This window comes from Mucilaginibacter pedocola (assembly GCF_002013915.1).
Lineage (GTDB): Bacteria > Bacteroidota > Bacteroidia > Sphingobacteriales > Sphingobacteriaceae > Mucilaginibacter > Mucilaginibacter pedocola.
Genome location: NZ_MBTF01000035.1, coordinates 403,700 through 461,370, shown reverse-complemented (window position 1 = coordinate 461,370; position 57,671 = coordinate 403,700). Strand labels below are relative to the sequence as shown.

Genomic DNA, 57,671 nt, shown 5'->3' with positions numbered 1-57,671 from the left:
GGATTGCAATTTTATCCTGCAGAGCAGATACAAATGGAAAGCCCGAGCCGAAGGTGATGCCCGGATAAAAAGAATGAGGATATTGCGGTTCAAATTCAGCGCTGTATCCTTTGCTGATCAACTCGAAAAATTTAACGTTGGCTGGACTCCTGAAGAATTGTACTAGGAAAACAGGGATTATCGAACCGCTAGGGTGAATCAAGCGGCAGAGTTAGTTTACCTATTAAACAGCAAATTATGGGCAAAAAAAACCGGACAAACTTGGATTTAATCAAGCTGTCCTATTCGGTAGCGGGAACGGAACTCGAATAAAGCAACAGTATGAAAAATATCGACCTCGCTAACTTATAAAGTAACATACTTATGTAAGTCAATAACGGATAACTGAACATTATCTGACGTATTAAAACGAGTTGTTTTTAGTGATACCAAAACTACTAGCTGACTACCAATAATCACTTTGTTCTTCAAACATACGGCATAGTAGAGACCTATTAGATACCTCAGATAATGAGTTTGCATTATATTACTCATAATCAAACAATACGACATTTGGTACAAATCCCTCCCGCTCCGCAAAAAAACAAACCCTCATAAATAACTGATTTACAAATACTTAAAATGAACTATTTATAAAGCTTTTCAATTTCATTAACATCATATAAGATTGATTATCAACAACCTACATATCTAATACCTTACAGCCTTCCTCTTTCGATACACCACAATTAATTATTATAATTGAGTTAACTAAACTTTATTTATCAAGATCTGAAATTCATCTAAAGTAATCTTAACAATAAAATCTAAAAATGCCTTTTTCTTGATTTCTTCTTGATTGTCTAACTCTTTTTGAATGCAGAATGTTGTGCTTGTGTTTACTGATATTTTGATTCTTTTCGCTTTTCTTTTTTTCCATGACTTTATAAAATCTCAAATCACCAAAGAGTTTAACAACTATGTGGGTATTTCTAAAACTAATGTTTAAATCTATTTAAATGAGTAACCAAGCAGTTGATTATATAACTTAGAGAGGGGTGTCGTCGCGCAACCAGAAAATAATTTCTATATAGCTATCGGTAAGTAATGATATTTCAGCACCGAATTAAAAACAAACTTTCAGACTTAAAATTAAGTCATTTTTGATACAATCATATTACCTGAGGTGTGGATAACTTGGCAAGAGCAGGCATTATTTACCAGCATTTATTCTGTCCCGCTGTTTTAGAGCTTGATGAATAATCAAAGGTTTTGAAATGATGCAGACAAGTCTGGAGAGCTTTTTACAAATCATTTTCTTCCAAATAAACCATGTCTTAAATCTCTCATTTCATAGAATTTCAATCAGCACCTGCTTTTTCTTTTCGTCGATGTCCGCATAATCCTGATTTAGGCATTCAATATTGTAAACTGTTTTTGCGCCGTCAGAGTAAATATCAGCTGAATACAACGAACCGTTGCATGTAAAGCTCTTAAACCGAATACAAAGTTCATCGTTTGATGATTTGATATCATGGTTTTAAAGGTTTGCTGAAGACGGATAAATAAACTTTCCGGACTTTTCTATCATCACCCAAAGGGTATACAAATAGAGGTCTGTGTGATAATGATTCATCTGAAGCTGGCTTATTAGCGTCACCTTACGATATCGCGAACCTTGATCATTCCCCTGTTACAGTATCCATAAGTTAATTCAGCAATTTATACGATTATCTATATTTGCAGCCGCATCCAATTGATGTATAACACCAATTTCAATAAAATGGAAAAATTAGCAGAATTAAAGGCGCTCGTTGAGGCCGCAGAGAAAGAAGGCCAGGCTTTTTACGAAAAGAACAACAATGCAGCAGGCACCCGCTTCCGTAATGCCCTTCAGCAGATCAAGGCTTTGGCTACAGAACTACGTAAGGATGTCACCGACAAAAAGAACGCAGGTAAGTAAAATTAACAGGCGATCTGTTTTTGGAGCCTTGTCAACCGGCAAGGCTTTTTCTAAAACGGCACTGTCGGGCTTTATAGCGCATCGATAGCCACCGGCATCATTGAACCTGGACTTTCTGACGCATTACTTTTTGCAGAATAACTGGCGCCATCGCGTTTGATAACCCGGATATGTTTCTGTTCGGCAACCTTTATATGTCAGCACATGATCTAAATTGACAAATGTCAAAAAGTTGCTTTCGCAAGTAGCCTAAATTTGTTTCCGGAGTTCTTGATAAGCACGTAGATGTAAAATCGAGATTCGCCATTTAATATAACCCGCAAATAAAATTAATTTCACGTTGTATTTTGTGAAAGATGGATGCATTAATTGAACTGGTAGAAGTCTACGGATTGTGGATGATATTCATCATCACGCTACTGCAAAGTTTAGGGCTTCCGCTACCGGCGTTTGCTATTTTGATGGTGACAGCAGCTTTTACACCACTGGCCCCGACTGATATTGTTGCGCTGATGATTACGGGGGCAGCCGGCTCGCTGGCCGGGGACCTTATTTTATATTCAGCAGGTAAGCGATACGGCACCCGGATACTCGGCAGGCTTTGCAAAATTTCCATATCCCCAGATTCCTGTGTAAGCGGCAGCAGCGACCTGTTTGAACGTTTCGGGCCACCAGCCCTGGCCATAGCAAAATTTATTCCCGGCCTGTCTACCATCGCTCCGGTAGTGGCAGGGGTTTACAGAATGCGGCTAAGCCTGTTCGGTCTTTTTTCACTAATTGCAGCTATCCTTTACCTGGGCGCTGCCGTTTCCTTAGGCGCATTATTCCGGCATGAGATCAGCAGCATAATTTCAGCGCTTTCCGACTATGGAAAAATAGGTGGCCTGATCATCGCAGTTGCCTTCGGCTTATATCTTCTGGCAAAATGGGTAAAGCGAAAGCGGCTTATCAGGCAGTTTAACATTGACCGTGTGACGGTCAGTGACTTATATGAACTGATACAGGAGCAGTCCGGTCCGGTCATACTTGATGCGCGTCCGGCAGACCAGCGAACCAGGAATGGCTTTATTCCCGGTTCGATACTGATCGGTGATAATAACCTCAACGAAATAGCTGAACGGTTTCAGCGTAATCATGAAGTGATCATTTATTGCTCATGTCCAAACGAAATAACCGCTGCCCGATATGCTGAAAAGCTAAGAAAGGTTGGTTTGAAACGTATAAGGCCGCTGTTAGGGGGAATCGATGAATGGGCGAAATCAGGCGGAAGGGTTATGTTCGATCATATTCAGCAAACAGGACGATAAGGTTAGTCTGGACTGGCTTTCATATGAGTCCTGGATGACCACTGGATGTCACGAATGATGTTACTTTGCTCAGGCTATTAAAATTATAGCTGACTTAAATAATTAATTATGAAAATCTTAGTAATCGGAGGCACAGGACTCATTGGTAAAACAGTTTGTTATAAATTGAATAAAGCAGGTCATGAAGTTGTGGTTGGCGCACGTTCGGCAGGCGTCGATATTTTAACAGGAGAGGGATTAGCACAGGCTTTGGAAGGAACAGAGGTCGTGATCGACCTGTCAAATTCCGCTTCGCCTGATGATGAGACCGCTCTGAATTTTTTCAGAACAGCCGGCAAAAATATTGCAAGTGCTGAGAAGCTGGCGGGCGTCAAGCATCACCTGATTCTATCAATAGTAGGCACCGACCGTGCACAATATATAGGTTATCTCCGCGCCAAGAAAGATCAGGAAGATAATATCATCAATTCAGGCATTCCTTACACCATTATTCGTGCTACGCAGTTTCACGAACATATCGATACAATAATCTCCGTACAAGGTGAAGGTGATAAAGTATTCGTTTCGACGGTCGATTATCAACCGATAGCTGCCGAGGATGTAACAAATTATGTTGTGCAATTCGCGCTGGGTGAGCCAAAGCAGAAGATCGTAGAGATTGCAGGTCCTGAAAAGGCTCCAATGACAGACTTTGTAACTAAGTATCTGGAAACAACGGGCATCGAAAAAACAGTCGTTCCTAATGATGATGACAAATACATGTTTTTCGAAATTCCAAAGTCTTGCCTGGTTCCCACAGGCGACTTTTATAAAGGAGAAATGGATTTTGATACTTGGATAGAGAAAAACAAATAATCTTATTCTATCAATCAAAAGGCCGGCATTATAAGCCGGCCTTTTTTTATACCGTCATATGCCAAAACTACAAGGTATCTTTTAACGTCTGCATAAATTGAGCTATTTCAGACGGATTCAATGACGCAAAACCTAACCGAACACCGTTTATACGGGAATTGTATGGGTAGATGCTGCCATCGCTTAAAAATGCCCCTTTTCCCGCCATTCTCTCTGCCAGTAGCGTGACAGAATATTCTTTCGGAAAAACTGCCCAAACTGCCATTCCCCCTTTTGGTCTCTCAAAGTTTACGATGTCAGACGCTGCGATCTGCAAAGCGTCACAGAACAGGTCCCTTCTGTGTTTATATAATTCAACAGAACGCCGCAAGTGTTTTTGCATCTCACCCGAATTGAAGAGGTGAGCAATCGACTCTTCGAATAAAACGTCTCCCCTGATGTCTACCATTTGCTTAAGTTTGGCAGCCTGCCATATAAAATCACTGCTCCCGACGAGGTATCCCAAACGAACGGTTGGTGATAAGGTTTTTGATATTGAACCGATATATAATACATAACCACCATGAGCAGCACTTGCTAAAGGTAATATAGGGCTATTTTCATAGTGGAAATCATAATCATAGTCGTCCTCGATAACCGGGAGCTTGTATCTCCTGATGATATCCAGCAATTTTATTCTTCTTTCTCCACTGAGCGTCACCGTGGTAGGGTGGTGATGATGAGGAATCAGATACAATAGGTCCGGCTTCTGTGTACGGCATATTTCTTCAATTGCATCAACATCGATCCCATCATCGTCGATTCTGACCTTGATCAGCTTAGCACCAAGTTCTTCGAACAATCTGTTTGCCAAAATATAGTTAAGGTCGCCTACTACGACTGTACTTCCTGGTCGTAAAATCATTCTGGCGGCAATAAAGATCGCTAATTGTGCACCCTGGGTGATCAGGATATTGTCAGGACCTATATCCAGTGCCCTTGTTTTTGAAATAAAATCGGCGAGCTCTTTCCTGAGAAAAGAATTTCCCGCGGCTTGTTCAGTTAAAAGCGTACCGTGCAAATATGTTCTGCGTATCAGAGTTTTGTAACGATTAAATATCATATCGAAGGGTGCGATCCTTTGATCAGGATATCCGTCATTTATCAGCAGTTGGTACGCCTTTAGTTCACGTGATCCTTTAGGGGGGTCAGAGAAGCGATGATAAAAGTAGTGTTCTGTTTCCGGAAAAGACTTTTCGGGTTCTTCTTTCTGAAAAGGCTTTGGTTTGACCACTGGCAGCTTGTTGGATACGAATATGCCTTTTCTTTCAATCACTTCCAGCCAACCCTGGATTTTTAATTCTTCATAAGCCGCAACAATTGTTGTCCGGTTTAACTCCAGCATAAGTGCCATAGCTCTGGACGACGGAAGTTGATACCCTGGCTTTAATTTGGAATTTCTGATCAGATTGGTAAGTGCGTCGGCCAATTGACGGTAGACGGGTGTGGCGGATTTTTTATCGATGTAGAGCAGGCTGCTGAAAGGTAGTGTTTGGACTGCCATGATATTTGAGACTAAATAACGAGGATCTGTAAAACATGAGTTAATTTACGAAAAAACTAATTTATTCTTTCAAATCATGAATCATCAAAAAATATCTCAGGTGTTGCTATACACCTGAGATATCGCTGAGTCATCAATGGCGCACATCTAAAATTTCGATGGTATCAGGTGCAATACATTTGACACTCATCAATTTGCTGAAGTTTATGTAAAAACCGCAACTGGTATTTACTTCGATCTTTCTTTCATGAACTTTAATTCAAGCTTTTATCAAGTCGTCGTTGTCTGACAGAATGCGCCCCTCTACCTTTTCTGAGTTGTATCGATTTTTTTTTGCCTAAATAAATAAACAACCCGGTCACCGGCAGGGAAGCACTGATCAATCCAGCCAGAAACATGATGATTTGACCGCTTAATCCTGCGATCTGCCCGACGTGAATATCATAGTTCGTTCCTAACAGGACTAAGCCCGTACTTTTCTTTGTGTTAGGTAATTCCTTCAGGATTTTACCTGTGTACTGATCGATGGAATAAGTATCGCTGTAGCTGAAATGAAGTACCCGAGGATAACAGGTGTAAGATATCGGAGATTTTGGTAATACTCCAGGAGAGATCAGCATCATTTCGGTTTTCGGCGATCTTTTACGAGCATACAGGAAGCCGGCATCGATGGGCTGTATAACCACGATATTCTGTACTTTGGTTGTCGTGTCCGATGTATATTTCTTCAGTTCCTTTTTGTATTCCTGACCTCCGTTAGCTACCCAATAGATACTTTTGCTCAACCAGTCATATGACATGGAAAGTCCGCTGAATGCAAGAAGGAAACTAATGCTGAAAACATAAAATCCGATTACACTATGCAAGTCATAATTGACCCTGCGCCACCTGGTCTTCCATTTGATAGTCAGGCTTCGCTTCCGATCAAACTTTCGACGGGGCCACCACAAAACCAATCCGGTGATCATTATGATCATAAATATGATGGTCGACGCGCCGACAATCGTTTTTCCTATCGCCGGCGGAAAAAAACAGTAAAAATGTATGCTCTTTACCGTATTGAAGAAATTGTGCTTAAAATCCGGATCATCATGCATCAGGCGGCCCGTGTACGGATCGATAAACAGTGAATGCTGTACCTTACCGGTGTTAATACGTACCTGTGCGGTACGGTCAGGGGTGTAATAATTCACTAAGCTCACCTTGCCGTCCGGATATTTTGTCTTAGCGATAATAATGAGCCGTGAAGGCAGCAGCATATCCCCGCTCCCGCGGTTAACCTTCCTGTAGGAAAACAGGGCATCCTGTATCTGATCCTGGAAAGAATATACACAACCTGAAATACTGACAATAAACACCACCAGCCCGGACAGGAACCCGAGCCAGCGATGCATGAATAAAACTACTTTTTTAAACAAAGACATTCCCGGTCAATTAAAATCTGAAACTGATATTGGCAACGATCTCCCTCAGCATCTGCGGGTTCATAGTGGCGCTACCTACCCAGTAACGTTTGTTGCCGACGTTATTTATTTTCAGTCCTACCCGGTATTTAACCTGGTCATAAAAAACAGCTGCATTATAGACGGTATAGGAAGGCAAAATGAATTGTCCGTAAGTATTGCTGTTGATCGCGTAAACGTTGCCGGCATAGTTACCGCCGGCACCAAAACCAAGTCCTTTTACGAGGCCGTTGCTGAACCGGTAACTCATCCACAAATTAGCGGTACGCTCCGGGCCTGCATTTGTCGGGCGAAGGCCGGTCTGGGCCGTTGTGGTTTTCGTGTATACACTGTGATTATAAGCATAGCCTCCGATAATGTTAAGCCCGGGAAAAGGGTTGGCAACTGCCTCTATCTCTACGCCCTCACTGACCTGTGTACCGTTCTGTATGGAAGGGGCGGGATTAGCCTCATAAGGACGCACAATATCTGTTACCTTAATATGGTAATAGCTCACAGTACCGCTTATTCTGCCGCCAAGCAGGTCATATTTCACACCGCCTTCCGCCTGATTGGAATGTTCGGGTTTGAACGGTTTGCTTTCGAAGTCGGTCCCTGTTTTATTGCTAAATCCCGACTGGTAGTTGCCGAATACCGATACAAGCCCGGGGATAACCTGGTAAACCAGACCGAATTTCGGGGCGAGGGCCGTTTGCCCGTAACCGTCAGACGTCACGTTGGTGGAATTATTCAGGATCCCTTTATTTTCGAAGCGGTCAACACGCAGACTGATCAGCGCCAGGAAATTGTCGGTAATATTGAAAACATCCGATGCGTAGGCACTATAGGTATATGAATCATTTTTTGTGGTCAGTACGGTGCCTGCAGGGCGATTGGCATACGCTGAGTCTACTTTGCTTTCGTTGAAATTATAATAGGCGTTACCTGGGTTCGTGAGGCTCACGAAGTCAAAAAGATCGTTTATCCGTGTTGCCGGCGTCTTTGTCGTTACATAAGCAAAGCGGTTAAAGTTGATGTTCGTACGGGCGTGGAAATAATCGAGACCCACGGTCAGGCGGTTACGGAACTTACCTATTTTGAAATCACCAGTTACGTTCTCCTGCAGTTCAGCATTCAGGTCCGTTCCGTTCGGCGACCAGACCATACGCTCCAGGTATAGCGGATCCGTGTAGGAATTAACACCCGTCAGCGTTCTGACACTGCTGCCCGGTATTATATAGAAGTATGGTGCAGGCCCTTTCGATGTGCTGCTGGTCACACTGAAATTCGTCTGGGACTTCCAGCGGGAATTGAATACATAGTTCATCTGCCCGAAAACATTGGCATTCTGACCCGTTTTCATGACATCATTGCTGGAGAAAGTGCTTTTATAATTGACCGGGATCTGATCCGCCCGGTTTGCGCCGAATGCGCTGACATTAACGGTCGGGTACAGATAAAAATACTGGCTGCCCCCGCTCTGCAGCGTATTGAATTCGGCATCAACGCTGAAGTTAAGACGGTCATTTACCCTGTAGGATAAGGTCGGTGCCAGGAAAAAGCTCTTCCGGTAGCCGTTATCACTGAAACTGTTCTGATAATTATAAGCGGTATTTACCCTGAAAAGTACATTTCCCGCGCTATCCAGCGGCGTGTTGTAGTCCGCGCTGATACGGTTGAGCCCGTAACTCCCGCCATAATAGGAAACTTCACCGGCAGCGGCTTTGAAAGGCTTCTTGGTGACACGGTTGATCAGTCCTCCGTATGAGGTCAGCGTATTGCCGAATAAGGTGGCCGAAGGACCTTTGATCACTTCGATCGCTTCCACATTTACCGCATCTGCAATGGTCGTGATATTTCCGGCCAGTCCGTTACGCAGTCTTGCCTGGGTAGAAAAACCGCGAAGCACAAAATTGGTCGCACCTGATCCGGCCCTTCCGGTAGCATCGAACAGCTTGGTCACACCCGGAGCATTGCGCAGGGCATCGTCCAGGTTATTGATCTGCTGATCCCTCAGGAGTTCTTTACTGATACTCGTATACACCTGCGGGTTCTCCAGATTACCCAGCGGCATTTTGGCGACATAGTCACTTCCCTTACGGGTAAATTTATTTGTTCTTCCGGAACTGATGGTCACTTCCTGCAACGCACGGTTACTGATATCGAGTCTGACAGGGTCCAGCTGCGTGGTTTTTCCGGCTGTGATCTCAGCTGTCAGCTCTACCGGGGCGGCGCCTGTCTGGGATATCAGCAGGACGTAAGTACCCGGCTGGAGTTTCAATTCAAAGTTACCGTGATCATCTGTTGATGTACCTGATGCCTGTCCCTTAACGGTTACGGAAGCATTATCGGCATCTTTTCCTTCGGAAGTAAGCACTCTTCCCCTGACCGCTCCTCTATTGCCCTGGGCACAGACAGATGAAACAGATAACAAAAAAATGAACAGGCAGAGGCACTGGTTTCGTAGAAGTTTAATCATTTTTATTTAGACTAATTATAAGTTATAACAATGCCTGCGTTCATGAAAAACCATGCCAGACAATTAGATACTTGATAATCAGCATCTATTACTTTAAACACCGGTAGAAAGACGATATATCGTTTTATAATATCGTTCACAGACGAAATATCGCCTTTAAGTTTTACTGCGCCATCATATAGGCGTCAGACACTGCCTGTGCGAAAGCTTCGGGCGCTTCAGATGGCAGATTGTGACCAATTCCGCCAAGGACGGTCCGGTGCATATATTTTCCGGTAAACTTCCGGGCGTAGGTTTCCGGATCCGGATGAGGCGCAGCATTGTCATCTCCTTCGATAGTAATAGCAGGAACGCTGACCACCGGGAAATCTTTCAGTCTTTTTTCCAGACCGGTGTACCGGCGCTCTCCTTTGGCTGCCCCTATCCTCCAGCGGTAATTATGGATCACGATACTGACATGATCCTTATTTTCAAATGACCGGGCTGAAAGATTGAAGGCGCTATCACTGAATTTCCACCGGGGTGAGGCATTCTGCCAGATCAGCTTCGCCATGGCTTTGCGGTTAGCCTCGTAACCTGCCTTCCCCCTTTCCGTAGCGAAATAGAACTGGTACCACCATGCTTGTTCGGCTCCTGGGAGCAGCGGCTTTCCTCCTGTTTCCTGGCTGCCGATAAGATAGCCGCTGACAGAAACGAGGGCAATGCAGCGTTCCGGCCACAGCGCGGCCACGATATCGGCTGTTCGTGCTCCCCAGTCAAAACCTCCGATAACGGCTTTCCGGATATGCAGGGCGTTCATGAGTTCGATCACGTCGACCGCCAGTGCTGACTGCTGCCCGTTCCTGAAAGTCCTGTCTGAAAGAAAAACAGTGGAGCCGAAGCCGCGGAGGTACGGGGTGATGACCCGGAAACCTTTTCGGGCCAGTATTGGTGCGACAGCGGAAAAACTGTAGATATCGTAGGGCCAGCCGTGAAGAAGAATAACCGCCGGTCCGTCAGCAGGCCCTGATTCAACATAACCCACACTGAGCACACCAGCATTGATCTGCCGTATCCTTCCGAGTGCTTTAACAGCTTCGCCGGAACTGCCTGACAACTCCTGTCCGAAGACAGTCAGCCCGGTTCCTGTCAGGAGACAGCATAGTGAAACGGCGAATAAAAATATTTTCGGAGACAGAATGATCTTTGCTGCAGGCATTTTTTTGGAATAATATGATTTGTAACTACCGGGCCTGTCGTTGTTCCAACTCAGAACAATGACGCCTCGTTAAACAGACCGGCCGGACGCTGTAAACTGCAGGTCCGGCCGGTACTCTTATTTTCCGCCTGCTGCCGTAATGATCAGCCTGGCCACGACATCAGGATGAGAAGCGAATATCAGGTGGCTTCCTTTCGCTTCTATAGCCTTCGTTTTTGCACGCTTGTACATGTTCCTTTCAACATCGGGGTTAATGCTTTTATCTTCCGTTGCGACAATACCATAGCTGGGTTTCGTACGCCATGCCGCGTCGGTCAGTTCGGCCGCAAAGCTTTCTCCCAGAATAGGCTGCTGCGAGGCAAACAGGAAATCAGTCTCGGCTTTGCTCAGATCAGCCGCAAAACCTTCCCGGAATTTGCTTTTATCATAGTAGACGAAACCGTGTTCATCAGGTGCCAAGATGCCGTTCTCCGGGGCAGCGGGCAGTGAGGTTGCCCATTTGAGCGTATTTTCTCCCTTATCAGGCTGATAGGCTGCAACATAGACCAGCGCCACCACCTTTTCGTGCATACCTGCCTCCGTGATGACTACGCCGCCCCAGGAATGGCCTACAAGGATCACCGGCCCATCCTGCTTATCCAGAATCCTTTTAGTCGCATCCACATCATTTTTCAGGCCCGTCAGCGGGTTCTGAACAATCGTCACGTTGTAGCCCTTCGCGCTCAAAATATCGAAGACACCACGCCAGCCCGAGCCATCGGCAAAAGCACCATGGACGATAACAATATTCTTAACAGGCGAAGTTTGTGCCGTAGTAGGGTTTGTAAAAGCAAAAACGGTTAACAAAAGTACCAGGGCAACCATGCCCGGCCTCATTAATTTTTCAGAGATTTTCATAGCGGTATTATTATTTTATTATTGTTTAAGGTAATCGTTTATAAGGCTGGAAACAGGCTAATGATGTACAGCACCGGCGAGATCGATGTTTAATTTATTGCTAACCCTGGTGCCGAGATCAATATCCGCCCGAAAAAAATGGCACAGCTGGCGGTTGATAATTTCTTCACGTTTTGGGCCTGTGATACCTGACATAGCCTCCGAAATATTAGCGGCCAGGGCTTCTTTTCCTTCCGGGCCAAGTACATTCCTGTAAAAGATCCCGGGTTGGCTGAAATGATCGTCTTCACCTGGTGCGTTACGGCCGAACCAATCCAGCGTTTGCGAACGCGTATGCTCAGCCGGCCTTTTGTAGGCCATATCCTGCTGAATAGTGTCGAAACTGTTCGGGTAATAATTCGGTTGGGCCCCGCCGTTCCCATCAGTGCGCATCTGCCCGTCCCTGTGGTAATTGGCAACCATGAACGGACAGCGGTTAACCGGAATGTAATTGAAATTTATACCCAGGCGGTAACGCTGCGCGTCAGGATAAGCGAGGATCCGGCCCTGCAGCATTTTGTCGGGAGAAAACCCGATGCCGTCCACGATATTGGAAGGCGAAAAAGCGGCCTGTTCCACATCTGCAAAATAATTGGCCGGGTTCTCATTCAGCTGGATCGTCCCGACCTCAATAAGCGGAAAATCAGCCTGGCTCCAGGTCTTGGTAAGATCAAAGGGATTAAACCTGTGCTCACCTGCCTGCTCCGCTGTCATTACCTGTATATACAGCTGCCATTGCGGAAAATCCTTTTCGGCAATAGCTGCTAACAGGTCACGCTGTGCAAAATCAGGATCACGGCTCTTGAGCTCGCCGGCTTCCCGGGCACTGAGGTTTTTGACACCCTGCAGTGTTTTGAAATGGAATTTTACAAAAACCACCTCGTTTGAGGCATTGATCATGGAATAGGTATGACTGCCGAAACCGTGCATGTGACGATATCCGTAAGGTGTCCCCCTTTCGCTCATCAGAAACAGGACCTGGTGAAGGGATTCCGGATTAAGGCTGAAAAAATCCCAGGTCATCGTTGGGTTTTTACAGTTCGTGTGGGGGTCACGTTTCTGCGTATGTATAAAATCCGGGAACTTCTTCGGGTCTTTCAAAAAGAATATCGGTGTATTGTTGCCGACGATATCCCAGTTCCCGTCTTCGGTATAGAACTTGACAGCAAATCCCCGCGGGTCACGCTCCGTATCTGCACTTCCGCGCTCACCTCCCACTGTCGAAAACCTGATAAATATGCGGGTCTCTTTTCCAACAGCATTAAACAGTTTCGCCTTGGAAAACCGGCTGATATCACTGGTCACCCTAAAGATCCCGTATGCACCAGAACCTTTGGCATGAACCACCCTTTCCGGGATACGTTCCCTGTTAAAATGGGCAAGTTTTTCGTGCAGTATAAAATCCTGCAGCAATAGCGGGCCTCTCGGCCCGATGCTTTGCGTGTCTTCGTGGCTGGCATAGGGTATGCCGGATGCTGTGGTCAGTTTTTCATTCATTGTCGTAGCTATTGATTGCCAAAGCCATGACAAAGAGCACACCATCTTCACAAACAATTGTATAACAATACTTTACAAAAGTAAAGAAAAGCCATACCCTACTTTATTTCGTTAATGCATCGGGATTGCGCGATATAACATCGTTTAATAAACTGTCACTGATAAACCGCTGTAAATAAACTTTTTGGAACGCCCTTCCGACCCTTCGCCACTTCATCGCCAAACAGCGAAATGCAGTGCGGAACAAAAGACTAAATCAAATACAATCAATTCATTATCATTTAGTTATAACAATGGCACAGGTTTAGAGATCAGGGATTCATCCAATTAAAAAAAGACAGATGATCACACCCGTAATTACACCGGCACGTAATAACCCTTTTTCTGCCGCCAGGTCAGGCAGGTACGGATCAGGGAAAACCGCTGCTCCGGTGAAACCGGGTGACCATCGCCCCTGCTCCCCGCGGGATTTGAGCGGCGCCCGCTGCATAGATAGCAAACCCTGTAAATCCGGTTAACGGCCTGAATCACGAGAAGAAGTATCCGTAAATAATTAATTGATGACCACTATGAAAATTTTAAAATTCAACAAGAATCTCGCGGCGGTTGCCGCCCTGCTATTATTGCATGTCCATGCCTTTGCACAGGAAAGGCCATATCCGGGGGAAGAAGACCCGCTCGTGTTAAAGGAGATCCGGCCTTTTCTTAAAGCCCTGAACTCGGGCGGCGGCAAGCCGATCGAACAGTTAAGCCCGCCGGAGGCCCGTGATGTACTCACCGGCGCGCAGAACTCAGTTAAATTTGATTACTCGAATGTAGATGAAACCGAGAAAACGATCAGCCAAAACGGCACGAGCGTTAAACTTCATATCACGAAACCGAAAGGCGTTAAAGCGAATGCGCCGGTCTTTATATTTATTCACGGAGGCGGATGGGTACTGGGTGATTACCCTACCCACAGACGACTGGTACGCGATCTGGTCACAGGAAGCGGGGCGGTCGCTGTTTTTCCGGATTATTCGAGGTCGCCGGAGGCAAAGTATCCTACGGCTATCAATGAGATCTACGCTGCAACAGAATGGGTAGCGCAGCATGGAGCAGAGATCGGGGTGAACGGTAAAAACCTTGCCGTTGTCGGTAACAGCGTTGGTGGTAATATGACAGGCGTCATTGCCCTGATGGCTAAAGACAAAAAAGGCCCCAAAATAAAGCTGCAGGTCATGTTATGGCCGGTGACGGATGCAAATTTTGATACAGAATCCTACAATCTTTATGCGAACGGCCGCTTCCTGTCAAAGAAAATGATGCAGTGGTTCTGGGACAGCTATCTCCCTGACGCAGAAAAAAGAAAGGAAATTTATGCTTCTCCCCTGCAGGCCACCACAGAGCAGCTGAAAGGCCTGCCGCCGGCTCTGGTACAAACTGCCGAGAATGACGTCCTTCGTGATGAAGGGGAAGCTTATGCCCGAAAGCTTAATGAAGCTGGTGTGCCGGTAACACTGACAAGATACGGTGGACTGATCCATGATTACGGACTCCTCAACCCTATCGCGGATGTACCGGCAATAAAGGTTGCTATCCAGCAGGCCGCTGCCACCATAAAAGCCGCTCTGTATAAATAACAGGCATATCCGCTGGGCTTCCAACTGCAGCAGTACTGACAGCTCATCCGGCAACCGGTTTTCTCCATGAGTTTTCCAAAGATAAAACGCCTGCCTGCCGGTTGTAAAGGTTTGCTGAAGAAACTGACGGCATGTACTTTTGATAAAGAAAAAACCCTGGCCTCAGCATCGCAAAGCCTGGCCAGGGTTTTAATAGCATATCAGAGATCAGTTGCCCCGGTGTTCCACAGCTCTAACTATGCAGTTGAGTACCTCGTAATGCAGGTCAAAATTGTTGATATGAATTCCGTCAGACAGTATATTATATTCCAGTATCCTGTCTGCCACCGCCAAACGGAAGAGTTTTCCCCACTAAGATATGGCAATGAAAAAATGATAGCATCTTTCCTGTCGTTGAATAGCTGCTCCAACATCCCTTTATCATCGTACATATTTTTACAGAACAGCGCTGCACCATCTGCGATGGATTGCAAAAGCCGTTCCGGTTCCCTTTCGTTGTAGATCAAAAAGTGGTGCTTGTTATTGCTGACGTTACTAACCATCAGTTTTTCTGAAAGCGGCAGGCGCTTGTAGATGCGGTCAAAATGTATCGCTATGTAACCTCTTACTCCGTTCAACGCCGGCTTCATGATCTTATTGCGGAATACCAGGCGATATTGGTCGAACCATATACCTTCTTCCCCTTCCCGTATAGCCCAACAAGGCCGCTAAAGGATCGACGGAGGCCTTCAGCCTCTTCTTCAGCAAAGGGTACTTTAGCAACATATTCCGACAACATTCCCCCAACCTGTTCAACTATCTCGTTTATAATCGCTATTTCTTCCTTTGAAAAATCGTCTGTATACATTTTAGGATTTCGTTTTGATTATGGGATGAACATTCAACGCCATTGCCTCTTATTCCAGTAAATGTTTCAGGTAGAAAACCAGCGGCATTGACGCAAACCCAAGCGGGATAATGACAGCGAACAGCCAGGTGCCGGTAAATTTGATGATCGGCGTATATTTTTTATGCCGCAAGCCCATAGTTTGAAATGCGCTTTGAAATCCGTGTAAAAGATGAAAAGAAACGACCGCTACGGAGATCAGGTAAAATACTACATACCAAAGGCTCTTAAAACTCTCTGCCACGATAGTATATAAATCTTTTGTCCTGACGATCTCCGTATTTCCTTCCACGGTAACCGCATATTGGAATTTCTGAGATACAGGGTGATATTCGGATACTTCGCGTTTGCCGGTAAGCAGGTCTGTACGGTATTCACGAAAGGCTATCTCAGTATATTTATAGCGATACCAGAAATCCGCCATATGGATAACGATGAAAAGGAAAAGTATACTGCCGAGAAGCCCCATATTTTTTGACGGCCACGAAGCAGGCGAACGGGAAACGACAGCATACCTAACCGGCCTCGCCCTTCTGTTCAGGATAGTTAGTAGCAGAGCATAGGCCGCATGCACGATAATGGTAAGGTAGAGCAGGTAAGCGATCACTTCTACAGGCGGAAAGTGGGTCATAAAATGCGCATAGGTATTGAAACTGTAGCCCTCGTCACCGGCAAACAGGGTCATATTCCCGCTGACGTGGACAATGAGGTAAGTACACATAAATGTACCGGTTAAAGCCATCATCAGCTTTTTAAAAAGAGAAGAATTGAGGGTTCGTAAAAAGTCGCTCATCGTTGATGGGGTTAGTTGAAAGTCTCCAAAATTTCCCAGCAGATACAAGGCTAATGCCAAACAGGATAAAACGCGAATTTTAAAGGATTTACGGGCATCTGCTTCTTCAGGCCAAGACGAAATAACGCCGGGATACGGCGCGGGCACGAAATATCGTCTGCCCGAAGCGGTTGATATCCGGCCGCTCCACTTGAGGCAGCGAACATTTTACAACCTAATTTTCCCATTCATGCCTTTACTTCCGTCAGAAAACCGTTTTTTCTCCATCTCGGCGATAAGCCGCCCTCTGACGAAAGTTTATGGTATAAACTATGTACCGCTGATCTATCACAACCTGCTTAACGAAAAAAATGAGTTATAACAGACGAGAAACATTAGATTGCAAAATAAACCCCAATAAAGACTGTGGCGTAGAAGCTGCACTATCCATTGTAAGCGGCAAATGGAAACTCAGGATCTATAAGGCGTTAAGGCAGGGAGGCCCGACCCGTTTCTCAATATTGAAAAACGGGCTGGGCGACATTTCAGAAAAAACACTAACCGCCCAGTTAAGGGAGATGGAGTACGATGGGCTTCTCATCCGCATAACATATGCCGAAGTGCCACCAAGGGTAGAGTACAGCCTAACGGATCTCGGGCAAAAACTTGAACCGTTATTCTTGTCGCTGGAAGACCTGGGGCTTGCATACATTCTCCAAAAGATGCACCATGATAGCACAGAAAAAACCTGACAGCCACACACATGTCATTGCAATGTTAGAATAAAAAAAAGCTTCTTCTATAAATGGTTCGGTATCAGCGATACTTACCCTGGGGTAATTTACTTCCGTAGCGGTAAGCCTGTTGACCAATAGCATCGATCTTCTTTTTTTTGGATAAAAAAAAATTAAAATGAAAGTACTGATTACAGGCGGATCGTCGGGTATAGGAAAAGGCCTGGCTGAAAATTTTCACGAAAAGGGATGGGATGTGCTGGTTACCGGCCGCGACGTTAATAAGCTGGCTCAGCTGGCAAATGACCTGCAAGGTATCAGGACACTGGTCTATGACAGCTCCGTCGCAGACGACGAGATCAAAATTGTCGAGTTCATCAGAAATGTATGGGAAAATAAGCTGGATATACTAGTCAACAACGCGGGGCACGTCGCACTCACGCCGTTCGGGAACCTAAAGAGGGAAACACTGGAAAACATGTACCGGGTACATCTTACAGCTCCTTCCCTGCTGACAGCAGGCTGTCTCGATGCACTGAAAAACAACAAAGGCCAGATTCTCAATATCACAAGCAGCCACGGTATTAAACCATATGCTCAGCTCATGGCTTACGGATCGGCTAAAAGTGGCCTGAATATGCTCACGAAGATATGGGCGTTGGAGCTGGCACCGTTCGGTATCAGGGTAAATGCAATTGCTCCCGGACCTACCGACACGCCCGTACTGACCAACTCGGGTTTCTCAGCAGCGGATATAAAAAACATACAGGATACAGAGCAGAATGCCATTCCGCTGAAGCGACGCGGCGAGGTATCAGATATTGTCAATATCGCTGCAGCACTGGCCGGCGGCGCAGCATGGCTGACCGGTGCCATCATTCCGGTTGACGGTGGGATCTCCGTAAGTTAAAACAGATCCGGTGTCGCCTGCACGTCAAGATTTCAGGCGACACCTTAAACCACCAAACCGACGATATACAGTCGAACGACGAAATAGGCGAACGATATTTCGTACGAAATCTATCCGTTTTTAACAGGGGCGAATAGATGTTACAACAAACAACTGAACCGCAGTGCTTTGCCATCTTTAAAACATCCGGCAGGCAGCTCGAAAAGCCTTGGAGCACCTTTTGCATTCCGCATCACTCAGCGGCATTAACGCCCAGCCATATATGAATAAACTCTCCAGGAAAATAACCTTAATCTTATCACTGTCTGTTTCTATCTCATTCTCCCTCAACGCTCAAGTATACAAAGACCCGAAAAAAAGTATTGAAGAAAGGGTCAGCGACCTTCTCGGACGCATGACGCTGGAAGAAAAGATAGCACAAATGAGCATGACATCTTTGTCAGGCTCCCTGAAAAGCCCGATTTCTGTGGGCGTCGTGGAAAGCCCCTTTATCACCGCCGGAGAAATTACGGTCCAGTCTGCAGCGGCAAAAAAATATGCCCGTGAAAAAACAAGGCTTGGCATCCCTCCTATTCAGATAGGCGAATGCCTGCACGGCCAGCTGGCTGCAGGCGCAACCATATTTCCGCAGGCCATAGGACAGGGAAGCACCTGGAATCCTTCGCTGATCAGAAAAATGGCCGGCACAATTGCTTCAGAGGCATCTGCTTCAGGCGTTGACCAGGCACTATCCCCCCTTTTTGACCTAATCCGCGATCCGAGATATGGACGGGTTGAAGAATGCCTTGGAGAAGACCCTTACCTTGTCAGTCAGTTGGGCTGTGCTTTTGTTAACGGCATGCAGGGGGAAGCTTCTGAAAGCCGGATAGGCATACCTGAAGGAAAACTGATAGCCACAGGAAAACATTTCGCTGCTTACAGTATTCCGGTAGCGGGTGTAAATATCGCACCGGCGAAGATTGGCGAGCGTGAGCTGAGGAGTATGTTCCTCAGCCCTTTCAGGGATGCCGTACAAAAAGCGAACATTTACTCGATCATGCCATCGTACAATGAGACAGACGGCATACCTGCACATAGCAGCAAATTTATTTTGAAACAGATCCTGCGCGAAGAATGGAACTTCGGGGGATATGTGTTTTCCGACTATGGCGGACTGAGCCAGCTTTACGATTTTCATAAGATCGCCAAAACAAAAGCTGATGCCGCAATGCTTGGTATGGAAGCGGGTGTCGATCTTGAGGCTTCACGTCCCGACATTTATAAGACGCTCCCTGAACTCGTAAAAAACGGCAGTCTCCGGGAAAGCGTCATTGACAGTGCTGTAGCCCGAATATTAAGGATAAAATTTAAAGCAGGGCTTTTCGAAAAAAACCTACCGGATACAATCTCGCTGAAAAAGAAACTTCATACGGCAGAGGCGGTAGCGCTGTCACAACAAATTGCTGAAGAATCGATCGTTCTTTTGAAAAATCAGGGGAACGTGTTACCCTTAAATATCAGTTCGCTGCATTCTATAGCCGTGATCGGCCCTAATGCAGATAAAGTTCAGTACGGGGATTACAGTTCCACGCGCGATAACCGTTCCGGAACAACGGTACTTAAAGGCATCAGAGAATATGTTGGCGACAAAGTAAAGGTGAATTATGCACTGGGGTGTGAATTATCAGGCCCTGATACCAGCAAATTCGCTGAGGCTGAAGAGGCCGCACGCAGAAGTGACGCAGTGGTAGTTGTTTTGGGCACCACAAGTGTGGTTTTTGAAGGTATCGGATGGAACGGAAAAGCAGGTAAGGATGAACCTTCGGATCCTTTCAGCTGCGGTGAAGGTTATGATGTGACCGATATCGATCCCCAGGGCGTTCAGCGTAAATTACTGCAGCGGCTTTACCAGGCAGGCAAACCGGTCATACTCGTTCTCGTTCATGGCCGTCCCTGGAGTATCAGTTGGGAAAAAGAACACGTTCCTGCGATACTGGAGGCTTGGTACCCCGGTGAAAGAGGCGGAAATGCCGTGGCTAATATCCTGTTTGGAAAAGTTAATCCCTCTGGCAGGCTCAACATGACCATACCGCAGTCAACAGGGCACATACCGGTTTACTATAATTACGTAAATTCATCAAAAGGCAATAACAGGCAGCCCGGTAGTTTTGAAAAACCGGGGCGTGATTATGTATACTCATCTACTGCTCCTCTTTTTCCTTTCGGCTTCGGACTGAGTTATACGACTTTCAGCTACGCCGATTTAAAAGTCAGTTCTGATACGCTGTCGGGAGGCAAAGAAATCGAGGTCCGGTTATCCGTTACAAATAATGGAAAAGTGAAGGGGAAAGAAGTGGTTCAGCTCTATTTAGGCAACAAAGTTAATTCAGTGAGCACTCCTGAAAAACAGCTCAAAAGATTCAGCAAGATCGAAGTTGCGCCGGGCAAAACCCAAATTGTCAGATTCACGATTAAAGCCGAAGACCTGGCCTTCTGGAACCGCGATATGAAAGAGGCCACGGAACCGGGAGAGTTCGATCTGATGATCGGCAGGTCCGCGGAAGACATTGTGCTGAAAAAGAAAATGTATCTTGACTAACAGGCCCTTTTCCGGAAATTCCGAAGAATAGAAAAAGCCGTGTCAGCCGGGACCAAAGGGGGAATTGGGAACGGTTGACACCAGCGGCTTATTAAAACCACCAGACATTAAGCTGTAAACGTCATGCCGTATATATACATGGCATGACGTTTACTAATCCCGACAGTTAGCCGGTAAAGCGGAAAAAAAACTGGTAATAAAAGCTTCCCGAATTTAATTAAGGCAGGACCTGAGCTCATTTGCTTTTGTGGACATCCGCATTTTTTCAAGTGCGCCGTCCTTTAACCGCCTTGTATGCGCAATACAGAGGCCGAAGATACGGGCGATCTCTTCCAGCCGGATAGCTTGGCCCGTTTCGAGGCCAAAAAACAGGATTAGCAGGTCCCTCTCCCTTTGCGTAAGTTCCGTCATGGCGTCCCGAATATCCTGCCGCAATGACTCTCTCAGGAGTCTTTCGTCAGGCGTTGCTTTTTCTAAACTTACCGTCTCATGGAACGTTAAGGGGCTGTCTGCGCTTACCGGATGATCGAGTGACAAAGTGATCTTATCCTGTATAATAAGCTCAGAAAGCAAATTCGCCTCGATACCAACCTCCGATGCAAGTTCTTCGTTGGTCGCACCGCGCTGATAGCGCTGCTCCAATAAGGCTGAGGCCCGCATACACTTATTGAGGAGCGCGACCTGGTTCATCGGAAGATGTATAAATCTGGTGTATTCCTGGACTGCGCCCGAGATGGCCTGCCTGATCCACCATACTGCATAGGAAATAAAACGAAATCCCCTGGTGTGGTCAAAACGCTGCGCTGCGCGGATCAGCCCCAGATTTCCTTCACTGATCAGGTCATTCAGTGATATGCCGCTCGTCTGGTATTGTTTGGCTACCGATATTACAAATCTGAGATTAGCAGTGACCAGCTTGGCTTCAGCCTGTCTGTCGCCTTCCAGCACGCGGGCACAAAGCTCCTGTTCTTCCTTGGGGCTCATCATCCCTATTTTTTCAACGTCCCTGAAATAACGTCTCAGCAGATCACCGTCGCGCGGTGTAATAGCGGCTGTAATTACAAGTTTTCTCATTGCCGATAATTTTGTTTACCAATGTTTGCTATACAAAGGTGGCATCGCACCCACCAGGGAGTTATTGACTAATCACAAAAAAAATCATTGATTTAAGTCAACACTGCCTGAGTCCCCTGCTGCGGAATTTTGAAATACATTACCCTGCCCAGTATCTGCCTTTCTCCCTAAATCTATCCTTGTCATACTACCGGACTATTTTTTAAAGGCGGCAGGTCAAAAACCATTGATAAATGTCAACGATCTTTTTAGATATAAATCAACACCCCATCCCAGTGTACCTCAGAACTTTGCAGTAGTTCTCGCAGGATATAGTTAACTGACCGGAATAGATTGGAAGCCTGATAAGCCTCATCGGGTTCTTAAACATGCCGGACCTGCAGAATGACAGTGTTTTTAATGGTTAGCCACCCTGCATTTGTGCCGGCGTTGCAGATAAAATGATCTTGCCCCTAAGGGCAGGTTATTAAACACAAATTATTATGAATCTATTTATGTTTTTATTGACACATGCAGCACAGGCAGCATCTCTACTGATCCTTGTAAGGGTCATTACAAGAGAAAACCAGGCAAAAACAGAAAGCAGGGCCTTCGTGGAAGATATCATAAAGTGATCACCAGCAGTTGCAGGCCAGGTATCATCGGAAAATTGCACTGAACGGGAAAAATTCCTTTTTTGATCAATGGCAATGCAGCCTTTCTTGACATTTATCAAGAATCTTAGCGGCCGTTACTACCGACCTTCACCGCACATTACAATGAGACAATCAACCTCAGGGATTATGGAAAACAGCAGCATGGAAAGCAAACAATATATCAATTCCGAATTCAAAGCGGCGTTGCATGCCAAGTGCCCGAAATGCCGGGGGGGCAAGATGTTTTCCGCAAGCACTATTGCAGGTTATGGCCAGCAAATGAATGAAGACTGCCCATACTGCGCCTTCCATTTCGAGATCGAGCCCGGCTACTTTTATGTCGCCATGTTTGTAAGCTACGCACTTGATGTTGCTATCATGGTGGCCTTTGCAGTCGCGACCTATATTTTAATTTTAAGCGACAGTGTGAACCCCTGGGTTTATACCGTCGCTACTTTGCTGCCGATATTTTTATTATCACCGATGATATACAGATACTCAAGGGTGATACTGCTGTTCTGGCTGACGCCGAACCTGCATTTCGAGCCGGAACGGTCCAAAGATGAGTACGTGAGTTTCAAAAGACGGTCCGGACGATGATCAAAGCCGGTTACCCACGACCTTCGAAATGCTATTGAAGCTTGTAAATACATACAGCTTAAGAATTCATCAGAAAATAAGCACAAACTTACCTATACAAATAACCATCATTTAAAAACCCGTTAAAAATGGAAAAACGACTGAATGTTTACACAGAAGGGCAACCGGCATTAAAGACCCTGTTCGGCATACACGCCTATCTGAAAAACTCCCCGCTGGAAAAACCTTTGCTGGAATTGGTTTATACCCGCGTTTCACAGATCAACGGATGTGCTTACTGCCTCGATATGCATACGAAAGATGCACGCCACGGCGGTGAAACAGAGCAGCGCCTGTACGGTCTTGATGCCTGGAAAGACAGCCCCTTTTATAATGAAAAGGAACGTGCAGCACTGGGCTGGGCGGAAGCGGTAACTGCTGCTAACGTAAGTGACAGCCAGTACAGGGAGGCGTTAACCCAGCTGTCTGAAGCAGAACTCATCGATCTTACATTGGCCGTCACCACGATCAATACCTGGAATCGTATCAACATCGCCTTTGCATTCCCGGCAGGATCATATGTTGTTGGCCAATTCGGATGACCGGTGTTAAAGAAACTATTGATTAATAGTGTTTAAATAGGCAGGCCGCCGTATGTCTTATTCAGCCTGTTGTGCCTTTGGCCCGGCAGGTGGCGGCCTGTTTTTTACCCCAACAAAAACATTATCTTTTTATGAAAGCAATATTTAAACTTTACGCATTTGCACCTTTTTTTGCGGTTTCATGCCATTCAAATAATACGGTGCCTGTTAACACCGGGAATGCAACACGCCCGGTTGCACTCTGCGGCCCGTTAAGTGACAGCTGTACTGCAAAAGGGCGCCTGGCAGGTTTCTTATCTTTTCCGGCGAGCGCTGCGGGGCAGGCATCGCTCCAGCTCCGCCTGACCGTTTCAAATACGGCCAGTGATACCCGGCGTTTTTGTAAATGGCAGACACCTTTTGAAACGCGGTCAGGAAGATTTCTCGAGATCAGGAATGAACGCGGTGAAGAAGTACCTTACCTGGGAATAAGTGTAAATAAAGTTGTACCAACCTCCGAAGACGCTTACATATCCGTTGCGCCTCAGACCGGAATATCTGCTGACATAGACCTCTTCAAAGTTTATAAATTCAGCTCGCCCGGTACTTACACGATCAAATATACAGGTGAGCTTGTCAGCAACGTATGTGTTCAGGACTCAATCAGGTTTATATACAAATAACGCCGCTGATCATCTGATGATCGCGTTTAAAATCATCCGGAGCATCCTATATAGACGATAGCGGGTCAGCCGCAGGACTATAATTCAAGTTTAAAGCCGACGTGTATCGCCACCCCCTGTTCACTCTCAATACTAAAGTCCCCTTTCAGCTGCCTGGTCAGCGCCCTCATCATACCTATCCCGAGAGAACTATCGCTGTCGTGTTCAAAAGCGTCCGGCAACCCTTTACCGTCGTCTTTTACAGTAAGTTCCAAACCCTCGTTTTCCGTTCTTTTCGCTGAAACAGCGATAACGCCGCCCTTATCGCAAAATGCATACTTGATGGAATTGGTGATGGCCTCATTAAGAATAAGGCCTATCGGAACGGCCTGGCTTATATTCAGACTGATGTCTTCAATATCAAGAACGAACCTTATAGACCGGATATCTTGAACGTAGATATTGGACAAATAGCTGGTTAGTTCACTGATATACCCCGGTAAGGCTACAGATGCAACCGAATTCTTACTGTAAAGCTTGTGATGAATGATGGCGATCGCCTGGATCCGGTTCTGGACATCGAACAGCGCCTTTTTTGCATCCTCGTTTTTAAGATAAGTGGACTGGTTATAAAGCAGGCTCATTACGATCTGCAGATTATTTTTCACACGATGATGGACCTCTTTCAACAGCCATTCCTTCTCACTGAGCAAGTCTTCCAGCGATTCTACTAGGTCATTCTTATCCGTCAGCAGCATCTCCTTCTGGGTCAGTAATTCCGATAACACGCCATTCTGATCATTGATTTCTTTTTGTTTCGCTCTTAAAGTAAAGTTGCTGCGGCGTTTAGCCTGATAAGCAAAGAGCAATACGGCGGCGAACAAGGCAGAAACAATCGTAATGACTACAATGAATCTGCCCTGTAACTTAGACCGTTCAAGCCTCGCATTTTGAGCAGAGGCTTCACTGTTTAGCAACTGAATAGCTTTATCTTTATTGACTGAATTGTATTTTGCCTCTAATTCACTGATCCGATTCCTGCTCTCTAAAGACATTGACGAGTCACGCAGATCTGTTATGATTTCATGTTCCCGCAACGCACTTAAAAAATTCCCGCCTACAGAATCTACTTTCAATTTGACGGTGTGAACATAAATGCGTGTGTTGTTACTGAGTTTGTTTTCCGGGAATGATTGCAATACCAAAAGAGATGCTTTCAATTCGCCCCATTGTTCGGTGTAAATATAGTACAAAGGAAGAGGATAGTAGGTTACAACAAACTCTTCTTTCGCGTAAGCACTGCCGTCGACTTTAGCATTCGGCAGGTACCGATCAAAAGCCAATTTGAATTTTTGAACAAGCTTTTGAGCAGCACCCCAGTTTTTCATTGATGTGTTCAAGCTAAGTTCCCTTGACAATAAGAAACATTCCATTTTAAGCGTTTTTGGATATTTGGATGCTTCTTTTAACAAATTTACCGCGGTAGAAAATTCCCTCAATTTGATGTAGCAACCTACGCTTCCCGTTAATCCCCAGTAGTAGCGATCGAAATCTTTAAGCGTCTTTGAAATCTGCATCCCCTTCTTGTACATTTCTATCGCAAACTCGTACTTACGGTGTTTGTGATAAGCGACCGCCAAGTTATAATAATATAACAGGCCGTCGCCTATGCTGCCATTCTTATCATTTTCATAAGCATTTACGCAATCTATGCGTGCTTTGATATGCTTATCTTCCTTCCTACTTCTGAAATATGTTTCGGCCAGCATATAATAACCGTAATAGATCTTGCGGTACTTTAGCGCCTTATATTCCTGGAGAACCCACAATTGCTCCTGCTCGGCTTTTGCATAATCTCCGGCGGTCATATCTGCGTCAGCCACTTTTCCCATAGCGTCTGCTACATTCTGTTTGTTTCCGGTCAATTTGAACAGATCATAAGCTTTTTGGTAGCAGCTGCGGCGCAACGGAAAACCGCTTTTGATCTCCAGTTCAAAATCATCACCGATCTTCTGCCATGAGGCCGCCTCTGCGGCAATCCCTTTGCGCCGTTCATAAGTCGTGATCTTCGTAAACAGCAGTTGCGCTGATGTAAAATCCGCACTCTTGACCAGTATCCGCGCCCTCTTTGACAACACTCTGTAATAAAGATTTTCGAGTGCGGGAACCGAAGTAATCTCCTCAGCAGCAGTCAGCAAAGCTAAGGCGCTATCGATATATTTCCTGTTCTCGGAAAATTTCGGGATGAAAGCCTCAGCCCGCGCGATCATCTTATTTATCCTCACGCTATCCGGTACCCGAACCTCTCCGTTTTTATGCTCAGCGAAAGGCTTGCCGGCAACAGGCCCGAAAATAAAAAAGCATAAAAGAAAGGCAAAAAGTCCGCGTGTCATTGGGTAATTCTGTCATATTTTGCCGCCATATGCAGCAACGATTATCAAGTTCTAAATATAACGCAGCAAGGGAATATTCTTAAATCAGGAAGCCAATAAATTGTACCCTTAGTGTAATTTATGCTCTTTTTTTAATTTTATGATGGCGCATCAGAAAACTCTGTCAGGGTAGAAAATATCAATACACTGACAATCGGCGTATCGGGATTCGTTATGTTTGCTATACATCGGGATCATCCTTTCGGCCTAAGGTTGTGTTTCCAATATGCTCACACCTGCAAGGCCGGAGATTGTTCCGGAATCATATTTCCAGACAGCAAAATGCATCAGAGACGCGGTTTTTTGGACAGAATAAAGCAAAGTGATAGATTAGCCATCAGAGTTAATGCTGAAAATACGATGCAGCTTCCTGATGACATTGCAAAGATCCTTAGCGGACCGCACCGGGAAACACATTATTATTTGGTTATGATGCTCGAGGGCGAAGACAATCAAAGGATCGATATGAAAGATTACACCGTATCGCCGGGGCAGATACTGTTCGTACTGCCGAATCAGATACACTGGTCGGGCAGGCATTCTCCCGGAAGCAGGTTCTTCAACATCGTATTCGACGAGAATTGTCTCGCACTGCTGCCACACACGCACAAATTCCTTTTTAACCCGCTCCATAACCCGCTTATTTCCCTCCCGCATGAGGCTGTCGTGAGGTTAAGATCCATTTTCAGCAATTTGTCGGGCCTTTTAAAAAAACAGGGTAATACCGAAACTGTACTGGCCTATCTGAATGTCCTGCTGACCGAATGTAATTCATTTTATTTTCATGGTTATCATTATAATATGATACAGGATCACAGGTTTGATGTGTACATACAGTTTCAGCAATACGTTGAGCGGGAACTTGGACGTGTTTCTGAGATCACCCTTATCGCTGAAAAATTGGCAATAAGCGTTAACTCCCTCTACCAGATTGTGAAACAGTATGCCGGACTGTCACCCAAGCAGTTTATTATCAACAGGCTTATGTTGGAAGCACAGCGCAAACTGTATAACGGAAATCATTCTACAAAAGCGATCGCTTATGAACTGGGATTTTCTGATCCTGATTATTTTGCAAGGCTTTTCAAAAAAAACCTGGGCAAAAAAATATCCCAGTTTATCAGTGAGATGACAGATTTGTAAGGTATTCGGATAGATTTGTCCAGTTTTAACATATCCGCATTGGTGACCTTTGTATCACAAAACAAGACACTGATATGGAAAAAAATAAGTATCTGTTGAGCCTAACAAAAGCCCAACCGGTCATTTATCCCGGGGATGTGATACATATCCCTGTTGAATCACACGATGAGTTGTTCGGCATCATCAAACGGATCGAAAGCAAAAAACTTTTCAGTACAGAAGAAGATGCAGCAGCATTTGCCATTACCGTGAAGATCTTTACAGAATTCATTGTGAGAGATAGGAAAACCCCTTTATTCAGGGATTTCCTGCCGCATATGAAAAAGTTTCTGCAGGAACTGAAATCTTTGGTTTCCCAACCTGCCAATAATCCCGCAACTCCTGCCGGACCTTCGGCTGAACGTTTACCCAGATCATAAAAATCAACAAATTTCTCAGGGACATGCCCGTCACAAAATTCATCGGGTATGGCTGAGAGCATTCCATAACTGCAATCATCAAACTAATGACAAATACAGCAAATCAATATCAAGACAAAAAACACCTGGTCATCGTAGGCGGCGGATACGCCGGTTTCTGGAGCGCTTTAAGTGCTGTCAGACAAAGCCGGGAGCTAAATAAAGCCTCCGATCTGGAGATCACGCTGATCAATTCCGATAATTACTTTACCATGCGCCCCAGATTGTACGAGGTGTCACTCGAAGGTACCCGCGTTGAGCTGGATAGGTATCTGAAGCCCTTACAGGTCAACCAGATCCAGGGAAGAACGGAAAGCATCAACGCAGAAAATAACGAACTTTCTGTCTTTACCGCTAATGGTATCCTCAACATTCCTTATGACTATCTTATTCTTGCTACGGGAAGTTCGCTAAAAGCAGTTAATCTGCCCGGAATCAGCCATACCTTCAACAATGATACTTTTAACGGTGCAAAGCACCTGGAGGATCATATGATAAAGCTCGCCCAGAACAATTTCGAGAATGAAGGAGATACGACCTTTGTAGTCGCCGGCGGAGGCTTTACCGGCTTGGAGACGGTAACAGCAATCGAAGAAAAGGCGAAGCTGCTACAGGAAAAACTTTCAGCCACTGTAGCATCTTTCAGAATAGTTATGGTAGAAAAGTCTGACAAAGTAGCTTCCTTTTATTCCTCAGACAGTCAGAAGTATATCGTAGAAACCCTAAAAGCCAAAAATATAGAGGTGATTACTAATGCCGCCGTTGTCGGCATAGAGCCGGATGCTGTTACACTGAGCAATGGCGAGCGAATACCGACAAGCACGGTAATATGGACAGCCGGCCTGACCGCAAGCCCGCTGACCTCCTGTTTTAAAGGAAGCAAAGATCACCTTAACCGCCTCAGTGTCGATCAGCACCTTAAGCTGCCGGGCTATGATAATGTGATCATCGCCGGAGATGTCGCTAACGTGACCGTATCAGAAGGCCGTTCAGCGGTTATGTCCTGTCAGTTCTCACAATTCCAGGGCAGATGGGCGGGGCACAACGCAGTAAATGATCTTTTTAATGCGCCGCTGAAACCCTATCAGCAGACCGGATACAATACCTGTCTTGACCTTGGTTCCGGTCACGCGATCGTGACTGACGGCTGGACCAGAGATCTGCGCCATAAAGGTGAAGAAGCAAAGAAGCATAAATTTTGGATCTCAAATGACCTGATCTATCCACCAAAAGATATCGAGCAGGCTGTTGCGGCGTCATTCCCGAAAATACCGCAGCTCTGACAGCACCATCCGGTAACTCAAGCCTTTCATTTTGAAAGGCTTTTTTTACTCCCCTCCCACAGCTAACCAGGATGTCACGGAATTGCCACAGTTAAAATCAATAGAATAATAAAATACCTTTTTATCTTTTATTATATATTTTTGCGCTATAAAATTCATTCACAAACAACTTTATAATTATGATAACAGACGCGCAAAAAGACCTTGTGAGGGGCACCGTACCAATTCTAAAAGAACATGGCGTTACACTTACCAAATACTTTTACAGCAGGATGTTCTCCCACCATCCGGAACTCAGAAATGTTTTCAATATGGGTAATCAGCAAAATGCGAAGCAGCAAACGGCATTGGCTATGGCTGTATTAGCCTATGCGGAGCACATTGAGAACCCAACAGTACTGCTGCCCGTACTGGATGCGATCGGCCAAAAACACACAAGCCTGAGTATACGGCCTGAACACTACCGTATCGTCGGGAAACATCTTATCGCCTCTATCCGGGAGGTCCTGGGCGATCTTGCGTCAGATGAACTGATTGACGCGTGGACAGTGGCTTACGGACAGCTTGCCGAACTGATGGCGAACCACGAAGGGCAGATCTATCAAAAACTTGCCGATACCGAGGGTGGTTGGACCGGATGGCGTCCGTTTGCCGTTAGGAAAAAAGAAGCTGAATCGGATGAGATCACTTCTTTCTATTTATATCCGGTTGACGGCGGTAAGATCGCTGACTTTAAACCGGGGCAGTTTATCAGTGTCAGGATATTTGTGCCGCAGCTGAATCTGTTCCAGCCGAGGCAATACAGTATTTCCTGCGCACCGAACGGAGCCTACTACCGGATTTCTGTTAAGCGGGAATTTGGGGGCGAATTAAATTTCAACGGCATGGTAAGCAACAGGTTGCATGACTTCATAAATACCGGCGATATCATCGATGTTTCTGCCCCTGCAGGAAATTTTGTTCTTTCAGCTTCAGAAAACCCGGTTGTCTTTATCAGTGGCGGCGTAGGCCAAACTCCGTTGATCAGTATGATGGAAGATTTGATCGCATCTGGCAGTGATCGTCCGAAGGCCTGGATACATGGCTGCCGGGGCCGGAACCTTCATGCCTTTCACCATGATTTGGCGGCCTGGAAAACAGACGCAGATTTCGAACGGCATATTTTCTACGACGTCGTTGACGCAGGTGCAGATCCGGGATCTGTTCGCCAGGGCTGGGTAGATCTTCAGCATATTGACAGAAGGAACTTTGCGCCGAACAGCGAATATTACATCTGCGGACCGGCATCGTTCATCACGAAGCATTACAATGATCTTATTGCTGCAGGGGTCGACAGGTCATTCATCTTCTTCGAAGAGTTCGGGCCGCAGACTATACAGCTGAACTGATAAATTATCCGGAAGTTATTGGATCAGAGAAAGCTTCGCAGAGACCCTGCGAAGCTTTCCTGCTTTGATAAAAACAAGTTACCTTATGAACGTAAATGTTTTAATTTTTATAATAAATTATTGAATGATCCATTTAAGTCACCTGCCTGAAGAATTTCTTTTTCTTAAAGTATAACCGCAACCAGGCTTCATTAAAACCGCCGGATTATTCGGTATCGGGCATGAGTTTGCGGGCTAACCTTAATTCATTTAGCGCAAAAAAAGGAGCGAAGATTTTCTCCGCCCCTTTTCACCTGTGATGAATGGATATTATGCTGACTGTCCGCTGATCCAGTCTGCAAAAGTGATACCTCCAAGTTTTGCACCGTTATCAGGTACCAGCGCTGACTGGGGAACTGCTATACCGATGTACTCGCACCTGTCATTCGGTACCAGCACACGAGAGTCTTGCCTGGCTGAAAGATAATCTTCTACGAATGCGCTCATCCCCTTACGTTCCGGTCCCGCAATATCCACTATACTGTTTAACGGAGATTGTACTGACAGGCCTGTAACGAAGCCTGCAACGTCTTCAGCTGCTATGGGCTGGAAATCCAATGTTGAAACATGGACACGGTTTTCCTGTGTTGCGATATCTGCGATCACAGGTACAAATTCATGGAACTGGGCACTTCTGATTATCGTGTACGGAACACCCGATCCTTTGACAAGGCCTTCCTGCACTTTTTTTGCCTTCATATAGCCTATATTCTGCATGAGATCGGTTCCCACTATCGACAAAATAACATAGTGTTTAATGCCTGCTGCTTTCGCTGCCCCAACCAGGTTGTTACCGGTTCTGGTAAAAAATTCGACAGCAGGACCTTCTTCAAATGAAGGAGAATTGATCAGGTCTATGAGCACGTCCGTTTCTTTCAAAGCCTCTTCCAGGCCGGCGCCTGTCAGTGCATTAATTCCTTTTGATGAAGAACCTGCGACAACGCTGTGGCCAAGAGATTGCAGTTTTTGAGCGACTTTTGATCCGATCAGGCCGGTTGCTCCTATAATTAAGATTTTCATAAATTTATAATTAAGCTTTTTGATGTATGATATTCAGAATATTCTGAGAATTATTTATTTACTATGCTTTTCGGGTACAAGGAACGGTTTACCTGCATCCCCTATAAATATGGCAAGCAGCCTGGCAGGTTTATCAGCGCTGACATTGCGTGTGCCGTTGTGCAGGCCATCCGGTTCTTCGTAGAAAGTATCGCCTGCTTTGTAACGGTATACCTTTCCCTCAAATGTCGATTCCAGTTCACCTTCCAGTACATAACCGAAAGTCGGGATCGGATGACGGTGCCCTGAAGATGCCTCACCAGGAGCAAACGTCACGACAACCATCTTAAACTCCTGATTTTTTAATGATGGGGTATTGAGCAGTTTCGAGAAGATAACTTTTGGAGGCGTGGCGGTTACTTCTTCATGAGCAGGATTATGCTGAGCGCGGGCGATACCTGTAAATAATGATGCTGTAATAAAAGTCAGCAGTGCTATCTTTTTCATATTATAATGTTTAAGGCAAGGCTTTATTGCCATTGTCGATACAAATGTACCCCGGGCTGTGGACCATATCATGGACCAGCAATGACACATCGAAGGGACCAGAAAATTTCGAGAATGTTAAATGCAAGTGACAAGCGCACCAACACCGCCGAAGGCCAGGCAAGTGAGGCTTTATTAAAAGAATAAAACTATAGTATTTTGTATTTCAGGAAGATAAGAAACGATTCCCTGTTATGATAGAAGCTGATAAAGAATATCCGTTACACGTATAATTTCTCCTTCTATGAGCGAAGCAAAACCCAGCCTGATGGAATTATTATGAGGCGATGCCGGGTTAAAGCAAGCATTCCCGATCAGGTGCAAACCCTGTTCTGCGGCTTTCCGGATCAATTGCTTCAGGTCATACTTCTCATGAAATTTCACCCACAAGGCAAGGCCTCCCTGCGGGATGCTGAAGGAAACTTTGCCTCCCAGTTTTTCTCTGAGCAGCTGTGCCATCAGCACACAGCGTGAGGCATATATCCTGTTGACGTTCTGGATATGCCGGTCCAAAGCCCCGGACATGATCATTTGAGCAAGCACGTATTCGTTAAAAACGTCTCCCTTCAGGTCGAAAAGGCGTTTCAGGTGAAGCGCCCGCTGTATGAGCTTAGGTGCCGAGATCATAAACCCTAAGCGCACGCTGGGGCCAAGCAGTTTGCTGTAAGAACCTACGTATATGATTTTACCGTTATGACAGCTTGTTGAAAGCGGCAGTATCGGACGGTTACTATGATGATAGTCATAATCGTAATCGTCCTCGATCACCCAAAAATCATATCTGGACATCAGCTGAAGGAGCTTCAGCCTCCTTTCCGAACTCATGGTGACCGTTGTGGGATGATGATGGTGCGGAGCAACGTAGAGCATTTTTATCTGCTTCTCCTCAAGTATCTTTTCAAACTCTTCTATGATCATTCCGTCTTCGTCCACTCCTATCCGGTTGATGACAGCCCCCGCATTCAAAAAGGCCTCATCCGCGAAAACATAGTTTGGTTCAGTGGCCACCACTTCATCCCCCCTGCCTACCAAAAGCGTTATAGCAAGGTAAATGGCCATCTGCCCGCCCCTGGTGATGAGTACATTCTCCTCGGCCACATTCAGTCCCCTGGAACTGTTAAGGAAAGAAGCCGTCGCATTTTTTAGCGACGGATGCCCTCCCTGGTCGAGAAAATATGTTGCTCTGTTAAGCGCTTTGTTATCCAGATGCTTGCGGTATTCCCTCTGCATATCATTATGCGGTGTAAGCCGGTAATCAGGCAGTCCGTCCGTCACCAGGAGTTCATAATCCGGTATCCTGCGCTTGCTTAGTTTCGGGATCTCATCTTTTTCGATAAAGACAGGCTGCTGGCGGTCCGTCTGCTCAAATTTATTGACCGGATGAAAAGAGCGGGGTTTGATCAGCGGGAGATTGGCCTTTACCCGAAACCCCTGCCTCGGCACAGACTCGATCCACTCCTGATCAAGCAGGTCTTCATAAGCTTTGTTGATCGTTTTACGGTTAACGCCGATCAGCCCGGCCAGTATCCGGGTAGCAGGCAATAAAGCGCCGGGCACAACCACCCCATCACGGATCAGCCTGATGATCTGATCGCTGATCTGCGCAGCAATGCTGACCTGAGAATTGCGGTCGGTGACGATTAGGTTGTTAAAAGGCAGCATTATTTTGATTATTCGGCGTTCGCTTTACCGGCGGCGTAGCCCGTATTAAACTATTTTTCCTTCGTATCTGTAAATACCGATCCAGTGATGTGATCCCATAGCGGTGAACTCACGCCATACCCCTTTTCCGGTTCCTGATAATGATGACGCATATGATGGTGTTTGATCTTCTTAAAGATGCCGCTTTTAAAGTTAAAATGATGCATAGCGTAATGGCCGATATCATAAATAAGATATCCAATTAGGAAAGTACCGAAGAAAAATCAGAAATACCGGTCCGGAATACAGGCTTTGAAAAGATAAAAGAAAGCGATCGCAAGAGGAATACTCAGCGAAGGAGGCATTACCAGCCTCAACCTGTCACTCGGATAGTCATGATGAACACCGTGGATAATGAAATGCAGCCTTCTGCCGATAGTGCCGGGGAGTTCGAAATGAAATACATACCTGTGCATCACATATTCAACGGCGGTCCATACCAGCATACCTGCGAGAAAATCTGCCGGATATTCCCATAAAGCCATACCGGTAAGCGAAGACCTGTAAAAGCAATAAATAATTACGGGTATAAACAGATAAAGCGGGACAGTAAAATGCACTTTTGACAGTGCTTCAAAAAAATCACTTTTGAACATCCGGACTGAATCCTGGGAATTTGATACGAATTTTCTTTTGCCTGCTGCCATAGAATTTATGTATAAAAATTGACAATAAAGGGTATAATGTAATGTAAAAATTAAAGCGGGCGTTCCGGCCGCGAATCGCTAACCTAACAAATCGATCAAAGCCACTGACATAAAAACTAACCGGTTTCGCTATGAACACGGGCCGGATACACGCTTTATTTTTTCAGGCCAAGGAATTATCTTCCTTTCAAAATGCTGTCGATACTCCATTTCGGATCTTCAGTGCAAGTAAGGAGTAAAGCAGCGCCGGCAAATACAAATACCGGGTATTTAAACGGAGCAAGAATGCCTTCTGAAATGACCATACTGAACGCAAAAAGCAAAGTCAGTACAGCACTGCCAAACGCATTCGCTTTTATCCTGAAGCCAAGTATGAGGCAAACACCGAATATGACCTCGGCGACCGTTGCGATCAATGCCGCAAAATTACTGATGTTCTCCGGCAGGAAAGACATGATCACATGCGCGTAGCCTGTGAAATGTTTCCAGTCTCCCCAGTTAACACCCGAACCCGGCGCACCCATGAATCCCAATCTGTCTGCAACAGGTAAAAGAAAACCAATACCAAGAGCGAGCCTGGCTATTAACTGGGGTAGCGCATTTGCTTGTGATTTCATATTATTTTTTTAACAAAATTACGCCTGAAAAGCCTCATTAAATGGTCCAGCGGGTCCAGGTAGAGGGGGCCAGAAAATTATCGTTATACATTGCTGCCGCACGCACCGGCTGCGAGGGGCCAGGTTATTTTTTCAGCGATGTCATGCCGTTGAGCAGGTCTTCGTTGAATGATTTGATAGATGTTCCGTTAATGAGCTTAGTAAGGTCGTTCCTTATGGCTTTGAATTCATGATGAAGCGGACAGGGGTTTTTCTCAGAACATTGCTTCAGGCCAAGTGCACACCCTTTGAAGATCTGGACGCCGTCGATTGCTTCGACCACATCACTTAGCGGCCTGGACAAATCTTCCTCTGTCATATAGAAACCGCCGTTCGGGCCTTTAGCTGAGTGAATTATCCCCCTTCGGCTCAGGTCCTGCAGAATCTTGGCGAGAAAATGGGCAGGTGAATCGATACCCTCTGAGATGTCTTTAATTCCCACTCTGGTCCCCTCAGGGGTCCGGTGGGCGATAAAAAAAACCGCACGCATCGCATATTCGCAAGTCCTTGAGAAAACGCCCATATCTTTAATGCAAAGCTAAATCTTTATTAAAGATATAAAACTCTTTAATTGTCATCTTTACAAGCAGCTGTCCCGGGAATTGCCCTCCCTTTGAGGATAAGCCCGAACAGATCATGCAACAGGTTTTGCAAAATGGTTACAGGCCAGTATGTAACCCTGATTCAGATATAGCCTGTGGGCCGGATGCAGTGCATAACCGCTGTCAAGGTGAATGCTCTGTACCTGCTGCTCTCGCGCCTCAGATTCTATAAAACCAAGAAGTGCTGCCGCGCAACCTTTCTTCCGGCTTTCCGGTGCAGTATACAGATCGTCAATATAAATGATCTTCCCCGTCCTCAACATCTCGTACTTTCTGTACCCGGCAAATCCCATTGCACTGTTGGTATCTTCATCCACGGCATATACTATTTTATATCCTCCCTCCCTGATCATTCTTATTACCTGAACTGCCAAATTTCCCGCGTCCAGATGAGGCCTGAAGTCAAGGATAAGATTCCTGCACTTTTCAATATCCTCCGCTGACTCTACTTTTTTACACAACATATGTCTTCAATTAAAATTTCAGACAAAGTTATTCCGGTAACAATCGTTGATGTGGGCCAGTTTATCCGGAAACGGGGGACCAAAGCCGATCCTGCTTTCTTCGGTTCGGAAACAAGATCAGTGTATCACCGCATTTGTGAAGATACCGTTAGCGATCAGCACCCCCTTCTGGCCGTTGAAGGTATCTATGGTGTGGATATACTTAAAACAGCGGTCGACATGATCGTAGCCCTGGTCGACAACGAGGATCTGCACTGCGCTGGCGGCAAAATCCTCATTGTTCTGAATGCATAACAAACGATTGGTCTGCATCATAAAATCCTGGTCGTAACCTTTTGAATGCAGCTCGATCACTCTGCGTGTAATTGCGCTATTCAGTTTCCTGTGGCTCTTTGATGAAATATTCATAACGGATTGATTTACAGTTTATCATATTATCGAATTCGATCAACCAAACCATTAAAATATCATGCCACTTACACAAAGAACTAATAATCAATCTATTAAATAATATCAATAAGTATATCGACGTTCTTTCGTCATACCATGGCAGTCGAACGGCGAAATATCGTACCCGAAGTGTTCAAAATCCCCCTTCGATAAAGGGTGTGTATTATACCGCCCGCCCCCGATGATGACTGCTTAAAGAGAGTGATCCTGATAATCTTAATTTATCTGTGCTACAGCATTACTCTTTTTGAGAACGGACGCGAGTATCCACACGATGCCGGCAATGATCATGATGGATCCTGCGATGATCGAAAGCTGCATAAATACAGCACGTACTGTCAATAACTGCGCCTGAGTACCGATTAACCTGCTTAAGGCACCATTGGCCAGTACGGCCGCCTGCTCGGGTACGTAGCCTTTGGAAAGGTATAATTGTTTAAAACTGTCCAGCCGCTCTGCCGTCTGTTGGTCGGTGCCGGTGATATGGATGAGGAAAGATTCCTTGTAGATCTGGTTATAATACAACTGCAGATTATAAAAACCCGCGCTTGCATTTAATAAAGCGGTAAATCTTGCATATGCTCCGATAACCAGTCCGGTGTACCCCGCGGCGGGCGTTGCCGCCCTGATAATGAAAACCACGATCGGTACAAGCATCATTCCGGATGCGGCTCCCTGCAGGAATATCGGAACAATCAGATCCTCAAAGGCAAGATCAGGCGTAATTAATAAATAAACCCAAAGGTGATATACCAGCAAAAGCGCAAAACCAATGAAAAGAAAACCGGGAAAAAAGCCTGGCTTACGAAATAAAAGAGCGGTGGAAAGTATCATAAACAGGATGATGCCTGCAAGATTGAACAGCCCGAGTTCCATGGTCTGCGCCGGGCTCCACTGCAGCACAACGCCGGTGTAACCGAACAAGAGATTTATGCTTTCTTTCATTCCGTAGTAAACTGCAAGCAGTAATAACCCGAGCCATATCTTAGGATTTAAAAGCGTCCGGACCTGGATTAGCGGACGCTTTATCGAATATTCTCTCAAAATATATAAAAACACCGATACAACAGTGATGAGAATTGACAGACGGATACGATGATCGGTAAGCCAGTAAAATTTGGAACCGTAAATAATGGTGTATGCGAAAGCCACTGCTGCAGTCACAAAAAATACCGCTCCGACCCAGTCGATCTGCCAGAGCGGATAAGGATGCCTGTCTGTCCGGCTTTTGAAACCTGTCATGATGATCACAAGCGAAATGAGCAGGAACAATATGATGTAATAATACAGTTGCTGGAAATCTGCAGTGAGCGAAACATTCGAGGCGACCATACCGATGATCACCGTATTAGCAAGTACAGATCCGTATAAAAGCACCGAAGGGATCACCTGCCGGTGCTCAGTTTTGAGATAGGCGGAAACATGCACAAACATACAGGAAGCAATACCGCAAACTACAAGCCCCTGTAGAAAACGGATGACAAAGAACAAAACGAGATCCTGAACGAACAGACAAGCCGCCGCCAGGGCTATTCCGCATGACAGAATGACGATCATATAGTTTCTCGGCTCGAAATAGCGCTGAAACCTGAACTGAACAGGCAGCATTACCAGTATACCCACATAGGTCATCTGAATTGCGAAAGTAACATCTTCCTGCTGAGCGCCGAGGTAAGAGATAACAAAGTTCTGACTGAGTGCGAAGGCACCGAACTGAAAAACAGCAGAAAGCGTAACGAACACCAGCAGGATTCTCACCATCCATGGAGACCGGTGCAGCCAATTTCTGAGATATACGGGCGGATTCATATTCCTTTATTTTCAACTGCGACGAGAACATTCATACCTGCTTTTACTGCTGTGATATCCTTATCTGTAAATCTGATCTTTACAGGGATTCGCTGCACCACTTTCACAAAATTCCCGGTTGCGTTATCCGGGGGGAGCAGCGAAAACTTTGCACCGGTGGAAGCTGATATTGCTTCTATCCTGCCCCGGTAAACCACATTATCAATCGCATCAACCCTTATCTCGACAGACTGCCCGATATACATACCGTTCACCTGTGTTTCCTTGAAATTGGCGGTGATCCACTTGTCTCTTTCATTGACGATTGATACGAGCGGCTGCCCCGGCTGGATCTGCTGTCCCTCCTGGATCGACTTTCTGCCCATGCGGCCGCTGTAAGGGGCCCTGATTACCGTATAGCCCAGGTTGATCCTTGCAAGTTCAAGTAATGCATTTTTTCTTTTAAGGTCCGCCGCAAGCAGCGCCCGGCGTGTTTTCAGTTCGGCAATTTTTGCATAACTGGCCTGCAAATTATTCAGGGCGCCGCTGTAATCACTTCTGGAAACATCATAGCGGGACTGAACCGCATCAAGATCTGAACCTGTAACAGCTTCTTCACGCATCAGGTTTTTATAACGTCTGATATCCGACTGCTGCAGTACCAACCTTGCCTTAGCCCCTTCTGCCTGATCTTTATTGACCTTTGAAGCGGCCTGGAGGCTGGTGATACCTGCGTTCAGTACGTTTACCTGCGCAATTGCATCGTCAACCGCCGCTTCCGCTTCCAGTACACGCTGACGGTACTCCCGATCATCCAGTGTAACCAGTGTATCCCCTTCTTTTACAGGCTCGTGTTCCCCAAAGCGTACAGACCGGATATACCCCCCAACCCTTGCGGAAACGGGATTGATATAGGATTCTACCTGTGCATCATTTGTTTCCTGGTAGCGGCTGCCTTTAAGAAAATAAAAAACAAAGAAACACGCCGCCCCTGCGATGATAACGAGGGCAAAAACAGTGAGGATAATGGTTAGCGGTCGTTTGGCCGGTGATGTAGTCATGATCGATGTAATTAGATGGTGAAAAATTATAATTTACCGGCCGTGTAAAGCATCCGGTAATAGATCAGCTTTGCGTTGATACGGGCCTGTACCAGGTTGTAACGGGTTTCCTGATACAGATTGTCAGCATCAAGAAGATCCGTCAGCAGCGCCAGCTGATTAAGATACTTGGCGTTGACGATCCGGTAGTTAACGAGCGCTTGTTCGATCGATCGTTCTGTGACCGAGATACGATTCAGGGCCTCACGGTATTTGATCAGCAGGGCTGCTGCTTCCTGCCTGACATTGTCAGTTATATTCTGTTGCTGGAAACGGAGTTGTCTCACCCTTATGCGGGCAGCGGCGGCCTTATTTTTATTCTGGTAAACCGATGAAATATTATACTGAACTCTGACCCCCACAAACCCTATCGCATAAGCCTGGTCAACAGGCGGATAAAAGATGGTGTTTGGATAATTTATGCTATATGCGGACAACAGCGATACGGATGGCAGGGAATTACTGCGGATACCCTTCAGGCGGTCTCCAAGGATCAGCAGGTTCTCTTCTGTTTTACGTATTGAAAATGCATTCCCTGTAGTCTGCCCGAGCAGGTCATTAAGTTCCTCCGGGCCTGGCATTGCCGTACCCGAAGAATCCGCAGGTTCAACCTTTACGGTATCCGGAATATTGATAAGCACATTCAGCTTTTGGTTACTGATCACAATATCGTTTTCTGTCTGTTCAAGATTAAGCTTCACAGCTGACAGGTTCAGTTCTGCCCGAAGCAGATCACTTCTGGTAACTTTCTGATTACGGAAAAGAGATGAGATGTTTTTGAGACGCGCCTCTGCCCGGACGACCTGCTCAAGTATAAAATGACGCTGATCGTTCAACCTGACTATATCCAGGTATTGAGCTGCTACCTGCAGGCCGGCCGCTGCACTTTGTTCTTGCGTATTCACCCCCGCGAGGTCCTTTTTGTGGCGCTGCTCAGCGGCCAGTGCCCGTTGCTTTCCGCCGGAATAAAGATTAAAGCTCGCGCTCAGTCCTGCGTCTGCACCATACTGGCTTGGGCGTTTTGGTACACTATGGGCTCCGCCGAGGCCACTTTCAAACAGGGTAAGCTTTGTAAACCGCTGATAGCCGGATGACGCGGTAATTGCCGGCAAAGCATTCATTCTGGCATCATCAAGATCTGCCCGGCTCGCTTCTTCCTCCTGCCCGGCCGCCTTTACCAGGTTATTGTCTGTTTTTCCGAGTGTTATGGCTTCGGCGAGGCTGAGCTTTCTTACTCCAGGCATCGGGGATGGCTGCTGGGCACAAGCCATATTCCATCCTGTAAAAAAAATACCGGCAAGTATCCGTATAAGCCTGTTAAAAAATGGCTTTATCCAAACTGATCTTATCATGTCAGATTATTATTTAGATTTTCTGTTCTGCGCATAAAAATGTGACGGGCTAATGGCTGCTGAGCCGCTTCCGGGTTTTTCTTTAACTGTACCTGATCAGGAAGATCTCGCTCATTCTGTCAAACTTCATTGTTAGCGGGCCATCTGCTTCCAGCATTACCGTATCCCGGTAACTGAGCACCCGTCCGTTTATATTAAGTGTTCCGCTGATCAGAAAGATGACAACGTTACGACGTTCAGCACTGGGCTCAAGCACGTAGACGGATCCCGGGCCGAAGAGGCCACGCCGCATTTCAGTATCCTGCTTCTCCGGGGCAGTAAGCAGGTAAAGCTGTCCTTTTTCACGCTGAAATGAAGCCACCTGGAAATGGAACATACTGTCCCGCTCAGGCATGTGCAGCCATATTTCCAGCAGATCGTCTTCATAAGTATCATCGGTATTGTGCAAAGTTGCCTGCAAGGCCCCTTTACCGGCATTCACCATCAAGGCATCTTCGCTGTGCATCACAACGCGGTTCCCCGCAGTATCAAAATATGTAGCGGTACCACTGATCATTATGCGTATGACCAGCAGCGGGCTTCCCGCGAAGTTCTGTAATTCCTGTCCTCCGGGGACGAGGCTTTTATTGTCAAACCGGACGACCGGCCCCCAACGGTCATCTGCTACCGGATAGACGACAGGAAAGATCATCTGGTGATTCTTGACATTACCCATATCGACGAACTTCCGGTCCTGTTCTCTGATAAATCTCATGATCGTAATTTTAATCTGCCTTGGCTGATTCCTTTATGAATTCAAAATTGCCGCTAAAACACGCGCTAAAAAGGGCTGCATTTCGGTATTTTTCGTCAATATGTCGGTAAACGGGTTTATTGGGAAAGCGACTTCCGGTATTCTGCCGGGGATAAGCCCTGATGTGTCTTAAAAAATTTCCCGAAAACAGACTGGTCTGAAAAGCTGAGACGCTCACTCACTCTTGCTATGCTCAGTGTTCTGTTCTGCAGAAGTACCCTTGCTTCCAGCATAACGGCTTTATTAATCCATTCACCGGCGGTTTTTCCGCTTTGCTTTTTGATGGCTTCGGAGAGATATTTCGGTGTTACATTCAGGTTGCTGGCATAAAAGCCGACAGTCCTGTGCCGCCAGAATTTTTTTGTCAGCAAGTTCCTGAAACGGGTAAAGAGCAGATTGCCTTCATCAGGCTGCTGCCCTGCGCTACGGCTCCGGTGTATCGCATCGATCTCATGAATAAGCAAATACCCGTAACTCCGCATCAGCTGCGGCTCATTGGGATGCATTCTGCCGAAAACACCGCTGACGAGATTGAATATCGACGCCAGCCTGAAAGCTTCCTGTTCATGCAACTGAAGCACATGCCCTTCGTTATCCTCAAAAAACCTGTACCTGTCCAGATAGAAGATGTTCGCCAGCGTTTCCAGGAGAAAATCAGCGGTAAAAAAGAAAAGCTGCATATCCGGGCGTGCATCCGACCTGCGGAAGGACCGCGTAACGTTCGGGCCTATGGTAATGACCGCCGGCCCCGTTATTACGGTCGATGTAAGGTCTGCCTGCAGGTGCATTATTCCCTGCCGCAGCCAGACTACAGAATAAGTCTCCGTCCGGAACGGTTCGTCCGTGTACAGCGGCTCGCAGCCGGTATCAACGAAAAGGTACTGTTTCCTCGGTGCTGCCAGGTCAAAGGCTTTCTGCAGCTTTGAGATCGATAACGTACTTATTTGCTCTAACATGTCAATATCTGTATTACTTGCCGGCCTGCAACTCCGGGTAACAACTGCCCCGTGAAAAAATGCAGTGTTCCGTCGTGTTGTATCCGTTACTTATTCATAATTCTGCAGCCCGAATACCATCTCATTCATTGAGAGTGAAAGGGGCAGCTGGCAGGCCAGCCTGCTCCCGGTGCCTGCATCAGGTAACATTTCCAGCATCGCAGCCTCGTCATCATTCGGTGGCGCTAATTCGCCGGTACCGCTGATGACCTTAACGATACAGGTACCGCAGAGTGCCAGCCCTCCGCATACCCCCTTGATATCGAAACCGTTTGACCGGAGAATATCCATCAGTGAAAGGCGCGCATCGGCACTTGCCTCAACTATTCTCCAGTCTCCGTCCGTATCGTAAGCTTTAAATTCTATTTTCCTTTCAGAATGCATTGATCCCATAGACTGTTGTATATTTAAAATTGATCCGCTGATCAGGATAGATAAACTGGAAAGCGCTTCTGGCCATCAGGGCGGCTTCATGAAAACCGCAAAGTATCAGCTTTAATTTACCCGGATACTGATTAATGTCCCCGATCGCATAGATGCGTTTTTCGCTTGTACTGTAATCCAGAGTGGTCACACTAACGGCATCTTTATCCATATTGAGGCCCCATTCTGCAATAGGCCCCAGTTTTGGCGTCAGCCCGAAAAGCGGAACGAAGTCGTCTGCCGGGATCAGCAGGCTTTCCCCGCCGTAAACTGAAACGCCTACACGTTCAAGCCTTCCCGCACCTGTAAGATGTGTGGCATGCGCCCTGGTGATCAAATCAAGTTTCCCTGCACTTGCTAACTCCTGTATTTTGCCTGCCGTGTCGGGTGCACCGCGGAAGGTGTTCCCCCGGTGAACCAGCGTAACTTTATCAGCTATACCGGTCAGAACGAGTGTCCAGTCCAGTGCCGAATCGCCGCCGCCCACTATGACGACCTGTCTGCCCCGAAACACTTCGGGATCCCTGACGGAATAGGCCACACCTTTTCCTTCATACAGCTGCAGATCCGGGATTGCGGGCTTTCTGGGTTCGAAACAGCCGAGGCCTCCGGCTATAACAACCACCCCTGCGCTGATAACTGTTCCTGCAGAGGTTGTCAGCAAAAAGGTATCATCAGGCTGCTTGTCAACCTGTTCTACGCGCTCACCGAGGGTGAAAGAAGGCCTGAACGGCGCGATCTGTGCCATGAGCTGCCCGATGAGTTGTTCTCCTGTGATCTCCGGATAACCGGGAATATCATATATCGGCTTTCGCGGATAGATCTCCGTCAGTTGTCCGCCGACCTGTGTTAATGCGTCAACCACATGACAGCGCATTTTCAGCAGGCCCGCTTCAAACACCGCAAAAAGCCCGACCGGGCCGGCTCCTATTACACATATATCAGTCGATATCATTTCCAGTTACCTCCGGCCGTCCTTAAAGCAGGGCGTGTTTTTTATCTTTCAGTTGAGACATTCTGTTTTGAAACATACTTGCCATGATCTCCGCCCTCTTTTTTGCCTCTTCTGCCTTATGGCCTTCAAAATGCAGGCCTACCGTTTCGCCGAACAACTCAAGCCAGCGGTAAAAATGCCCGGCCGTGACCGTGAGTTTAGCATGATTTGCGAAAGGATTACCTTTGTAATCAGGGACGCCAAAGAGCACCGTATTCCAGAAAGTATACATCTTAAGCAGGTGCGGTTGCCAGTCAATAATAAATTCCGCGAATACCGGATTAAGGAGTACGTCTTCCCGCACCCTGCTGTAAAAATCATCTACCAGTAATCTGATAGAATCCATGTTTTGTCTATCTGCCATTTTCTATGCTTATTTTATAGTTTAACCGAAAGTGAAGTGATCACAAAAAACACTGTCCATGCAGCAAACAGGATGATCCCTGCAACGATCCACCAGGGTATGCTCCGGGGCGTTTCACTGCCATGTACTAAAAACACTTTTTGATTGCCCTTACTGTAAGCATTGATCATAAGCGGCAACACCCCTTCCACGGTTTCATCCTTACGAATGCCTTCGACGGCAATAGCGGGCCCGTTCCGCACATTAAAAGGTATCAGTCTGATCCCTTCCTTTCCGAGATAGTCTTTACCTACTACCTTCAGAACATGTTCGCCGTCCGTCAGCCGCCGCGTATCGAGTTCGAAAGATACCGGGCAGGGAAACTCTCCGACGGGCTGCGGGTCGTCATCAATGTAGAGGACAACGCTGCTTTTAAATTCCATAATCATCCGATTCGATAAATGTATATTTGATATGGCTCCGATGGTTCTCGTATGGCCTGAACATGCAATTCAGTGCTGCAAAAAGCACATAAAGCGTGACGATGACCATCAGCGCAACGATCAGATAATCCCAGGTGCTTTCCGGCCCTCTGCCGTGGCTGATACCGGTAAAAAAAGATTGTTGCTTTTTACAGGCATCACATCCGAAAGCAGTTCCACTGACTAAAATGACGGGTATGGTAACAATGTATTTTCTCATCATGTAATTGTTTTGATTTTTTGCGATATACCGTGATGTTGGCCTTTACTTCAGGGAAGAGATGATCTTCTTCACTTCCTCTGCGGTCACCTGTTTGGATTGATTCCCCCAACTGCTACGTTCGTGATTGACTATTGCGGCAACTTCTTCCGGCTTCAGATTATTATTTGTGCCGACGGCAGGCATTGCACCGTATCCCTCCCCTGCTCTTCCGTCATAGCCCTTCATGATGATAGTGACCTGCACCAGAGGATCAGTGTCCAGAACGATCGCGCTCCCTTTCAGTGAAGGAAATGCCCCGGGTATCCCTTGTCCGTTCGGTTGGTGGCAGCTTGAGCAATTGCTTGTATACAGCGCTTCACCATCAAACGCTGTTTGCTTTTTCAGAGCCAGCACAGCTGCAGTAACCTTACCGGCATCTTTGCTGTACAGAAATACCGGGACAGGCCTGCCGTCGGGCAGCTTTAATTGTTTGAGCGATTGCAGATAAGCCACCAGCGCCATGGCCTTGCGCGAGGCAACAACTTTTCTGCCGTCTTTTTCAGCCCCGGGAATATTGAGCACCTTATCTTCCGTATCAGCATATTCCTTTGACTCAAAGAGCCATTCGTACGACGGCATCACTGATGTGCCGACAACAAGGCGCGGGTTGTAAAGGTGAAGCAAGTGCCAGTCTTCGGCTGGCTGGCGGTTACCGATATTTGTAAGGTCCGGGCCTGTCCTTTCCGATCCCATCAGCGTTGCCGTATTTCGCCAGACATCCGTCCTTGTGATGCCGGCATAGTCCGCAGCTATGCTGGGACGGCTGCCCCAGTTCTTATCCATATCGAGGTTCCGGACCTGCTGCGTGTGGCAGGCTACACACCCCTCAGCGATGAATACTGCTTTACCTTCTTTTTCTAAAGCATTTAATGGCCTCGATCCCGGAAGGACGGCGTTGGCCTGCTGGTTGCTGAGTGCAGGAATTATGGCAACGAAGAGCGTAAGCACCAGGAAAAATCCGAGCGCGGCCATATAGAGTTTTTTATGATTCGAGTAGAGATCCATGTTCTATATTTCTGTTAGACGGGGTTAGAGATCATATGATTGTTGCCGAGAGCATCCATGACCTCTTTTCTGATCTCATTCTCGGAACGACGGAGCGTCATTGTATACATATTCCAGCAGAAGACCAGATGAGACAGCCACATCAGAGAACCCCCGATAGCTCTCCACAACCAGTACGGGGCCATCAGCACCACACTGTCAATAAAAGGCTTACCGGATTGCCAGGCAATGCCTCTCAGTGTCCCGCCGATCATTAACGGCACGGTGTAAAATAGCAGGCCGACCAGTGCAAGCCAAAAATGTGCGCCGACCCAGTGTTGTCCGGGTTCCTTTCCCGTTAGGCGCGGAACAAGCGTATATATAAAAGCCCATAGCATAAAGGCAATAATGCCGTACATGGTGATATGCGAGTGAGCCGTTGTAAAATCTGTAAAATGCCAGGCCAAATTCGTTTCCCTGAATGCCTCTGCCGTACCCTGCATGGAGCCTGTGAAATAGAAAATTACGCCAACAAGATAGAACGGCAGCGTATAGCTCCGGCTGATCTTGTGGAAATTCCCTTTCATGGTCATGAGAAAATTGGTCGTACCCGCAAAAACCGGGATCAGCATACCGACGCTTCCGACAATAGCGACGGTCTGCAGCCACCACGGGATCGAACTGAACAGAAAGTGATGTGTGCCGATCAGGGTATAGAAAAGTATCTGTGCCCAAAAGGCAAGGATACCCAGACTATAGGAATAAATAGGTGTGTTCAATTGCTGGGGGAGAAAATAATAGATCAGTCCCAGATTGAACAGCATGAACCACATTCCGACAGCCTGGTGCATATAATATCCCTGCACGATGGTTTCACCGAGGCCGTTTTGCCACTGCGGGAGGTAACCGACCAGGGCGATCACGGTTACGAACATCATGGCCGCCACAATATACCAGTTGGAAATATAGATCTCCGTTGTCTTGCGGCTGCCAATTGTACGGTAATAATTATAAAGTGTTAAAAGTATACCCAATGCGAAAAGAGCCATCACCGGCCAGATATACTCACGGTATTCGCCGCCCCCGTTGTTAATACCGGCCATAAGTGTGAGCGAACCGCAAAGAACAGCACTGTTAACGAGTATCAGTGACCAGTAAGCCAGTCGAATACTGAATATAACGGTATTGCTTACCCTCGGTACCACGTAGTAACCAAGGCCGAGCATGGCCAAAGAAGACCACCCCCAGAATACCATATTCGTGTGAACGGGGCGCAGGCGCCCGAAACTCAGCCAGCTCACGTGGTCTGCGTCAGGCGCTACGAATTTAATGCCCAGATATTCCCCTACAGAGGTTCCAAGTACCAGCCAGGCTGTCGCAGAGCCCAGAAACCAGAGGATTGCCCTTACAAGTGACTTATCAAGGTCATGAGGAACGGATGCTTTCCTTTTGGCAGCAAGGAAGCGGGGTGAATCAACTTCTGCAACATTGTGCAGTAAACCCTTCCGATCCGCAGGAGATACATTACTGCCAAGCTCCTCGTCCGATAATTTAAAATCCAGTGATGCTTTTCTTTCCAGGAGCAGGTGATAGAAATCAGGATCAGTACCCGCGGCGCTGATCAGATCGTCCGTCTCATTCCTGATGCGCCGGAACTGTATTCGGCTGATCAGACGGGACACCTTTATACCGGTATACCATATGGCAACCATAAGCGGCAGCAGGATAAGTGTCACGGTAATTATCATTCCGGGACTTTTCAGAAGCAGATCAGGTGCCGGGCCGGCCTCCGCTTTTGCAGGAGCGGCCAGCAGACTCATAAAGATCATTGCCGTAACGATCCCCGCATTATTTCCGGTCCTCTTTCGTAAGGAAGCGCTATGTGTCAGTATATGGCTGAGATCCGTTCTGTCGAGTGCAGAGACCTGCTGCTGCATCCTTCGTTTATGATCGGCTTTATTGTCATTTGTCTCTAACCTGAGTTTTACAGACAGCCTGTACAGCCAGAGGAGCAGAAGAAGCATAAGAAAGATCAATGCCCCCATTAACAGGCCGTAAACAATGTCACTGATGCCCTGGCCGGAAATGCCCGTTGTGTCATCCGTTCCGGCAAACGCAGCAGAGGTACCGGCCATCACGGCGAAAGCTGTAATGAAGAGTTTGTTTGTTTTCATCATTGTTATCAATATTACCTATCGACCGGAACTGCCGCCATCACAGGGATTCCGGAAATGGCTGAAGTTCCTCGAATTGAACTGCCGACCCATAACGACTTACGTGCCATTATATAATAATCTGTACATCAGCAATTTAAATCAAGCACAGATTTACACATCTCCGATATTTCGGCGTTACGCGTTTTAAAGATGCCCGATACGCGAAATACCGTGTCTCCGAGTGTTTCGGCGGGCCGGCTTGTGGGGAAACCTTACCGGCGTCATTAAAACCGGCCCACGGCCTGATGAAGTGGCATCTTAGCGCCACTATATCGCATAAAAACGATATAAAGTCCGCAACAAGCCACACACACAGGCACAAAAACCTGGCAAACAAATACTTAACTACATGGCATCTGGCTTGCATTATCCGGGCAACGGTAAGGATCAGAGAATTAAAAAATATATTCCCGGGCGGCACGCCGGCTTAAACGGCTTTACCGGAAAACCAGACATTAATAATGAAGAAATGCAGGAATCTAAAGCTATTCAAAGGGTTCAGGGTGTGAACGCGGAACGGAACGCAAATCCCCTATCTGAACTTTCAGCGGAATCAGTGCCGAAAACTTTCCGTGAGGGACAGGATCCGGCAGAAACAATGAAATTGCTCGGGCATGAGATCAAAACACCTTTATGCCTGGCAAAGCTCTATCTCCAAATGGCGCAGCGACTGTCTGACCATCGCACGGATCAAATGAGGCATTTCATGGAAAGGGCAACCGAACAGATCGGTACGATCAACAGGATCACGGACGATTTCGTCCAAAGCTTTGAATGCCCCCTGTCAGCCCCCGCCCCGAAGTTCTGCAGATTCGATATAACCTTACTGCTCACGGAAACTATAGACGAAGCCGTTCTGCTTTATCCGGGGTTTTCGTTCGAGCTACACGGGGTAAAAACAGCCTGCGTAACAGGAGAAAGGCACAAGATTAAACAGGTGCTGAACAACTATTTGAACAATGCCATTAAATATTCCTGTGGGAACAAGACAGTGCTGATCAACTGTGAAAGTACTCCAGAAGCTGTAACCGTCACCGTAAAGGATTTTGGCACAGGCATAGAAACGGGTTTGTCAGAAAAGATCTTTCAGCGGTCTTATCGTGCGTTGACAGAAGCAGTTCGGGGAGTTGAAGGGAGCGGCTATGGCCTCTATATTGTCAGTGAGATTATCGCCGAACATCTGGGAAAGGCCGGCGTACGGAGCAAATTGGGACAGGGTTCAGAATTTTATTTCAGCCTGCCGGCATTCAGCGGGAACCTGTTTGCCGGAAATTCCGTTGACAGCTGATCAGCGGACCACCTCTTCTCAACACTCCCGCGTGAAATAAACGGGATTAAGGCTTTTCAGAATCCAGCCGTCGGGACGATTCTCATTCCGTTTTCTCCGTACGGAATATCATCCGCAGCGACCTGTCTTTGGACAGGTAAGCACTTGCCCAGTCATAAAAGGTGACAAACTTATTTCTGAAACTAACGAGCGATATCAGATGAATAAATAACCATATTAATAGGCCGGGCAGTCCGTTTATATGGAGTTTATGCCCGAACAGATCGACAACAGCCCTGGTACGGCCGATGATGGCCATATCTCCCTTGTCAGCATAAATGAATGGTTTCAGCGGCCGCTCACGGGCAAGTGCCCTTAAGTTCTTAGCCAGGGCTTTCCCCATTTGAATAGCGGGCTGTGCCACCTGAGGATGGCCATGGGGGTATCTCGGATCATCTGTATGAAGCGCGGCATCGCCGATCGCATAAACATCCGGTACATTTTTAACACGGCCATATTCATCCGTAAGCATACGTTTACCGATGCCGGTACTTGCTTCCGGTATGCCCTCGAAGGTATTAGCCGTTATACCTGCCGCCCAGATCATGGTCCCTGCTTTAATTTCCGTCCCGTCATCCAACAGTACGCGTTCGCCATCATAGTCTTTCACCCTGGACCTCAGTTTTATACTAACACCTCTTTCTGACAGTATCTGATAAGCCTCACGATGTGTTTTATCACTCATCGGCAGCAACAAAGCGGGGCCGCCGTCAACAACATACAAGTTCACCTGTTCATCTTTAAGCTCCGGGTAATCTCTGGGAAGGATATATTTCTTCATTTCGGCAAGCATTCCTGCCACCTCCACGCCTGTGGGGCCGCCACCGGCAATAACGATGGTCAGCAGTTTCTTCCGCTCTTCCGGATCCTTCGTGATACTTGCCCTTTCCATTGTACGTACCATTGCATTTCGCATGCGCAACGCATCATCTATAGTTTTCATAGGTATCGCATACCTGCGAATATTTTCGTTACCGAAAAAATTTACTTTTCCTCCTGCTGCAAAAACAAGAATATCATAGGACAGTTCACCGTTATTCAGGATCAGCTTTTTTGCCGTTGGATCCACTCGTAAGACCTCGGCCATACGGAACAAGAGACGTCCGTCCCGAAATAATTTCCGGAACGGAGCGCTGATACTGGAAGGGTCAAGAAAAGACGTCGCCACCTGATAGAGGAGCGGCGGAAAGTAATTGTAATTATTCCTGTCAATAAGCGTTATGCTGTACAGCTTGTCCGTGATCAGATCTTTCGCGAGGTTAAGCCCTGCGAAACCACCGCCGACGATCACTACTTTTCTTTTTTTTATCAATACTTCATTCATTTTTATAAAGTTTATAGGTGCTTTTGAATGCCCCGGAATGATTTCTTTGAAACAGACTCAGGAACCGGCATCGGGTAACAGCGAAGTTCACCTCAGGATGCTGTGACCTTCCCTGTAAATATTATCTATGCTCCAGCGGAACTCGCTGAATGCCGAAAGTAAAAAAGCACCGGCGCATACTGCCGGTACCGAGTAGTTGAATACAGCCTTGGTTCCCGCGGTGAACACCATACAAATGATAAACGTAAGGGTGAGCAGACAGGCCGCCATTGCATTCCATTTTGTCTTGTAACCTACAATAAGGAGCAGCCCGAATACAGCCTCTCCTACCGTAGCGAGCAGCCCGAGTACTCGGGTCAGGCCAGCGGGCGACCATGGTACCAGCATTTGGGTATAAGCAATGAAATTTTGCCAGTTGCCCCAGTTAATATTATGCGTACCGGGTTGCCCCAGCCACCCCAACCTGTCCAGCACTGCAGACAAAAAACCAAGCCCGAGCGACAGGCGGAGAAATAGTTGTGCGTAGTCTTTCTTTTTCATAAAGTTCTGTTTTATTTTAAAGTTTCTGTTGTTTTTGATGTGTATGGAGCGCTTGTAACTTTCCCTTATTTCTTGCAGCTTCGGCCCTTCAGGAAAGGAAGCCTCCACCGCGTCTTCCGCATCTGCCGGCGGGTAAATAAGTTTTGTGTTGACATACATTTTTACATCATGGGCTTCTTTTCCGCTTAATTCCACCTGATGATCGCGGCCGAAGGTAACAAGGCCCTGACTACGGCCAAGATCCAGACAGGTGATCTGTCCGGTCTGCCTGTACTCTTTCAGGGGCAGCCCGAAAAGATCATTGATCGCATTGTGTCCGGCCCAGCGGCCCTGAAAGTTGCTGTATTGGGCGGCCATTGCACAAGCTTCACCGTTCCCGGTATCAACATTTGCTACATCGCCGCTAAGAATGACATTATCATATTCTGGCAATTTCAGGAAGGCATCCACTTTAAGGCGATTGAATTCATCCCGTTCGCCATTGAACTGCGCAGTAAGTTCGCTGGCCTCCATACCTGTAGCCCATATAACGGTCTGCGTAGCAATCACCGTCCCGTTGTTCAGCCTTACCGATCCCGGTTTTACTGAAGTAACCTCTGTCCCGGTAAATACCTCGATGTTCTGCAGCGTTATCGCTTTCCGGATGTATGCCTGTGCTTCAGCAGAATACCCGCTGCCTATCTCCAGGAGTTTTTCAATATTTATCGCCTTAAAAAGCGGTGGTGGGCTGACAAATCGCTTACTGATGCTGCGGGCCTTTTCTATGATCGTGGAGACGGTCTCCAGCCCTGTGAACCCGGCTCCCACAACAACGAATGTCGCTGCTCCTTCGCTGCCGAAACCCTGTTCAGCCAGTTTTTCCAAGTGCTTTTCCAGTTTACGCGCGGCATTAAAAGTATCTACATTAAACGTGTGTTCAATACCCGAAATGTCAGATCGCTTTAGAACGCTCCCCGTCGCAAGAACAAGGTAGTCATAACCCAATGAAAAAGTACCGTCGGCGGTAAGGACTGATATTGTCTCGGTTTCGGGTAATATATATTCTACCCTTCCGGTAATTAGGGAAATCCCCAGCGGTATGGTATACCTGGAAAGTTCTATTCGTAAGCCTGCCAGAGAAGCTTCATAAAGACGGGGCCTGATGGTGAAATATTCATCAGGGTTAATAATAGTGATCTCAACCTCATCCCGCTTACTGATCTTTCGGCTTTGCCGCACTGCACTTAGTGCACTCCAGAACCCCGAAAAGCCCCCGCCGATAATTACCAGTCGTTTCTTCATAGCGCACTCATGCGGCGATTATTTAAATTCGCCGGCGCACAAATAACAACGCTTGTGCCACCAACCTAAAAAACTAACAACCAGCAACTTGAAATAACTACACAAAGAAAAAGGCACGATATATCGCCATTGGCCGCTTCGGCGGCGATTAGGCGTTGGGAAAACATATTCCCCCCTTCCATTTAATAGCAAAAGAAAGACAGAAGGCCTCAGTCAAAAGGCGTGTGAATGCCTGAGGCACCGGGCTGAGCTGCAGCCCCGTCAATGATGTCAAAACAGATCATGATTACGGCACCTTTATCATTTTTTCTTTCAAAAGATCCGCTGATCTGCTTTGCAAGGGCAGCCATCATTTCCATACCCATGTGAGCGGGCTGGTATTCAGTGCTTGCAAAACCTTTACCATTGTCGGCTATGAGCAGTCTCACACTTCCTTTACCCGATACGGAAGCTGTTATTTTTATTTCGCCCCCCGAACCATCAAAAGCATATTTAATGGCATTTGTGACCGCCTCATTCATGATCAGGCCGACGGGCACTGCCTGCGCTGGATCCAGAACAATATCATCGATGTGCTGGGTGATCTTTATCTTTCTTAATTCCGGGGTATAAACACCTGACAGGTAACCAATGAGGTCATGAACATAATCAGAAAGCCTGATAGTCGAGAGTCCGGACCTGGTGTAAAGCTTCTGGTGAATGATGGCGATCGACTGTATCTGATTCTGTACGTTACGCATTGCCCGGAGCGCTTCATCACTCTGAAGATGGGAGGATTGCCCGTAAAGCAGGCTCATCACGATCTGCAGATTGTTCTTTACGCGGTGATGCACCTCTTTTAACAACCATTCCTTTTGAAGAAGCAGATCGTCTTTTTCTGTGATGAGCACCTGCTGCTCGTCGAGTAGCAATGAGAGCTGTCGGTTCTGCTCATTAATCTGCAACTGTTTTGCGCTCATATCCAGATTGATCCTGATCTTGTGCCGGTAAGCATACCAGGCCATGCAGGCAAGTATGAGAATGAGGAAAGATCCTGCTATCAGGCCGTAGAACTGGGCATTGCGTCGCTCCAGTGTTGCTTTCTGGATCGCTGTCTCGCTATGCAGCTCGTGTATAGTTTTATCCTTTGCCAGCAAACGGTATTTCGCTTCAAGTTCGTGGATCTGCTCTGTGGCTTTCGAGTTATTTATCGAATCGTTTAACCGGGTAATGCTCCTGTAATTTTTAAGGGCGGAAAAGAAATCTCCGTTTACAGAGTCAATGGTATAAGCATAATGCAGCATTCTTCTTTCTATCAGTACCGACCGCCCTTTCCATGGTAAAGCATCAAGCTGTTTATATGCTGCTCCGAACTCATCCCATTGCTGTTTCTTCATGTAAAAACGAAGCAGCGGGTCCGAGAACGATATGTAATTATCTATCCGGTAGAATTCCTTATTTTGCGGCAGCGCATCATACACCTCTTTTGAAGCTTTCCTGAATCGCCCGATAAGCCTTCCGGCGCTTTCCAAATCTCCGGACAGGGTATAGAGCTGGATCTTTGCGGACAAAAGCAACATGTTGTGATAAACCGTATGATCCGGGAATCTGCTCTCGTATTTCCTGATGAACTCCAATCCCTCGCGGTATTTTTTCAATTTACTATAACACAAGGCGGCCCCTCGTATACAGAGATAATAATAATCCTTCAAACCTACCTTCTCGGAGAACTTCATACATTTCAGGTAAACATCCAATGCCTTCTGCTCCTGTAAATCATTATAATAGGCCCCGGCCAGGCAAAAATAATACAAGGCACCGTCGTTATCCTTACCGTCAGGATCCTGATCAAAAAGGTTAGCCGTTTCAATACGGGCCAGCAATCCCTCTTTGATCGCATTTTTACGGTACAGTACTTCCGCAAGTAAATAATAGGCCAGGTATACCTTCCGGTATTTTAATGCCTTATATTCTTTGATAACAGACAGCAACTCCTGCTCTGCCTGTTCAAAATTACCCAGTACCATATCTGCATCAGCGACCTTTCCAAGCAAATCTGCAGATTCCTGTTTCATGCCGGCGGCACTGAACAATTTATAGGAATTCACATAAGCCTTTTTTCTGATGGCTGCGTTGGGAATATCTGTGTACATAATAAAGTCCCCAAACATCAGCCATGTGAAGGCAGCTTTCTTTTTATCACCGGTTTGTTCGTGGTATTTTGCTGCGCTGCCAAACAAGCCCTCCGCTTTAACATAATCGTGAAGAGATGCGCTGAGGCAGGCTTTTATAAGGATGCAATCGTAATAATAACGCGGCAGACGAAGCTCCCGACTCAGTCCTGCAGCCTTATCAGCGTAATAGGCAGTACTGTCCATATCACTTTTTTCATCACCGGGCTTATCCAGGTAATAGTTTGAAAGTTTGAGCAGGGCCACGATACGGTTACTATCCGGCGCTGTGCTGTGCAGAGCCCGGAGCAGTGTACCACTTCCCTGTGCCATGAGAACGGTACTACAGCTGACAAGCAAAAGAAACAGTATGAATTTTCGGATGATCATTTTCAGTCAACGCATATTTAACCGATTGCTATGATTGTAAAACCCTTTATTATACACTGTATTTACCTGATACCTAATCGCTTCATTTTGGAATGAAGCGTTGTCGGCGGAAGGCCCATCAGCGCTGCAGCACCGTTGGCTCCGCGTATTTTTCCGTTGCAGCTGTTTAAAACAGATAATATATATTCCCTTTCATTTTCATCTATAGTTTTGATCTTCGCAGGGGATTCTGCAGGCAGGAGTATCATTCTGCCTTGTTTTGGCATCTCCGCATCTGTGATGACCGTTCCTTTTGTCATCAGCAGAGACCGTTCAATAAAGTGCTCCAGTTCACGCACATTGCCGGGCCATGTGTAGTTCATCATTTTCTCCAGAAGGTCCTCGGAAACGCCGGTTACAGCTTTTTTATAACGCTGCGCATAGCGTGCAACAAAAAAATCAGTCAGGGATACAATATCCTCTACGCGTTCTCTCAGCGCAGGCACGTTTAGCGGAAAAACGAAAAGCCTGTAGTAAAGATCCAGCCTGAACCGGCCGTTCTCCATTTCTACCTCAAGATCGCGGTTAGTTGCCGCGAGGATCCTGACATTGATCTTTATTGGGGCCCTCCCGCCGATCCTGTCAATCTCCTGTTCCTGCAGAACTCTCAGCAGCTTTACCTGCACGTCCATGGTCAGTTCACCAATCTCATCCAAAAATATTGTCCCGCCGTTCGCTATCTCAAACTTTCCTTCCCTTTTTTCAACTGCTCCGGTAAAAGCCCCTTTCTCATGACCGAACAATTCACTTTCAACGAGATTAACAGGTAAAGATGCGCAATTGACGATGACAAACGGTTTGTCCTTACGGCTTGAACGTACATGTATACTTCTCGCAACCCTTTCCTTACCCGTACCGCTTTCACCCAGTATGAGAACAGAGGTATCGAGCGGTGCTACGATCTCGATCTTATCCAATACTGATAACATTGCAGAACTTGTACCTACCATTCCGTCAAAATCGCCGGTGGAAGCACCTTCTGCCCCACGCTTTCTCAATCCTGTTTTCAGGGTTGATACCGGGACTTTGCGGGAAAACAGATCATGTAATACCGCTTGTATACGACTCATGAGTACCAGATGATGCTGACTGTAGATATTTGAGCGCCGATTGTAAAATTCGATCCGGACCTTTTCGGTGCTTTCTGTTTCGACCGGGAAAAGGATGGCAGACCGCAGGTCATATATCCCACAAAGAAGTTTGCTCCGGGGACTCAGGCCGAACAGATGCTGGATATCCGTATCGCGGTAGATCTTCGGCCTGCTGAAACCATCTTCGCTGATATCATCCGAACCATCCCTGCCAGTGCTCTGTCCTGCGATATTCCTGAAGCCCTCATCTCCTATATACTGGTATTCTTCGAAGCCTACCCTTAAAAGGCCTGAATGAATTTCCGATGATCTGTCACGGAGCGGGGTAACGATATTGAAGTAATCAAATGGTATGTGCGGCTGAAAAACCTCGGCTATTCTTATCAACAGGGTCTTTTCGTCTTTTACCGAATCAATGGCGGCGCGTAGTTTCTTGTCAAGGTCCAGTTCTTCTTTATACCGCGAATCCATCATATGCTGGTGCCGGTAAAACGCAACATCCAGAGTAGTTAGCAGATCGAATTCACGGAATGGTTTAACAATAAAGCCCAACGGTAGTGTTTCTTTGGCTTTCTCGAGTGTATTTCCTTCAAAGTTCGCTGTCAGAAATACAAACGGGATGTTTTCCGAAGCAAGGCTTCGGGCAAGATCTATCCCTGAAAGCTCACCTTTCAACTGAATATCAACCAGCACCAGATCAGGCAAATGTTCTTTTGTAAGAGAAAGCGCCTCTTCTACATTATCCGCAACGCCGCAA

General features: G+C 46.5%; 50 protein-coding genes and 1 pseudogene (1 of these 51 cut by a window edge). 17 read left to right on the top strand and 34 right to left on the bottom strand.

Annotation, left to right across the window (positions count from 1 at the left end; translation table 11 throughout):
- The first annotated feature begins 1,762 nt into the window (after positions 1-1,762).
- From BC343_RS24725 to BC343_RS24715, 3 genes are all read left to right on the top strand, one after another.
- Positions 1,763-1,942, top strand: a complete 180-nt coding sequence (locus BC343_RS24725) for a histone H1 (protein ID WP_078350524.1) — start codon at positions 1,763-1,765, stop codon at positions 1,940-1,942.
- A 356-nt stretch (positions 1,943-2,298) separates the two neighbouring features.
- Positions 2,299-3,249 (top strand): rhodanese-like domain-containing protein, encoded by a 951-nt coding sequence (locus tag BC343_RS24720; protein ID WP_078350469.1) that lies wholly within the window; start codon positions 2,299-2,301, stop codon positions 3,247-3,249.
- A 108-nt stretch (positions 3,250-3,357) separates the two neighbouring features.
- On the top strand, positions 3,358-4,104 hold the full coding sequence (locus tag BC343_RS24715; RefSeq protein WP_078350468.1) for an SDR family oxidoreductase: 747 nt from the start codon (positions 3,358-3,360) through the stop codon (positions 4,102-4,104).
- Between the two features lie 67 nt (positions 4,105-4,171).
- Here the strand turns inward: BC343_RS24715 and BC343_RS24710 are convergent, their stop codons facing one another.
- The 6 genes from BC343_RS24710 to BC343_RS24685 form a co-directional block, all read right to left on the bottom strand.
- Positions 4,172-5,647, bottom strand: coding sequence for an aminotransferase-like domain-containing protein (locus BC343_RS24710; protein WP_078350467.1), 1,476 nt, complete (start codon positions 5,645-5,647; stop codon positions 4,172-4,174).
- Positions 5,648-5,901: 254 nt separating this feature from the next.
- Positions 5,902-7,071 (bottom strand): PepSY-associated TM helix domain-containing protein, encoded by a 1,170-nt coding sequence (locus BC343_RS24705; RefSeq protein ID WP_078350466.1) that lies wholly within the window; start codon positions 7,069-7,071, stop codon positions 5,902-5,904.
- A 10-nt stretch (positions 7,072-7,081) separates the two neighbouring features.
- On the bottom strand, positions 7,082-9,568 hold the full coding sequence (locus tag BC343_RS24700) for a TonB-dependent receptor (RefSeq protein ID WP_078350465.1): 2,487 nt from the start codon (positions 9,566-9,568) through the stop codon (positions 7,082-7,084).
- 163 nt (positions 9,569-9,731) lie between these two features.
- A complete protein-coding gene (locus tag BC343_RS24695) occupies positions 9,732-10,766 on the bottom strand; it encodes an alpha/beta fold hydrolase (RefSeq protein WP_078350464.1) in 1,035 nt (344 codons plus the stop codon).
- Between the two features lie 117 nt (positions 10,767-10,883).
- Positions 10,884-11,663, bottom strand: coding sequence for an alpha/beta hydrolase (locus BC343_RS24690; RefSeq protein WP_078350463.1), 780 nt, complete (start codon positions 11,661-11,663; stop codon positions 10,884-10,886).
- 57 nt (positions 11,664-11,720) lie between these two features.
- Positions 11,721-13,199, bottom strand: coding sequence for a catalase (locus BC343_RS24685; protein WP_078350462.1), 1,479 nt, complete (start codon positions 13,197-13,199; stop codon positions 11,721-11,723).
- 569 nt (positions 13,200-13,768) lie between these two features.
- Here BC343_RS24685 and BC343_RS24680 point away from each other — a divergent pair.
- Positions 13,769-14,821, top strand: a complete 1,053-nt coding sequence (locus BC343_RS24680; RefSeq protein ID WP_078350523.1) for an alpha/beta hydrolase — start codon at positions 13,769-13,771, stop codon at positions 14,819-14,821.
- A 66-nt stretch (positions 14,822-14,887) separates the two neighbouring features.
- Complete coding sequence (locus tag BC343_RS30855; RefSeq protein WP_143822336.1) at positions 14,888-15,322, top strand: hypothetical protein; 435 nt, start codon at positions 14,888-14,890, stop codon at positions 15,320-15,322.
- Between the two features lie 124 nt (positions 15,323-15,446).
- Here the strand turns inward: BC343_RS30855 and BC343_RS24670 are convergent, their stop codons facing one another.
- Both BC343_RS24670 and BC343_RS24665 read right to left on the bottom strand, forming a co-directional pair.
- Positions 15,447-15,668 (bottom strand): hypothetical protein, encoded by a 222-nt coding sequence (locus BC343_RS24670; protein ID WP_078350460.1) that lies wholly within the window; start codon positions 15,666-15,668, stop codon positions 15,447-15,449.
- 49 nt (positions 15,669-15,717) lie between these two features.
- Complete coding sequence (locus BC343_RS24665; protein WP_078350459.1) at positions 15,718-16,500, bottom strand: succinate dehydrogenase cytochrome b subunit; 783 nt, start codon at positions 16,498-16,500, stop codon at positions 15,718-15,720.
- Positions 16,501-16,850: 350 nt separating this feature from the next.
- On the opposite strand from BC343_RS24665, the gene BC343_RS24660 reads away from it, so the two are divergent.
- The 3 genes from BC343_RS24660 (at position 16,851) to BC343_RS24650 (ending at position 20,701) form a co-directional block, all read left to right on the top strand.
- Positions 16,851-17,231, top strand: coding sequence for a winged helix-turn-helix transcriptional regulator (locus tag BC343_RS24660; RefSeq protein WP_078350458.1), 381 nt, complete (start codon positions 16,851-16,853; stop codon positions 17,229-17,231).
- 160 nt (positions 17,232-17,391) lie between these two features.
- Complete coding sequence (locus BC343_RS24655; protein WP_078350457.1) at positions 17,392-18,123, top strand: SDR family NAD(P)-dependent oxidoreductase; 732 nt, start codon at positions 17,392-17,394, stop codon at positions 18,121-18,123.
- Positions 18,124-18,385: 262 nt separating this feature from the next.
- The gene (locus BC343_RS24650; RefSeq protein ID WP_078350456.1) at positions 18,386-20,701 is read left to right on the top strand and encodes a glycoside hydrolase family 3 N-terminal domain-containing protein; all 2,316 of its coding nucleotides are present in this window, start codon (positions 18,386-18,388) and stop codon (positions 20,699-20,701) included.
- 213 nt (positions 20,702-20,914) lie between these two features.
- On the opposite strand, the gene BC343_RS24645 is transcribed toward BC343_RS24650, so the two are convergent.
- Positions 20,915-21,775 carry a sigma-70 family RNA polymerase sigma factor gene (locus BC343_RS24645; RefSeq protein ID WP_078350455.1) on the bottom strand — a complete coding sequence of 287 codons (861 nt, stop codon included), beginning with the start codon at positions 21,773-21,775 and terminating at the stop codon, positions 20,915-20,917.
- A gap of 782 nt (positions 21,776-22,557) precedes the next feature.
- Here BC343_RS24645 and BC343_RS24640 point away from each other — a divergent pair.
- The 3 genes from BC343_RS24640 (at position 22,558) to BC343_RS24630 (ending at position 24,253) form a co-directional block, all read left to right on the top strand.
- Positions 22,558-23,010 carry a DUF983 domain-containing protein gene (locus BC343_RS24640; RefSeq protein WP_238381857.1) on the top strand — a complete coding sequence of 151 codons (453 nt, stop codon included), beginning with the start codon at positions 22,558-22,560 and terminating at the stop codon, positions 23,008-23,010.
- A 128-nt stretch (positions 23,011-23,138) separates the two neighbouring features.
- Positions 23,139-23,591, top strand: coding sequence for a carboxymuconolactone decarboxylase family protein (locus tag BC343_RS24635; protein ID WP_078350454.1), 453 nt, complete (start codon positions 23,139-23,141; stop codon positions 23,589-23,591).
- Positions 23,592-23,722: 131 nt separating this feature from the next.
- Positions 23,723-24,253: a hypothetical protein gene (locus BC343_RS24630; RefSeq protein WP_078350453.1), complete on the top strand. Its 531-nt coding sequence runs from the start codon at positions 23,723-23,725 to the stop codon at positions 24,251-24,253.
- Between the two features lie 77 nt (positions 24,254-24,330).
- Here the strand turns inward: BC343_RS24630 and BC343_RS24625 are convergent, their stop codons facing one another.
- Positions 24,331-26,625: a tetratricopeptide repeat-containing sensor histidine kinase gene (locus BC343_RS24625; RefSeq protein ID WP_078350452.1), complete on the bottom strand. Its 2,295-nt coding sequence runs from the start codon at positions 26,623-26,625 to the stop codon at positions 24,331-24,333.
- Between the two features lie 342 nt (positions 26,626-26,967).
- On the opposite strand from BC343_RS24625, the gene BC343_RS24620 reads away from it, so the two are divergent.
- From BC343_RS24620 to hmpA, 4 genes are all read left to right on the top strand, one after another.
- Entirely contained in the window at positions 26,968-27,807 is an 840-nt protein-coding gene (locus tag BC343_RS24620; protein ID WP_162276936.1) for an AraC family transcriptional regulator, read from the top strand.
- A 74-nt stretch (positions 27,808-27,881) separates the two neighbouring features.
- Positions 27,882-28,226 carry a DUF3861 family protein gene (locus tag BC343_RS24615; protein WP_078350450.1) on the top strand — a complete coding sequence of 115 codons (345 nt, stop codon included), beginning with the start codon at positions 27,882-27,884 and terminating at the stop codon, positions 28,224-28,226.
- A gap of 86 nt (positions 28,227-28,312) precedes the next feature.
- Positions 28,313-29,548: an NAD(P)/FAD-dependent oxidoreductase gene (locus BC343_RS24610; RefSeq protein WP_078350449.1), complete on the top strand. Its 1,236-nt coding sequence runs from the start codon at positions 28,313-28,315 to the stop codon at positions 29,546-29,548.
- 179 nt (positions 29,549-29,727) lie between these two features.
- Positions 29,728-30,936 carry an NO-inducible flavohemoprotein gene (gene hmpA, locus BC343_RS24605; protein WP_238381856.1) on the top strand — a complete coding sequence of 403 codons (1,209 nt, stop codon included), beginning with the start codon at positions 29,728-29,730 and terminating at the stop codon, positions 30,934-30,936.
- A gap of 309 nt (positions 30,937-31,245) precedes the next feature.
- Here the strand turns inward: hmpA and BC343_RS24600 are convergent, their stop codons facing one another.
- The 8 genes and pseudogenes from BC343_RS24600 to BC343_RS24570 form a co-directional block, all read right to left on the bottom strand.
- On the bottom strand, positions 31,246-31,995 hold the full coding sequence (locus BC343_RS24600; protein ID WP_078350448.1) for an SDR family oxidoreductase: 750 nt from the start codon (positions 31,993-31,995) through the stop codon (positions 31,246-31,248).
- 54 nt (positions 31,996-32,049) lie between these two features.
- Positions 32,050-32,481, bottom strand: a complete 432-nt coding sequence (locus BC343_RS24595; protein WP_162276935.1) for a cupin domain-containing protein — start codon at positions 32,479-32,481, stop codon at positions 32,050-32,052.
- 231 nt (positions 32,482-32,712) lie between these two features.
- Entirely contained in the window at positions 32,713-34,182 is a 1,470-nt protein-coding gene (locus BC343_RS24590) for an aminotransferase-like domain-containing protein (protein ID WP_078350446.1), read from the bottom strand.
- Positions 34,183-34,232: 50 nt separating this feature from the next.
- Positions 34,233-34,427, bottom strand: a pseudogene (locus BC343_RS31710) (sterol desaturase family protein); the annotation flags it as partial.
- Positions 34,428-34,445: 18 nt separating this feature from the next.
- Positions 34,446-34,868 (bottom strand): sterol desaturase family protein, encoded by a 423-nt coding sequence (locus BC343_RS31705; RefSeq protein WP_238381854.1) that lies wholly within the window; start codon positions 34,866-34,868, stop codon positions 34,446-34,448.
- A gap of 176 nt (positions 34,869-35,044) precedes the next feature.
- The gene (locus BC343_RS24580; RefSeq protein ID WP_078350445.1) at positions 35,045-35,485 is read right to left on the bottom strand and encodes a hypothetical protein; all 441 of its coding nucleotides are present in this window, start codon (positions 35,483-35,485) and stop codon (positions 35,045-35,047) included.
- A 124-nt stretch (positions 35,486-35,609) separates the two neighbouring features.
- Positions 35,610-36,047 (bottom strand): RrF2 family transcriptional regulator, encoded by a 438-nt coding sequence (locus tag BC343_RS24575; RefSeq protein WP_078350444.1) that lies wholly within the window; start codon positions 36,045-36,047, stop codon positions 35,610-35,612.
- A gap of 111 nt (positions 36,048-36,158) precedes the next feature.
- A complete protein-coding gene (locus tag BC343_RS24570; RefSeq protein ID WP_078350443.1) occupies positions 36,159-36,590 on the bottom strand; it encodes a GNAT family N-acetyltransferase in 432 nt (143 codons plus the stop codon).
- Between BC343_RS24570 and BC343_RS24565 the strand changes: the two genes are divergently transcribed.
- Positions 36,591-36,884: a hypothetical protein gene (locus BC343_RS24565; protein WP_078350442.1), complete on the top strand. Its 294-nt coding sequence runs from the start codon at positions 36,591-36,593 to the stop codon at positions 36,882-36,884. It abuts the gene before it with no gap.
- A 372-nt stretch (positions 36,885-37,256) separates the two neighbouring features.
- Here the strand turns inward: BC343_RS24565 and BC343_RS24560 are convergent, their stop codons facing one another.
- The 12 genes from BC343_RS24560 to BC343_RS24505 form a co-directional block, all read right to left on the bottom strand.
- The gene (locus tag BC343_RS24560) at positions 37,257-38,801 is read right to left on the bottom strand and encodes an MFS transporter (protein WP_078350441.1); all 1,545 of its coding nucleotides are present in this window, start codon (positions 38,799-38,801) and stop codon (positions 37,257-37,259) included.
- A gap of 44 nt (positions 38,802-38,845) precedes the next feature.
- Positions 38,846-39,889: an HlyD family secretion protein gene (locus BC343_RS24555; protein WP_078350440.1), complete on the bottom strand. Its 1,044-nt coding sequence runs from the start codon at positions 39,887-39,889 to the stop codon at positions 38,846-38,848.
- Between the two features lie 26 nt (positions 39,890-39,915).
- Positions 39,916-41,280: a TolC family protein gene (locus BC343_RS24550; protein ID WP_078350439.1), complete on the bottom strand. Its 1,365-nt coding sequence runs from the start codon at positions 41,278-41,280 to the stop codon at positions 39,916-39,918.
- Positions 41,281-41,362: 82 nt separating this feature from the next.
- A complete protein-coding gene (locus tag BC343_RS24545) occupies positions 41,363-42,034 on the bottom strand; it encodes a pirin family protein (RefSeq protein WP_078350438.1) in 672 nt (223 codons plus the stop codon).
- 116 nt (positions 42,035-42,150) lie between these two features.
- Positions 42,151-43,029: a helix-turn-helix domain-containing protein gene (locus BC343_RS24540; protein ID WP_078350437.1), complete on the bottom strand. Its 879-nt coding sequence runs from the start codon at positions 43,027-43,029 to the stop codon at positions 42,151-42,153.
- A gap of 90 nt (positions 43,030-43,119) precedes the next feature.
- Positions 43,120-43,461 (bottom strand): 2Fe-2S iron-sulfur cluster-binding protein, encoded by a 342-nt coding sequence (locus BC343_RS24535; RefSeq protein ID WP_078350436.1) that lies wholly within the window; start codon positions 43,459-43,461, stop codon positions 43,120-43,122.
- Positions 43,442-44,446, bottom strand: a complete 1,005-nt coding sequence (locus tag BC343_RS24530; protein WP_078350435.1) for an NAD(P)/FAD-dependent oxidoreductase — start codon at positions 44,444-44,446, stop codon at positions 43,442-43,444. The genes BC343_RS24535 and BC343_RS24530 overlap by 20 nt, the downstream gene beginning before the upstream one ends.
- A gap of 22 nt (positions 44,447-44,468) precedes the next feature.
- The gene (locus BC343_RS24525) at positions 44,469-44,849 is read right to left on the bottom strand and encodes a group III truncated hemoglobin (protein ID WP_078350434.1); all 381 of its coding nucleotides are present in this window, start codon (positions 44,847-44,849) and stop codon (positions 44,469-44,471) included.
- 14 nt (positions 44,850-44,863) lie between these two features.
- Positions 44,864-45,271 carry a cytochrome C gene (locus tag BC343_RS24520; protein WP_078350433.1) on the bottom strand — a complete coding sequence of 136 codons (408 nt, stop codon included), beginning with the start codon at positions 45,269-45,271 and terminating at the stop codon, positions 44,864-44,866.
- On the bottom strand, positions 45,261-45,533 hold the full coding sequence (locus BC343_RS24515) for a hypothetical protein (protein ID WP_143822334.1): 273 nt from the start codon (positions 45,531-45,533) through the stop codon (positions 45,261-45,263). Before BC343_RS24515 ends, BC343_RS24520 begins: the two co-directional genes overlap by 11 nt.
- A 42-nt stretch (positions 45,534-45,575) precedes the next feature.
- Positions 45,576-46,577 (bottom strand): cbb3-type cytochrome c oxidase subunit II, encoded by a 1,002-nt coding sequence (locus tag BC343_RS24510; protein WP_078350431.1) that lies wholly within the window; start codon positions 46,575-46,577, stop codon positions 45,576-45,578.
- Between the two features lie 14 nt (positions 46,578-46,591).
- On the bottom strand, positions 46,592-48,733 hold the full coding sequence (locus tag BC343_RS24505) for a cbb3-type cytochrome c oxidase subunit I (RefSeq protein ID WP_238381853.1): 2,142 nt from the start codon (positions 48,731-48,733) through the stop codon (positions 46,592-46,594).
- Between the two features lie 388 nt (positions 48,734-49,121).
- Here BC343_RS24505 and BC343_RS24500 point away from each other — a divergent pair, with 388 nt between their 5' ends.
- Entirely contained in the window at positions 49,122-50,060 is a 939-nt protein-coding gene (locus BC343_RS24500; RefSeq protein WP_078350430.1) for a sensor histidine kinase, read from the top strand.
- 82 nt (positions 50,061-50,142) lie between these two features.
- On the opposite strand, the gene BC343_RS24495 is transcribed toward BC343_RS24500, so the two are convergent.
- The 4 genes from BC343_RS24495 to BC343_RS24480 all read right to left on the bottom strand — a co-directional run.
- On the bottom strand, positions 50,143-51,423 hold the full coding sequence (locus BC343_RS24495) for an NAD(P)/FAD-dependent oxidoreductase (protein WP_078350429.1): 1,281 nt from the start codon (positions 51,421-51,423) through the stop codon (positions 50,143-50,145).
- A gap of 87 nt (positions 51,424-51,510) precedes the next feature.
- A complete protein-coding gene (locus BC343_RS24490) occupies positions 51,511-53,244 on the bottom strand; it encodes an FAD-dependent oxidoreductase (RefSeq protein ID WP_078350428.1) in 1,734 nt (577 codons plus the stop codon).
- 209 nt (positions 53,245-53,453) lie between these two features.
- Positions 53,454-55,784: a tetratricopeptide repeat-containing sensor histidine kinase gene (locus BC343_RS24485; RefSeq protein WP_078350427.1), complete on the bottom strand. Its 2,331-nt coding sequence runs from the start codon at positions 55,782-55,784 to the stop codon at positions 53,454-53,456.
- Positions 55,785-55,846: 62 nt separating this feature from the next.
- Positions 55,847-57,671 carry the 3' portion of a sigma 54-interacting response regulator gene (locus tag BC343_RS24480; RefSeq protein WP_078350426.1) on the bottom strand. The gene runs 185 nt beyond the window's last position, so only the last 1,825 of its 2,010 coding nucleotides appear in the window; its start codon lies beyond the right edge, outside the window; its stop codon occupies positions 55,847-55,849.

What these genes read in the sequence shown, in the direction of transcription:
- BC343_RS24725 (WP_078350524.1), top strand. Translation starts at nt 1,763, where the DNA reads ATGGAAAAATTAGCAGAATTAAAGGCGCTCGTTGAGGCCGCAGAGAAA.
- BC343_RS24720 (WP_078350469.1), top strand. Translation starts at nt 2,299, where the DNA reads ATGGATGCATTAATTGAACTGGTAGAAGTCTACGGATTGTGGATGATA.
- BC343_RS24715 (WP_078350468.1), top strand. Translation starts at nt 3,358, where the DNA reads ATGAAAATCTTAGTAATCGGAGGCACAGGACTCATTGGTAAAACAGTT.
- BC343_RS24710 (WP_078350467.1), bottom strand. Translation starts at nt 5,647, where the DNA reads ATGGCAGTCCAAACACTACCTTTCAGCAGCCTGCTCTACATCGATAAA.
- BC343_RS24705 (WP_078350466.1), bottom strand. Translation starts at nt 7,071, where the DNA reads ATGTCTTTGTTTAAAAAAGTAGTTTTATTCATGCATCGCTGGCTCGGG.
- BC343_RS24700 (WP_078350465.1), bottom strand. Translation starts at nt 9,568, where the DNA reads ATGATTAAACTTCTACGAAACCAGTGCCTCTGCCTGTTCATTTTTTTG.
- BC343_RS24695 (WP_078350464.1), bottom strand. Translation starts at nt 10,766, where the DNA reads ATGCCTGCAGCAAAGATCATTCTGTCTCCGAAAATATTTTTATTCGCC.
- BC343_RS24690 (WP_078350463.1), bottom strand. Translation starts at nt 11,663, where the DNA reads ATGAAAATCTCTGAAAAATTAATGAGGCCGGGCATGGTTGCCCTGGTA.
- BC343_RS24685 (WP_078350462.1), bottom strand. Translation starts at nt 13,199, where the DNA reads ATGAATGAAAAACTGACCACAGCATCCGGCATACCCTATGCCAGCCAC.
- BC343_RS24680 (WP_078350523.1), top strand. Translation starts at nt 13,769, where the DNA reads ATGAAAATTTTAAAATTCAACAAGAATCTCGCGGCGGTTGCCGCCCTG.
- BC343_RS30855 (WP_143822336.1), top strand. Translation starts at nt 14,888, where the DNA reads ATGAGTTTTCCAAAGATAAAACGCCTGCCTGCCGGTTGTAAAGGTTTG.
- BC343_RS24670 (WP_078350460.1), bottom strand. Translation starts at nt 15,668, where the DNA reads ATGTATACAGACGATTTTTCAAAGGAAGAAATAGCGATTATAAACGAG.
- BC343_RS24665 (WP_078350459.1), bottom strand. Translation starts at nt 16,500, where the DNA reads ATGAGCGACTTTTTACGAACCCTCAATTCTTCTCTTTTTAAAAAGCTG.
- BC343_RS24660 (WP_078350458.1), top strand. Translation starts at nt 16,851, where the DNA reads ATGAGTTATAACAGACGAGAAACATTAGATTGCAAAATAAACCCCAAT.
- BC343_RS24655 (WP_078350457.1), top strand. Translation starts at nt 17,392, where the DNA reads ATGAAAGTACTGATTACAGGCGGATCGTCGGGTATAGGAAAAGGCCTG.
- BC343_RS24650 (WP_078350456.1), top strand. Translation starts at nt 18,386, where the DNA reads ATGAATAAACTCTCCAGGAAAATAACCTTAATCTTATCACTGTCTGTT.
- BC343_RS24645 (WP_078350455.1), bottom strand. Translation starts at nt 21,775, where the DNA reads ATGAGAAAACTTGTAATTACAGCCGCTATTACACCGCGCGACGGTGAT.
- BC343_RS24640 (WP_238381857.1), top strand. Translation starts at nt 22,558, where the DNA reads ATGGAAAACAGCAGCATGGAAAGCAAACAATATATCAATTCCGAATTC.
- BC343_RS24635 (WP_078350454.1), top strand. Translation starts at nt 23,139, where the DNA reads ATGGAAAAACGACTGAATGTTTACACAGAAGGGCAACCGGCATTAAAG.
- BC343_RS24630 (WP_078350453.1), top strand. Translation starts at nt 23,723, where the DNA reads ATGAAAGCAATATTTAAACTTTACGCATTTGCACCTTTTTTTGCGGTT.
- BC343_RS24625 (WP_078350452.1), bottom strand. Translation starts at nt 26,625, where the DNA reads ATGACACGCGGACTTTTTGCCTTTCTTTTATGCTTTTTTATTTTCGGG.
- BC343_RS24615 (WP_078350450.1), top strand. Translation starts at nt 27,882, where the DNA reads ATGGAAAAAAATAAGTATCTGTTGAGCCTAACAAAAGCCCAACCGGTC.
- BC343_RS24610 (WP_078350449.1), top strand. Translation starts at nt 28,313, where the DNA reads ATGACAAATACAGCAAATCAATATCAAGACAAAAAACACCTGGTCATC.
- hmpA (WP_238381856.1), top strand. Translation starts at nt 29,728, where the DNA reads ATGATAACAGACGCGCAAAAAGACCTTGTGAGGGGCACCGTACCAATT.
- BC343_RS24600 (WP_078350448.1), bottom strand. Translation starts at nt 31,995, where the DNA reads ATGAAAATCTTAATTATAGGAGCAACCGGCCTGATCGGATCAAAAGTC.
- BC343_RS24595 (WP_162276935.1), bottom strand. Translation starts at nt 32,481, where the DNA reads ATGAAAAAGATAGCACTGCTGACTTTTATTACAGCATCATTATTTACA.
- BC343_RS24590 (WP_078350446.1), bottom strand. Translation starts at nt 34,182, where the DNA reads ATGCTGCCTTTTAACAACCTAATCGTCACCGACCGCAATTCTCAGGTC.
- BC343_RS31705 (WP_238381854.1), bottom strand. Translation starts at nt 34,868, where the DNA reads ATGGCAGCAGGCAAAAGAAAATTCGTATCAAATTCCCAGGATTCAGTC.
- BC343_RS24580 (WP_078350445.1), bottom strand. Translation starts at nt 35,485, where the DNA reads ATGAAATCACAAGCAAATGCGCTACCCCAGTTAATAGCCAGGCTCGCT.
- BC343_RS24575 (WP_078350444.1), bottom strand. Translation starts at nt 36,047, where the DNA reads ATGGGCGTTTTCTCAAGGACTTGCGAATATGCGATGCGTGCGGTTTTT.
- BC343_RS24570 (WP_078350443.1), bottom strand. Translation starts at nt 36,590, where the DNA reads ATGTTGTGTAAAAAAGTAGAGTCAGCGGAGGATATTGAAAAGTGCAGG.
- BC343_RS24565 (WP_078350442.1), top strand. Translation starts at nt 36,591, where the DNA reads ATGTCTTCAATTAAAATTTCAGACAAAGTTATTCCGGTAACAATCGTT.
- BC343_RS24560 (WP_078350441.1), bottom strand. Translation starts at nt 38,801, where the DNA reads ATGGTGAGAATCCTGCTGGTGTTCGTTACGCTTTCTGCTGTTTTTCAG.
- BC343_RS24555 (WP_078350440.1), bottom strand. Translation starts at nt 39,889, where the DNA reads ATGACTACATCACCGGCCAAACGACCGCTAACCATTATCCTCACTGTT.
- BC343_RS24550 (WP_078350439.1), bottom strand. Translation starts at nt 41,280, where the DNA reads ATGATAAGATCAGTTTGGATAAAGCCATTTTTTAACAGGCTTATACGG.
- BC343_RS24545 (WP_078350438.1), bottom strand. Translation starts at nt 42,034, where the DNA reads ATGAGATTTATCAGAGAACAGGACCGGAAGTTCGTCGATATGGGTAAT.
- BC343_RS24540 (WP_078350437.1), bottom strand. Translation starts at nt 43,029, where the DNA reads ATGTTAGAGCAAATAAGTACGTTATCGATCTCAAAGCTGCAGAAAGCC.
- BC343_RS24535 (WP_078350436.1), bottom strand. Translation starts at nt 43,461, where the DNA reads ATGGGATCAATGCATTCTGAAAGGAAAATAGAATTTAAAGCTTACGAT.
- BC343_RS24530 (WP_078350435.1), bottom strand. Translation starts at nt 44,446, where the DNA reads ATGATATCGACTGATATATGTGTAATAGGAGCCGGCCCGGTCGGGCTT.
- BC343_RS24525 (WP_078350434.1), bottom strand. Translation starts at nt 44,849, where the DNA reads ATGGCAGATAGACAAAACATGGATTCTATCAGATTACTGGTAGATGAT.
- BC343_RS24520 (WP_078350433.1), bottom strand. Translation starts at nt 45,271, where the DNA reads ATGGAATTTAAAAGCAGCGTTGTCCTCTACATTGATGACGACCCGCAG.
- BC343_RS24515 (WP_143822334.1), bottom strand. Translation starts at nt 45,533, where the DNA reads ATGATGAGAAAATACATTGTTACCATACCCGTCATTTTAGTCAGTGGA.
- BC343_RS24510 (WP_078350431.1), bottom strand. Translation starts at nt 46,577, where the DNA reads ATGGATCTCTACTCGAATCATAAAAAACTCTATATGGCCGCGCTCGGA.
- BC343_RS24505 (WP_238381853.1), bottom strand. Translation starts at nt 48,733, where the DNA reads ATGATGAAAACAAACAAACTCTTCATTACAGCTTTCGCCGTGATGGCC.
- BC343_RS24500 (WP_078350430.1), top strand. Translation starts at nt 49,122, where the DNA reads ATGGCATCTGGCTTGCATTATCCGGGCAACGGTAAGGATCAGAGAATT.
- BC343_RS24495 (WP_078350429.1), bottom strand. Translation starts at nt 51,423, where the DNA reads ATGAATGAAGTATTGATAAAAAAAAGAAAAGTAGTGATCGTCGGCGGT.
- BC343_RS24490 (WP_078350428.1), bottom strand. Translation starts at nt 53,244, where the DNA reads ATGAAGAAACGACTGGTAATTATCGGCGGGGGCTTTTCGGGGTTCTGG.
- BC343_RS24485 (WP_078350427.1), bottom strand. Translation starts at nt 55,784, where the DNA reads ATGATCATCCGAAAATTCATACTGTTTCTTTTGCTTGTCAGCTGTAGT.